This is a genomic window from Shewanella sp. 3_MG-2023 (genome assembly GCF_030548765.1).
Classification (GTDB): domain Bacteria; phylum Pseudomonadota; class Gammaproteobacteria; order Enterobacterales; family Shewanellaceae; genus Shewanella.
Map to the genome: position 1 here is coordinate 57672 of NZ_JAUOSH010000007.1, position 57671 is coordinate 115342.

The 57671-nt window shown below is 40.7% G+C and carries 49 protein-coding genes and 3 tRNA genes (1 of these 52 only partly in view); 36 read left to right on the forward strand and 16 right to left on the reverse strand.

From position 1 onward, the window contains the following. The first annotated feature begins 262 nt into the window (after positions 1 to 262). The 13 genes from Q4591_RS05730 (at position 263) to glnS (ending at position 15937) form a co-directional block, all read left to right on the forward strand. Positions 263 to 3031 (forward strand): TonB-dependent receptor, encoded by a 2769-nt coding sequence (locus Q4591_RS05730; RefSeq protein ID WP_303459900.1) that lies wholly within the window; start codon positions 263 to 265, stop codon positions 3029 to 3031. A 358-nt stretch (positions 3032 to 3389) separates the two neighbouring features. Next, positions 3390 to 4172 (forward strand): DUF3450 domain-containing protein, encoded by a 783-nt coding sequence (locus Q4591_RS05735; RefSeq protein ID WP_102436074.1) that lies wholly within the window; start codon positions 3390 to 3392, stop codon positions 4170 to 4172. Then, complete coding sequence (locus Q4591_RS05740) at positions 4172 to 5527, forward strand: MotA/TolQ/ExbB proton channel family protein (RefSeq protein ID WP_102476363.1); 1356 nt, start codon at positions 4172 to 4174, stop codon at positions 5525 to 5527. The genes Q4591_RS05735 and Q4591_RS05740 overlap by 1 nt, the downstream gene beginning before the upstream one ends. After that, entirely contained in the window at positions 5527 to 6054 is a 528-nt protein-coding gene (locus Q4591_RS05745) for a MotA/TolQ/ExbB proton channel family protein (RefSeq protein WP_076537019.1), read from the forward strand. Before Q4591_RS05740 ends, Q4591_RS05745 begins: the two co-directional genes overlap by 1 nt. 14 nt (positions 6055 to 6068) lie before the next feature. After that, entirely contained in the window at positions 6069 to 6473 is a 405-nt protein-coding gene (locus Q4591_RS05750; RefSeq protein WP_076537018.1) for a biopolymer transporter ExbD, read from the forward strand. A gap of 1 nt (position 6474) precedes the next feature. Continuing rightward, on the forward strand, positions 6475 to 7095 hold the full coding sequence (locus Q4591_RS05755; RefSeq protein ID WP_076537016.1) for an energy transducer TonB: 621 nt from the start codon (positions 6475 to 6477) through the stop codon (positions 7093 to 7095). Beyond that, entirely contained in the window at positions 7095 to 8345 is a 1251-nt protein-coding gene (locus tag Q4591_RS05760; RefSeq protein ID WP_102519798.1) for a tetratricopeptide repeat protein, read from the forward strand. The genes Q4591_RS05755 and Q4591_RS05760 overlap by 1 nt, the downstream gene beginning before the upstream one ends. Before the next feature lie 202 nt (positions 8346 to 8547). Continuing rightward, positions 8548 to 10374 (forward strand): DUF885 family protein, encoded by a 1827-nt coding sequence (locus Q4591_RS05765; protein WP_102531827.1) that lies wholly within the window; start codon positions 8548 to 8550, stop codon positions 10372 to 10374. A 117-nt stretch (positions 10375 to 10491) separates the two neighbouring features. After that, complete coding sequence (locus tag Q4591_RS05770; protein WP_076537011.1) at positions 10492 to 10770, forward strand: peptidylprolyl isomerase; 279 nt, start codon at positions 10492 to 10494, stop codon at positions 10768 to 10770. A 58-nt stretch (positions 10771 to 10828) separates the two neighbouring features. Then, on the forward strand, positions 10829 to 11362 hold the full coding sequence (locus Q4591_RS05775; RefSeq protein ID WP_303459903.1) for a GNAT family N-acetyltransferase: 534 nt from the start codon (positions 10829 to 10831) through the stop codon (positions 11360 to 11362). Between the two features lie 223 nt (positions 11363 to 11585). Next, on the forward strand, positions 11586 to 11825 hold the full coding sequence (locus tag Q4591_RS05780) for a FeoA family protein (protein WP_102531826.1): 240 nt from the start codon (positions 11586 to 11588) through the stop codon (positions 11823 to 11825). After that, positions 11818 to 14112, forward strand: a complete 2295-nt coding sequence (gene feoB, locus Q4591_RS05785; RefSeq protein ID WP_303459907.1) for a Fe(2+) transporter permease subunit FeoB — start codon at positions 11818 to 11820, stop codon at positions 14110 to 14112. The genes Q4591_RS05780 and feoB overlap by 8 nt, the downstream gene beginning before the upstream one ends. 154 nt (positions 14113 to 14266) lie before the next feature. Next, complete coding sequence (gene glnS / locus Q4591_RS05790) at positions 14267 to 15937, forward strand: glutamine--tRNA ligase (protein ID WP_102440510.1); 1671 nt, start codon at positions 14267 to 14269, stop codon at positions 15935 to 15937. Positions 15938 to 16025: 88 nt separating this feature from the next. Here the strand turns inward: glnS and Q4591_RS05795 are convergent, their stop codons facing one another. Both Q4591_RS05795 and Q4591_RS05800 read right to left on the reverse strand, forming a co-directional pair. Continuing rightward, positions 16026 to 17084: a glucosaminidase domain-containing protein gene (locus Q4591_RS05795; RefSeq protein ID WP_102440511.1), complete on the reverse strand. Its 1059-nt coding sequence runs from the start codon at positions 17082 to 17084 to the stop codon at positions 16026 to 16028. A gap of 86 nt (positions 17085 to 17170) precedes the next feature. Beyond that, positions 17171 to 17767 carry a Yip1 family protein gene (locus Q4591_RS05800; RefSeq protein ID WP_102440512.1) on the reverse strand — a complete coding sequence of 199 codons (597 nt, stop codon included), beginning with the start codon at positions 17765 to 17767 and terminating at the stop codon, positions 17171 to 17173. A gap of 490 nt (positions 17768 to 18257) precedes the next feature. Here Q4591_RS05800 and Q4591_RS05805 point away from each other — a divergent pair, with 490 nt between their 5' ends. Continuing rightward, a complete protein-coding gene (locus Q4591_RS05805; protein ID WP_303459911.1) occupies positions 18258 to 19019 on the forward strand; it encodes a tRNA-(ms[2]io[6]A)-hydroxylase in 762 nt (253 codons plus the stop codon). A gap of 28 nt (positions 19020 to 19047) precedes the next feature. Here the strand turns inward: Q4591_RS05805 and Q4591_RS05810 are convergent, their stop codons facing one another. Together Q4591_RS05810 and Q4591_RS05815 are read right to left on the reverse strand one after the other, a co-directional pair. Next, complete coding sequence (locus tag Q4591_RS05810) at positions 19048 to 19764, reverse strand: UDP-2,3-diacylglucosamine diphosphatase (RefSeq protein ID WP_102476356.1); 717 nt, start codon at positions 19762 to 19764, stop codon at positions 19048 to 19050. A 6-nt stretch (positions 19765 to 19770) separates the two neighbouring features. Beyond that, positions 19771 to 20265, reverse strand: coding sequence for a peptidylprolyl isomerase (locus Q4591_RS05815; protein WP_303459913.1), 495 nt, complete (start codon positions 20263 to 20265; stop codon positions 19771 to 19773). Positions 20266 to 20408: 143 nt separating this feature from the next. Between Q4591_RS05815 and cysS the strand changes: the two genes are divergently transcribed. After that, positions 20409 to 21791: a cysteine--tRNA ligase gene (gene cysS / locus Q4591_RS05820; RefSeq protein ID WP_102519805.1), complete on the forward strand. Its 1383-nt coding sequence runs from the start codon at positions 20409 to 20411 to the stop codon at positions 21789 to 21791. 85 nt (positions 21792 to 21876) lie between these two features. On the opposite strand, the gene folD is transcribed toward cysS, so the two are convergent. Next, a complete protein-coding gene (folD, locus tag Q4591_RS05825) occupies positions 21877 to 22731 on the reverse strand; it encodes a bifunctional methylenetetrahydrofolate dehydrogenase/methenyltetrahydrofolate cyclohydrolase FolD (protein WP_102476354.1) in 855 nt (284 codons plus the stop codon). 251 nt (positions 22732 to 22982) lie between these two features. Between folD and Q4591_RS05830 the strand changes: the two genes are divergently transcribed. The 11 genes from Q4591_RS05830 (at position 22983) to Q4591_RS05880 (ending at position 33929) form a co-directional block, all read left to right on the forward strand. Continuing rightward, a tRNA-Pro gene (locus Q4591_RS05830) sits at positions 22983 to 23059 on the forward strand. A gap of 111 nt (positions 23060 to 23170) precedes the next feature. Continuing rightward, a tRNA-Arg gene (locus Q4591_RS05835) sits at positions 23171 to 23247 on the forward strand. Positions 23248 to 23254: 7 nt separating this feature from the next. Then, positions 23255 to 23330 (forward strand) — tRNA-His (locus tag Q4591_RS05840). Between the two features lie 285 nt (positions 23331 to 23615). Further along, positions 23616 to 24920, forward strand: a complete 1305-nt coding sequence (gene tig / locus Q4591_RS05845) for a trigger factor (protein WP_102440517.1) — start codon at positions 23616 to 23618, stop codon at positions 24918 to 24920. A 90-nt stretch (positions 24921 to 25010) separates the two neighbouring features. Further along, positions 25011 to 25622 (forward strand): ATP-dependent Clp endopeptidase proteolytic subunit ClpP, encoded by a 612-nt coding sequence (gene clpP / locus Q4591_RS05850; RefSeq protein ID WP_076536986.1) that lies wholly within the window; start codon positions 25011 to 25013, stop codon positions 25620 to 25622. Between the two features lie 126 nt (positions 25623 to 25748). After that, on the forward strand, positions 25749 to 27029 hold the full coding sequence (clpX, locus tag Q4591_RS05855; RefSeq protein WP_076536985.1) for an ATP-dependent protease ATP-binding subunit ClpX: 1281 nt from the start codon (positions 25749 to 25751) through the stop codon (positions 27027 to 27029). Between the two features lie 130 nt (positions 27030 to 27159). Further along, entirely contained in the window at positions 27160 to 29511 is a 2352-nt protein-coding gene (gene lon, locus Q4591_RS05860; RefSeq protein WP_303459917.1) for an endopeptidase La, read from the forward strand. Positions 29512 to 29775: 264 nt separating this feature from the next. Continuing rightward, positions 29776 to 30048 carry an HU family DNA-binding protein gene (locus Q4591_RS05865; RefSeq protein WP_076536981.1) on the forward strand — a complete coding sequence of 91 codons (273 nt, stop codon included), beginning with the start codon at positions 29776 to 29778 and terminating at the stop codon, positions 30046 to 30048. A gap of 220 nt (positions 30049 to 30268) precedes the next feature. Continuing rightward, positions 30269 to 32140 carry a SurA N-terminal domain-containing protein gene (locus Q4591_RS05870; protein WP_102476389.1) on the forward strand — a complete coding sequence of 624 codons (1872 nt, stop codon included), beginning with the start codon at positions 30269 to 30271 and terminating at the stop codon, positions 32138 to 32140. Between the two features lie 78 nt (positions 32141 to 32218). After that, a complete protein-coding gene (locus tag Q4591_RS05875; protein ID WP_102440519.1) occupies positions 32219 to 32812 on the forward strand; it encodes an HAD-IB family hydrolase in 594 nt (197 codons plus the stop codon). 166 nt (positions 32813 to 32978) lie between these two features. Further along, a complete protein-coding gene (locus Q4591_RS05880) occupies positions 32979 to 33929 on the forward strand; it encodes a GyrI-like domain-containing protein (RefSeq protein ID WP_303459920.1) in 951 nt (316 codons plus the stop codon). Positions 33930 to 33972: 43 nt separating this feature from the next. Here the strand turns inward: Q4591_RS05880 and Q4591_RS05885 are convergent, their stop codons facing one another. The 3 genes from Q4591_RS05885 to Q4591_RS05895 form a co-directional block, all read right to left on the reverse strand. Beyond that, positions 33973 to 35205: a DUF819 domain-containing protein gene (locus tag Q4591_RS05885; protein WP_102440521.1), complete on the reverse strand. Its 1233-nt coding sequence runs from the start codon at positions 35203 to 35205 to the stop codon at positions 33973 to 33975. A 36-nt stretch (positions 35206 to 35241) separates the two neighbouring features. Beyond that, complete coding sequence (locus Q4591_RS05890; protein WP_102440522.1) at positions 35242 to 36117, reverse strand: LysR family transcriptional regulator; 876 nt, start codon at positions 36115 to 36117, stop codon at positions 35242 to 35244. A gap of 220 nt (positions 36118 to 36337) precedes the next feature. After that, positions 36338 to 37372 carry a porin gene (locus Q4591_RS05895; protein ID WP_303459924.1) on the reverse strand — a complete coding sequence of 345 codons (1035 nt, stop codon included), beginning with the start codon at positions 37370 to 37372 and terminating at the stop codon, positions 36338 to 36340. Positions 37373 to 37708: 336 nt separating this feature from the next. Between Q4591_RS05895 and Q4591_RS05900 the strand changes: the two genes are divergently transcribed. Continuing rightward, positions 37709 to 39484, forward strand: a complete 1776-nt coding sequence (locus Q4591_RS05900) for a flavocytochrome c (RefSeq protein WP_102440524.1) — start codon at positions 37709 to 37711, stop codon at positions 39482 to 39484. Between the two features lie 163 nt (positions 39485 to 39647). Here the strand turns inward: Q4591_RS05900 and fabV are convergent, their stop codons facing one another. From fabV to pspF, 7 genes are all read right to left on the reverse strand, one after another. Beyond that, positions 39648 to 40850 carry an enoyl-ACP reductase FabV gene (gene fabV, locus Q4591_RS05905; RefSeq protein WP_303459927.1) on the reverse strand — a complete coding sequence of 401 codons (1203 nt, stop codon included), beginning with the start codon at positions 40848 to 40850 and terminating at the stop codon, positions 39648 to 39650. 105 nt (positions 40851 to 40955) lie between these two features. Continuing rightward, entirely contained in the window at positions 40956 to 41741 is a 786-nt protein-coding gene (locus Q4591_RS05910) for an ATP-binding cassette domain-containing protein (protein WP_102476351.1), read from the reverse strand. Then, complete coding sequence (locus Q4591_RS05915; RefSeq protein ID WP_102440527.1) at positions 41722 to 42729, reverse strand: oligopeptide/dipeptide ABC transporter ATP-binding protein; 1008 nt, start codon at positions 42727 to 42729, stop codon at positions 41722 to 41724. The genes Q4591_RS05910 and Q4591_RS05915 overlap by 20 nt, the downstream gene beginning before the upstream one ends. Positions 42730 to 42732: 3 nt before the next feature. Next, positions 42733 to 43623, reverse strand: coding sequence for an ABC transporter permease subunit (locus tag Q4591_RS05920; RefSeq protein ID WP_102440528.1), 891 nt, complete (start codon positions 43621 to 43623; stop codon positions 42733 to 42735). Continuing rightward, a complete protein-coding gene (locus Q4591_RS05925; protein WP_102476349.1) occupies positions 43610 to 44641 on the reverse strand; it encodes an ABC transporter permease subunit in 1032 nt (343 codons plus the stop codon). Before Q4591_RS05925 ends, Q4591_RS05920 begins: the two co-directional genes overlap by 14 nt. Beyond that, complete coding sequence (locus tag Q4591_RS05930; RefSeq protein WP_102440530.1) at positions 44641 to 46269, reverse strand: ABC transporter substrate-binding protein; 1629 nt, start codon at positions 46267 to 46269, stop codon at positions 44641 to 44643. The genes Q4591_RS05925 and Q4591_RS05930 overlap by 1 nt, the downstream gene beginning before the upstream one ends. 71 nt (positions 46270 to 46340) lie before the next feature. Beyond that, positions 46341 to 47438, reverse strand: coding sequence for a phage shock protein operon transcriptional activator (pspF, locus tag Q4591_RS05935; RefSeq protein WP_303459931.1), 1098 nt, complete (start codon positions 47436 to 47438; stop codon positions 46341 to 46343). A gap of 178 nt (positions 47439 to 47616) precedes the next feature. Here pspF and pspA point away from each other — a divergent pair, with 178 nt between their 5' ends. The 6 genes from pspA (at position 47617) to Q4591_RS05965 (ending at position 52167) form a co-directional block, all read left to right on the forward strand. Further along, positions 47617 to 48312, forward strand: coding sequence for a phage shock protein PspA (gene pspA / locus Q4591_RS05940; RefSeq protein ID WP_076536951.1), 696 nt, complete (start codon positions 47617 to 47619; stop codon positions 48310 to 48312). 19 nt (positions 48313 to 48331) lie between these two features. Then, positions 48332 to 48571, forward strand: a complete 240-nt coding sequence (gene pspB, locus Q4591_RS05945; RefSeq protein ID WP_102440532.1) for an envelope stress response membrane protein PspB — start codon at positions 48332 to 48334, stop codon at positions 48569 to 48571. Next, positions 48558 to 48953 (forward strand): envelope stress response membrane protein PspC, encoded by a 396-nt coding sequence (gene pspC / locus Q4591_RS05950; protein ID WP_303459934.1) that lies wholly within the window; start codon positions 48558 to 48560, stop codon positions 48951 to 48953. Before pspB ends, pspC begins: the two co-directional genes overlap by 14 nt. Positions 48954 to 49091: 138 nt before the next feature. Further along, positions 49092 to 50546, forward strand: a complete 1455-nt coding sequence (locus tag Q4591_RS05955; protein WP_303459937.1) for a YcjX family protein — start codon at positions 49092 to 49094, stop codon at positions 50544 to 50546. A gap of 1 nt (position 50547) precedes the next feature. Continuing rightward, a complete protein-coding gene (locus tag Q4591_RS05960) occupies positions 50548 to 51648 on the forward strand; it encodes a TIGR01620 family protein (RefSeq protein ID WP_303445659.1) in 1101 nt (366 codons plus the stop codon). Between the two features lie 171 nt (positions 51649 to 51819). Beyond that, the gene (locus Q4591_RS05965) at positions 51820 to 52167 is read left to right on the forward strand and encodes a helix-hairpin-helix domain-containing protein (protein ID WP_076536941.1); all 348 of its coding nucleotides are present in this window, start codon (positions 51820 to 51822) and stop codon (positions 52165 to 52167) included. A 74-nt stretch (positions 52168 to 52241) separates the two neighbouring features. On the opposite strand, the gene Q4591_RS05970 is transcribed toward Q4591_RS05965, so the two are convergent. After that, the gene (locus Q4591_RS05970) at positions 52242 to 52979 is read right to left on the reverse strand and encodes a YciK family oxidoreductase (RefSeq protein WP_303411026.1); all 738 of its coding nucleotides are present in this window, start codon (positions 52977 to 52979) and stop codon (positions 52242 to 52244) included. A gap of 259 nt (positions 52980 to 53238) precedes the next feature. On the opposite strand from Q4591_RS05970, the gene Q4591_RS05975 reads away from it, so the two are divergent. The 3 genes from Q4591_RS05975 to Q4591_RS05985 all read left to right on the forward strand — a co-directional run. Beyond that, positions 53239 to 55746 (forward strand): VolA/Pla-1 family phospholipase, encoded by a 2508-nt coding sequence (locus tag Q4591_RS05975; RefSeq protein ID WP_303459940.1) that lies wholly within the window; start codon positions 53239 to 53241, stop codon positions 55744 to 55746. A gap of 118 nt (positions 55747 to 55864) precedes the next feature. Beyond that, positions 55865 to 56878, forward strand: a complete 1014-nt coding sequence (sohB, locus tag Q4591_RS05980; RefSeq protein ID WP_303459943.1) for a protease SohB — start codon at positions 55865 to 55867, stop codon at positions 56876 to 56878. 21 nt (positions 56879 to 56899) lie between these two features. Continuing rightward, positions 56900 to 57671, forward strand: the 5' portion of a protein-coding gene (locus Q4591_RS05985) for a helix-turn-helix transcriptional regulator (protein WP_303459946.1). Its footprint extends 251 nt past the window's final position; the window shows 772 of its 1023 coding nt (coding positions 1-772); it begins with the start codon at positions 56900 to 56902; its stop codon lies off the right edge, out of view.

The window sequence follows — 57671 nt, forward strand, 5'->3', positions numbered from 1 at the left end:
TTGTTATTTTTAAATGCTATTAAATACAGAGGCTTAAGGTGGTTGTGTAGTTTAATTCTCTATTTTTGTATGTTTTTGTGGACGAAATAACCATTCTAAACATGTTAACTTACCCGATATTAATGAAACATATGTTGAATTAATGTTTTATTTGTGATTTTATTGCATACGAAATGTGGTTGAGCGATGTTCAACTTCGTTAACCAACCTAAATTAATAAGGTTGGAACAATAAGAAAGACACAAGTCCAGGGAGATTGACAATGCATAAGAATTTATTAGCTAAATCAGTGCGTCTAGCAATGATTAGCGGTGCCGCTGCGGCAGCACTTAGTTCACCAGTAGCATTCGCTGCTGAAGAAGGCGAAAAAGTAGAACGTATTCAAGTAACAGGTTCTGCAATTAAACGCACAGACATGGAAGGTTCATTGCCCGTTACAGTGCTGACAGCAGAGGATATTGCACGCACAGGTGTAGACAATGTTGCTGATTTAATGCAGCAATTACCTGCAATGCAAGGCTTTACGACTACATCTGATTCAGTTGGTGGTAGTGGTGGCGGTACTAGTACTGCTTCGATACATGATCTTGGTGAAGCATATACGCTAGTGTTATTAAATGGACGCCGTATGGCGCCACGTGGTTCAGGAAGTACTATCGACTTGAACTCAATACCATTAAGTGCAATCGCACGCGTAGATGTGTTAACTGATGGTGCATCAGCATTATATGGTTCAGATGCTATTGCTGGCGTTGTAAATTTCGTATTAAAAGATAATGTAAACGAAACCACAATCACAGGTCGTTACTCACTACCTGAAGAAGACGGTGGTTCGGGCTGGAATGGTAGTATCACGACTGGTTTTGGTGATATTGACACTGATGGCTTTAACGTAATGTTATCGTATAGCCATGATAGCAAAGAGCAACTAAAAGCTACAGACCGTGACTTCGCAAAAACTGGCATGATTGAGTTTGAGAGCAAAGGTAAAGATTTATTTTTCTTTAACGGCTCACCAAATGCAATACCAGGAAATGGTCGTTTTTACTTTGCTGATGGTACAACTCAAGATTTTAACCCAAATCGCAATGAAACTGGTGTTTGTGCAGAAAATACATCATCTATTGGTGATTGGTGCTGGTTCGATTATACAACGACTATTGAAATTCAACCTGAGTCAGAGCGTGATAGTTTCTTATTAAAAGCTGATTTTGCAATTACCGATAATTTAACTGGTTTTGTAGAAGGTACTTATTCAGATTATTCAATGACAACTCGTATCGCACCATATCCATCTGGTGGCGTACTGATTTCAACAGACAGTCCGTTATTTGATCAATATTTTACTCCTAATTTACCTGCGGGTTACAATCCAGAGGATGTTGATTTTGGATTAGGTGTTTGGCGTGCATTGCCAGCAGGAAATCGTACAACTGAGTGGAACACTAAATCTACTCATCTTGTTGCTGGCTTAGAAGGCACTATTGGTGACAATATTGATTTTGACGCAGCTTATACATACTCAGTGAATGATACGGATCAAAACTACCCAACAGGTTGGTTAATTGAGTCTAAATTTGTTGATGCTGTAGAAAGTGGCGCAATTGATATCTTTGCTCCTGCAGGTACAGTAACTCAAGAAGAAGTAGATGCTGCAGGTATTGTTTACAGTGGTGATTGGTCTAATTCTAAGACAGTCATGAATGCTCTTGATTTTAAACTATCAATGCCAGTATTTGAAGTTAATGGTAATGATGCGTACTTTGCAGCAGGTGCAGATTATAGAACCTATGATTATGATTATTCGCTATCTGATGCAAACCAAGAATCTATCTTACTATTCTTAAGTGCTGATCAACCTTACTCTATGTCTAGAGAAGTATATGGTGCTTTTGCTGAATTAAATGTTCCATTAACAGATACATTCGATATCACCGGTTCTTTACGTTATGACAACATTGGTGCAGTAGATGATAATCTAAATGGCGGAACCATAAATGATAGCGATGATGATGTTACTTATAAGTTAAGCGGCCGCTGGCAAGCAACTGAAGACTTACTAATACGCGCATCTTATGGCACTGGCTTTAAAGCGCCATCAATGTTAGCAATCGGTCAACCACGTGCAGAAGCAGGTGTAACTGGTGGTAATTACCAATGTCCATTTGAAGGTACTGGAGATGCAAAAGAAGCTTGGTGTAAGCCTGGTTCTCAGCAATATAATGTATTTTCACAAGGCAACCCAGGTCTAAAATCTGAAACATCTTCTCAGTACTCTGCAGGCTTTGTATATGCTCCATCTAACCAATTTAGTTTTGGACTTGATTACTGGGCAGTTGAAATGGAAGATGTTGTTACTTCTTTAACTGAAGCACAGATTTTTGCTGAACCTGAAAAGTATTATGATTTATTTACTTATAAAACAAATACCGCAACAGGCATAGATGAGTTAGCTATTTTGCAAGCTAACGTGAACGTAGGTAAATCTAAAAACTCAGGTCTTGATTGGCATTTTAATAGTGCTACAGATCTTTCTTACGGTACAGTTCACTTTGGCTTGACCGGAACTTACACCATTGAAAGTGAGTATACTCGTCCAGGTACTACCGATGATTATATTTCAAGTTTAGGTAAGTTTGGTGATAATAATGCAGTAACATTCCGCGTCGTTAGTCAGTTACAAGCGGGATATGAGCATGATGATTTTTATCATAACTTTACCTTTAACTATCGTTCAGGCTATTTAGATCAATTTCAATCTAAAGAAGTCTGTAGCGTAACAGAAAATGATGCCTTTGGTGACTGTCAAGATGTACAACTATCAGTGGGCTCTTATACCAAACTTGATTATCAATCACGTTGGAATATCACCGATCACGCAAGCGTAGTATTTGGTATTAATAATTTATTAGATAAACAGCCATCACTGAGCTTACGTTCAGGCGGTGCAGGACATCAGGTAGGTTATGATCCACGTTATACTGACTCTTACGGTCGTACTTACTACTTATCTGGTTCATATGCATTTTAATTAATAGTTTTGGACACAAAATGCCTGTTACGTAAGTAACGGGCATTTTTTTATGCAATTGTTTAAGATTTACTCATTAAACTAAAATCAAATGTTCAATTAATACTCTTTCAAACAGATTCGCCTTGTTAACTCTCCTTTTCACTAGTTTTTGATGTTCTCAATTGTTGACACAGGTCAACATTTTGTGAAATGATGCGAGCGGGTCTATGCCTTAGCGGGTATAGAATAGGGAAGAAAAAACTAACAATCACAAGAGAAAGATACACTTAGTGAGTGCAACATCGGTTAACAATAAAATCGCAGTTGTTACTTTCGAGTTAAAGCTTTCTAATTCACTATAAATTGGTTGGGAACTATGTCCAAGGTAAGCAATAGAACAAAAATCGCTACTGCACTTGTTGGCGCGCTTGCATTAGCTAGCAGCAACTTCGTGATTGCAGATCCTCTAAGTGACGTACAAAAAGCAGACGGCAAAATTCATGCTGATGCTGCTGCGTCGCAAAACAAAGTTGATAAGTATTTTGATCAAGCACAAGACATGCTTTTTGAGTATGGCTCAGTTGCTGACGAACGCGAATCTTTAAAATCATACAATGACTATGTTGCCGGATTGGTTGCAGACCAACAGGCGACAATGAAACTTATCCAAGACGATATCGACGGTGTTGATGCTCTTAGACAAGGTGTTGTTCCTTTAATGTTTAAAATGGTAGACGCTTTAGAGCAATTTATCGCTTTAGACTTACCATTTAACAAAGACGCTCGTGAAGCTCGTGTTCAACGCTTAAAAGATACATTAAATAGCGCTGAAGTAACACTTGCTGAAAAGTACCGCTTGATCTTAGATGCGTATAACATTGAACGTGAATATGGTTCTAAGTTAATTGCAGAAACTGGTCAATTACAAATTGATGGTAAAGAAATTCTAGTTGATTTCTTAAACTTCGGTCGTGTAAGCCTATACGCTCAAAGCCAAGACCAAAAGTCAGCTTGGATGTATAACGCAGAAACTAAAGGTTGGGATGTGTTAGAAGATAGCTATCTTCGTAACTTAAGCAAAGCTATTAAACAGGCTCGTGGTCAAGGTGCTCCTGATCTATTCGCCTTACCAATCCCTGCTGCGGAGGCTGCACAATAATGAAAAAGTTTATTACTACAGCAATCGTTGCTGCAACTCTGTCACTAACATCAGGTATGGTTAGCGCTGCAGATGCACCAAAAACGATTGAACAACTATTAAAGCAAGTTCAAACAGACCGTGCTAATGCGACTAAAACCAATAAGAAGCGTGAAGCAGAGTTCTTAAATGAGCGTGGCGATAAAGCTGCTCTTCTTAAACGTGAAAAATCAGCGCTTGCAGCTGAAAGACAACGTGGTAAAGATCTAGCGCAAGCATTTACTGATAACGAACGTAAAATCGCACAATTAGAAGAAGATCGTAAGATTGCTTCTGGTGACTTAGGCGAAATGTTCGGTGTTGTTAAAGGTGAAGCAGGTGACTTTGCTGGTAAGTTAGTTGGTTCTAACATTACTGCACAGTTCCCTGGCCGTGATGCATTTATTGCAGAACTTGGTGCTCGTAAAGAACTTCCAAAAATTAATGAGCTAGAACAATTCTGGGAAGCTCAACTTTTTGAAATGGTCGAATCTGGTAAAGTTGTTACTTTCGATGCTGATGTAACAGGTTTAGATGGCGGTGTTACTAATACTACAGTTACTCGTGTTGGTGCATATAACTTACTTGCTGATGGCAAATACGTTGTTTACAACGCTGACCTTGGTCTAATCCAAGAGCTTTCACAGCAACCAGGTAGTGCACAAGTATCAAGTGTTAAGTCATTTACAAGTGCGACTTCTGGCTATGAAAAGCTGTTTGTTGACCCTGCACGTGGTGTGTTACTAAGTGTATTCACTCAAAAAGCGACAATCGAAGAGCGTATTGAAGCGGGTGGACCAATTGGTTACATCATCATCGGTTTACTTGTTCTTGGTGCGCTAATTTCAATTGAGCGTTTAGTTACTCTTTATATTGTTGGTGCTAAAGTTAAAGCTCAACGTAAAGATACTGCAAACCCAGGTAATAACGCATTAGGTCGTGTACTTAAAGTTTATCAAGAAAACAAAGACGTTGATGTTGAAACGCTTGAACTTAAACTTGATGAAGCTATTTTGAAAGAAACGCCAGCTCTAGAAGCACGTATTTCAATCATTAAAGTTCTAGCAGCTATCGCGCCTATGATGGGTCTACTTGGTACAGTAACCGGTATGATTGCAACCTTCCAAACAATTCAATTGTTCGGTACTGGTGATCCACGTCTAATGGCAGGTGGTATCTCTATGGCATTGATGACAACGGTACAAGGTCTTGTTGCTGCACTTCCTCTAATGCTTATGCACGCAGTTGTTATCGCTCGTAGCAAGTCAGTAGTTCAAGTTCTTGAAGAACAAAGCGCTGGTATCATTGCAGAGCACGCTGAGAAGAGGGCTGACTAATGATGCTAATCCTGATGGATGTTTGGGACTCTGTCAGGGGCTTCATGGCCACCGGAGGAGATATCCTCTGGTTGGTAGCGGCAGTGCTATTTCTAATGTGGGTGTTAATGCTTGAGCGTTTTTGGTATATCAATTTAACTGCACCAAAAGAGCATAAAGCGATTATCAACGCATGGAATAATAGAGAGGATTCAACCTCTTGGTATGCACACCGTATCCGTGAAGCTTGGGTGTCCCAAGCTAAGCAAGATATGAATGCTCGTATGCTGCTTATCAAAACATTAGTAGCCATTTGTCCAATGATTGGTCTACTAGGTACCGTAACCGGAATGATAGCAGTGTTCGATGTGATGGCAGTTCATGGTACGAGTAACGCTCGTATGATGGCGGCTGGTATTTCAATGGCAACCATGCCGACAATGGCAGGAATGGTAGCAGCACTATCAGGTGTATTTTTTAGCACTCGATTAGATGCAAAATTGAAAATTAGTCTCGAAAAGCTAAAAGATAGCTTGCCACACCACTAGAGAGAGTATTGAAAATGGCACGTAAAAAGCATTTTAGTGTAGAAGAAGAAGCACAAGTAGATATGACTCCGATGCTCGACATCGTGTTTATCATGTTGATCTTCTTTATTGTGACGACTTCGTTCATTAAGCCATCAGGTCTTGATTATAAGAAACCTGAAGCTTCTACAGCGACACAACAAAAATCTGCAAACATCTTTATTGGTGTGAGTAAGACAGGCGTAATTAAGATGGAAAACCGTCAGGTTGACATCGAGCGTGTAACAGCGAACGTAGAGCGTATGTTAGCTGAAGCACCAGAAGCGGCTGTATTAATCGAAGCAGACCAAGAAGCAGAACATGGCCTTGTAGTTAAGGTTATGGACAACGTAAAGAAAGCGGGTATCGACAAAATCTCGATTTCAGCGGGGAAAGACTAATATGCTGAGAGCAATAGTATCACTCATAGTTGGTGCTGCTGTTACTTTCGCCCTGTTTGTCTTCATGGCCTTCTTGGTCGGTGGCGGCGCTAAACGCGCCGACACTTCAACTGATTCTCCTATTATTGAGATCAGTATGGATAAGCAGGATACGAAAGTGCAGGATAAGCCTAGGGTTAAACCTAAGCCACCAGCACCACCTGAGCAACCACCGAAACCGGATACTACTCCGCCAGATACGTCATCAGATATTGATACGAATATGGCATTTAACATGAGTGGTGTTGTCGCTGGCGGTGCTAGCACAGGTTTTAAACTTGGTAACATGATGACACGTGACGGTGATGCAACACCAATTGTACGTATTGATCCTCAATACCCAATTGCTGCAGCACGTGATGGTAAAGAAGGTTATGTACAACTTTCATTTACCATCAACGAATTAGGTGGCATCGAAGACGTTAAAGTTATTAAAGCAGAACCTAAACGTATTTTTGACCGCGAAGCAGTTCGTGCGTTAAAGAAATGGAAATACAAGCCTAAAATCATTGATGGTAAGGCTATGAAGGTTCCTGGTATGACTGTACAACTTGATTTCACATTGGATAAAGGAGGTAGATAATGCGTAAAGTAAATAAAATCGCTAGTGCGTTGCTACTAACTTTGTGTGGTAGTTCGCTACTCACAGTTTCAACTGCTCAAGCAGCTGAAAAATGTCCAATTGATGAGCGTCAATCTCGTGCAGTTGGTGCTAGTGCTGGTAAGAAAGTTCAAAAAGCTTTCGAAGAATACACAGAAGGACGTTTGGACCAAGCAATTGAAATTTTGCTTGAAGTGAATACCAAAAATGATTTTGATGCAGCGTATATAGGACGAATGATCGGTTCTTTCTATGCTGAAAAAGGTCAAATGGCAACGTCAATCAAGTATTTAAAAACAGCTGTAGATGCTGACATTCTTGGTGGTACAGATCACGCAGCAACATTACGTTTGTATGCTGACTTATTACTACAAGAAAAGAAGTTTAAAGACGCTATTCCTTACTACTACAAGTGGATGGACTTTACTTGTAAAGTCGACCCTGTTGTATACCGTCGTATCGGTATTGCATACAGCGAACTTAAGCAGTGGGATAAAGTACTTGAAGTTGCCGATAAAGGACTTTCTCTAGTAGAGAAGCCTGATAAAGGCCTTTATCAAATGAAATTAACTGCATACTTCAATCAAAAGAAGTATAAAGAAGCGGTAAAGGTACTCGAAATTATGGTACCGCTGTTCCAAGACGATAAACGTTTATGGGTACAGTTAGCGCAATTTTATTTGATGACTGAAGACTATACCAAGTCATTGCAAACTTATGATTTAGCTTATAAAAATGGTTTTTTAGAAACTGACGCTAACATTACTCGATTAGCACAACTTATGTCGCAAAATGGTGCGCCGTATAACGCTGCTAAGCTTTATGAAAAGCACATGAAATCGGGAATGATTAAAGAGACTGAAAAGTCGATTAAAATCTTAGCGGGTTTCTACCATAATGCTAAAAACTTCAAGCAAGCAGCCAAATTATATGGTCAAGCTGCTGAGTTATCTGGTGATGCTGAGTTATACCTTAAACAAGGTAAAATTCTTGCTATCGCTGAAGAGCCTAAAGCTGCAATTCCTGTGTTTGAAAAAGCACTTGCAGCAGGTTTGGATGAGCCAGGTGAAGCTGAACTTGAGTTAACTTTAGCCCATTTAAGTTTGAAGCAATATAAGTCTGCTTATAAGCGCGCAAATCGTGCTGCTAAACACAGCAAAACGAAGCGCAGCGCTAACAGCTATATTTCTTATATCAAAGAAAAAGCGCGAATTAACAATATTACTTTGTAATCTGGTTAATTTGAAAAAAGCCCCTTTCAAGGGGCTTTTTTTTTGAGTCGTATTTTTAGGTATAAAGAGAATAGATTGTTATTCTCAGTTACAATTATTTGCTAACTAATAACAACTAATTGCGATACATTGTAAATAATAACTAAAAAGATAAATCATATTTTAAGGCCGCTAAATTTGTGGCTCTGACAGGGATCTGATGATGAAAAAAACATTACTGACCGTTGCTATTGCTTCTTTATTATCGCTTCAAGCATGCAGCGAGCAAACAAGTCCAAACAACTCAAGCACCGCAAGTCTACAAAGCGCGCAACAAAGTAGCCAGACAGCAGCACAAGCATATAATGCTTTAGCGGATGATTACTTTAAAGCACTGTTAGCATTAGAACCTATCTATGCAACCTATGTAGGGGTTAATGATTACAACGCTGAGTTTGGTGGTTCATTAACTGAGGCTTACCTAAAACAACGACATGAACTAAATAGTCAGTTTCTAAAACGAGCAAAATCAATTAATGCAAATGAACTTCCTGCAGATTTACAATTAAGCTTTGATATGTTCATGTATGACCGTCATATGGATCTTGTTGCCGAGTCGTATCCTGAGCATTTTATGCCAATGAATCAGTTTTACAGTACGGTTATCAGCATGATCCAATTGGGCAGTGGTGAAAGTGCCCAGCCTTTTAACACCGTTGAAGATTATAACAACTGGTTAGGTCGTCTTACAGGTTTTATCAATTGGATAGGCCTGGCTCAAGCAAGAATGGATGAGGGGATCGCCAGTAAAGTTGTGTTACCTAAAGTCTTGGTTGAACGTATTATCCCGCAGTTAGATGCTCAATTGGTTAAAGAGGCTAAGCAAAGCTTATTTTATGCACCAATTAATATCATGCCTGAAGACTTTAGTGAGCAAGATAAGACTCAATTAACAGCAGAGTACAGTAAGCTTATTCAATCTCAGTTAATTCCAGCTTTAACAGATTTAAGAAATTATTTTAAAGATAGTTATCTTTCCCACGCAAGAGCTTCTGATGGTTGGTGGGGATTACCTAATGGTAAAGAGTGGTATCAAACGCTAGCAAATAGTCATACCACCACTAAAATGCCGGTTGATGAAATTCATCAAATTGGTCTTTCAGAAGTAAAACGCATTTTAACTGAAATGGATACAGTACGTGAACAAGTTGGCTTTGAAGGTGATTTAAGCGCTTTCTTCGCATCACTTTCAAGTGATCCAGAATATTTCTTTAGTGAGCGCCAAGGCTTAATTGATGGCTATATGGCACTAAAAGATGACATCAATAAAGAGTTACCTAAATACTTTAACGTGATGCCAAAAGCTGATTATGTTGTTAAACCTGTTGAAAGCTTTAGAGAAAAATCAGCAGCAGGGGCTTCTTATCAATCTCCTGCGGTAGATGGCTCACGTCCTGGTGTGTTTTATATTAATACCTTTAATTTAAAAGCACAGCCTAAGTGGGGCATGACAACGCTTTCTTTACATGAAGCCGCGCCTGGGCATCACTTTCAAATTGCCATTAAACAAGAGTTAACCGGTATTCCTGAGTTCCAACGTTTCCAAGGTTATACTGCATTTGAAGAAGGCTGGGCATTATATGCTGAGTACTTAGGCATCGAAATGGGCTTATTCAGCGATCCTTATCAGTACTTTGGTAAGCTATCTGATGAAATGCTCCGTGCAATGCGGTTGGTGGTTGATACTGGCTTACATGCTAAAGGCTGGAGCCGTGAGCAAGCTATTCAGTATATGAAGGACAACTCGCCAATGGCAGAGTCTGACATTATTGCGGAAGTAGAACGTTATATGGCTATCCCTGGTCAGGCGTTATCTTACAAAATTGGTCAGCTGACTATTTTAAGATTACGTGCTGATGCTGAAGCCCAGCTTAGTGATAAATTTGATCTTAAGGGCTTTCATGATCAAATTTTAACAACCGGTTCGTTACCTATGGCAGTCATGGAGAAAAAAATTGCCCGCTGGATTGAATCCGAATTGGCAAAATAACCAATAACTGATAGTTTAGTAAATGTAATCTGAGTAACAAGGGAGCAATGTATGCTCCCTTTTATTTTTTATAAAAAAATGACTAATTAATGGCATCAACTGCCAAAGGAGCTATAAATGGTACAGGCAACAGCTAGGCATCTTCTTGTGAGTTCTGAAGAACAATGTGAAACGCTTAAGCAGCAAATCATAGCAGGTGCAGACTTCGCTGAAATTGCTAAAGCCCATTCATCATGTCCATCAGGTGCACAAGGTGGAGAACTTGGCTCTTTCGGTCCAGGTATGATGGTTCGTGAGTTTGATGAAGTCGTATTTAGCGCGCCTTTAAATGAAGTACAAGGCCCAGTTAAAACTCAATTTGGTTACCATTTATTAGAAGTAACCAGCAGAGGCTAAACGCCTTATGTTGATTAAGGCAGCTTAGGCTGCCTTTTTTATTGGAGGTCACCACTTAATGATTGCGTTATATACTGACAGATTAAAAATTAGAACCTTAATCAAGGAGGATTGGGACAGTTTTAACCGCCTGCATCAAAATCCTGATGTCATCCAATATATCTGTGAGCCAATGACTGAGTTAGCCATTAAACAGAAATTTAATTCAAGACTTGCACCGTGGGAGTTTGATTTAGGAGAGTGGTTAACGTTAGTGATTGAAGATATTCACACCGGTGCTTTTATTGGTTTTACAGGTTTTCATTGTGATGATGCCTTGCTAAGGCGTGCTGAGGTAGGTTATATCATAGCACCTGAGATGTCCGGTCAAGGTTACGCTACTGAAAGCTTAAACGCAGTTATTGATTGGGGGATCCATCAATTTGGGGTCCACAAGTATATTGGTATCTGTTCAACTAACAATCTCGCTTCAGCCAAGGTAATGACGGCTTGTGGTTTTATTACTGAAGGCTGCTTAAGACAAAATTATAAAATAGGCCCCGATTGGCATGATGAATTTACTTTTGGCCTACTTACTCAAGACACTCGTTAACATTTAAGTAAACAAACACCTCATATAAGCAGCCAATTTAGCCGTTATCAAAATATAATACTCAAAGCACTATTTTCTTTTGGGCTTTTATCACATAATTGACAATACAATTGAAAACCATTCTCGTTTGCACTCGTAAAACATGATCTAGGTAAAGGTTTTGCTTAGTTAGCTCATATAAAATTAGTGTAATTCATATTTATAATCCCAAGGTAACTGCTTTATGAAGCTTAGTGAACTCAATCCCGGCGATAGCGCTAAGATTGCAGAGGTTGGCCAACTCTCTTTACCTCAAACAGTAAAGCGTAAATTACTCTCTATGGGCATCACTCCTCATACGTCATTTAAAATGTTACGCAGAGCGCCGATGGGTTCAGGAGTTGAATTAGATTTACGTGGTAGCCGTTTATGTATGCGCCGTGATTTAGCGGATGTTATTGAGGTAATAAAAACAAATGACTAAAGAATTTCATTGCGTCACCGTAGGTAATCCCAATGCAGGCAAGTCAACGCTGTTTAATGCATTAACGGGCTCTAATCAGCAGGTGGGTAATTGGTCTGGCGTAACGGTAGAAAAGAAAACCGGTTATTTCACTCTTGATAACACCAATATCCATTTGACGGATTTACCAGGTATTTATGATTTATTACCGGCAGGAAATAGCTGTGACTGTTCTTTAGATGAACAAATCGCCCAGCAATATCTCGCCGAACAAAGAATTGATGGCATCATCAATCTTGTGGACGCAACCAATATCGAGCGACATCTTTACCTCACAGTTCAATTAAGAGAGCTGGGTATTCCAATGGTTGTGGTGTTGAATAAAATTGATGCGGCTAAAAAATTAGGTATCGAAGTCAACCTTAAGAAAATGTCTGCAGAGCTTGGTTGCCCTGTTATTGCCGTTTGTTCACGAGAACTAAACGATGTTAAACAGGTTCAAGATCAAGTCTTAAAGTTACTCAAAGGCGAAATCTCAGAGTCTGCTTTAATGCTTAATTATGATGAGCGTATTGAAGCGGGCGTGCAAACTCTGCAACAACATGCTAGCGATCTAAGTCGCGGCCGAGCACTTGCTATGCTTGGTAACGGTAATGGCTGTGGAAAATGTAATAATACTAGCTTAAAAGATGTTGTTAATGATTGTACTAAAATTGCGGAACAATCAGGAACAGACGTTGAAGTGTTAGTGGCAACCACCCGTTTTGATTTTGTTGAGACGGTATTTAGCCAATCTGTTGAAGTGGGTGATTTTGAAAGCACTAGTGACAAGCTTGATAAATTGATTTTACATCCAGCACTCGGTGTTCCGGTGTTTTTGTTAGTGATGTATTTAATGTTCATGTTCAGTATCAATGTTGGTAGCTCGTTTATCGACTTTTTTGATATTACAGCAGGGGCTATTTTTGTCGATCATTTAGGTGCATTGTTAACCACAATTGGTGCTCCAGAATGGTTAGTGACAATTATTGCTGGCGGTATCGGTCAGGGCATTCAAACAGTGGCCACCTTTATACCGGTTATTGCAGCACTATTTCTTGCTTTATCAGTACTTGAAGCATCGGGTTACATGTCTCGTGCTGCATTTGTCGTTGATGGATTAATGAGACGCATTGGTCTACCCGGCAAAGCGTTTGTACCAATGATTGTCGGTTTTGGTTGTTCTGTACCTGCCATTATGGCAACACGCACTTTAGGTAGTGAGCGCGAAAGAATCGTTACCGGCATGATGGCGCCCTTTATGTCATGTGGTGCTCGTCTTCCTGTTTATGCTCTATTTGCTGCGGCGTTCTTTCCTGATTCAGGTCAAAACTTAGTATTTTTACTGTATATCATTGGTATTTTTGCTGCTATTGGTACCGGTTTATTACTTCGCAGCACAGTATTGCCAGGTTCAAGCAGCGCGGTAGTGATGGAACTGCCTAGTTATGAAATGCCAAAAGCGAAAGCAGTTTTCTCTCGCACAGTTAAACGTACTAAAAGTTTTATTTTAGGTGCCGGTAAAACCATTGTTATCGTGGTGACGCTACTGAATTTTGTCAATGCAATTGGTACCGATGGTAGTTTCGGCCATGAAGACAGTAACGAGTCAGTACTAAGTGTATTAAGCCAAAAAGTAACACCATTTTTCTCACCAATGGGTGTAGAGCAAGATAACTGGCCTGCAACAGTAGGTATTATCACTGGTATTTTTGCAAAAGAGGCGGTTGTTGGCACATTAAACAGCTTATATGCCACGCCAGCAGGCGAAGATGAAGAGTTAGCGAGTCTGTCTGAAAGTTTTTCTGAGGCATTAAGTACTATCCCTGAAAACTTATTGGGTATTGCCCCTGAAGATCCTTTATCAATTGATGTTGGAAATGTCGAAAATTTAGAAGAAGCCGCTGCAGAGCTTGAAGTTGATAGTTCAACATTCAGTGCACTGCAAGCTGGTTTCACAACCAAAATTGCAGCATTCTCATATTTGCTCTTCATCTTGCTATACACGCCTTGTGTTGCGGCAATGGGCGCATTAGTGAATGAGTTTGGTGCTAAGTGGGCTCGATTTGCTGCGCTATGGACCTTTGCATTAGCTTATGGCAGTGCAACGGTAGTATATCAAGGTGCCAACATTGCTAAGCATCCAGTGCAATCTATCGGGTGGATTTCATTCTTTTCTATTGCGCTAGTGGGCTTTTATTTCTGGCTTAAAAAGCAAGGTAAAAAGAGTCAACAGATTATCCCAGGAATTAAAATCATCACTGAATAAGAGATTTTGTGTTCAAATTAAAACCAGCATTTTACGAAATGCTGGTTTTTTGTTTTTTGAGGGTTATTTTTAGCAAACAGGCATTGTAACTCGCGTAAATCTGTAGGATCATCAAAGGTCATAAATTTCACCATCGTGCACCAAGAGGAACTCCATGAGCCAAGTGGACAACGAAGTACGTCCAAGTAACTTCATTCGTAATATTATTGATGAAGACTTAAAAAGTGGTAAACACACCAGTGTGCAAACCCGTTTTCCGCCAGAGCCAAATGGTTTTTTACACATTGGCCATGCAAAGTCTATTTGTTTAAATTTTGGCATAGCACAAGATTATCAAGGTCAATGTAACTTACGTTTTGATGATACTAACCCTGAAAAGGAAGACATCGATTATGTTCATTCTATTCAGGATGATGTACGTTGGTTAGGCTTTAAATGGTCAGGTGAAGTTCGTTATTCTTCGAATTACTTCGATCAATTACATCAATATGCGGTTGAGCTAATCTCAAAAGGTTTAGCTTATGTGTGCTTCTTAAATGCTGAAGAAACACGCGAGTACCGTGGCACATTAAAAGCACCTGGTAAAAATAGCCCTTACCGTGATACCTCAGTTGAAGAAAACTTGAACCTATTTGAAAAAATGCGTGCAGGTGAATTCAAAGAGGGTGAGTGTGCACTGCGGGCTAAAATCGATATGGCTTCACCATTCATGTGTATGCGTGATCCGGTTATTTACCGTATTCGTTTTGCTCACCATCATCAAACAGGCGATAAGTGGTGCATTTACCCAATGTACGATTTTACTCACTGTATTTCAGATGCGATTGAAAACATCACTCATTCGTTATGTACTTTAGAGTTCCAAGACAACCGTCGTTTGTATGATTGGGTGTTAGATCATTTAGATGATTTTAATCAACCAAACCGTACACGTCAGTATGAATTTTCAAGACTTAACCTTGAATACACCATGATGTCGAAACGTAAATTGAACGATTTAGTAACGCGTGAAATCGTGTCTGGTTGGGATGATCCTCGTATGCCAACTATCGCAGGTTTACGCCGTCGCGGTTATACTCCGGCGTCTATTCGTGAATTCTGCCAACGTATCGGTGTTACAAAGCAAGAAAACCTTATTGAAGGTGGCGTGCTTGATGCGTGTATTCGTGAAGAGCTCAACGAAAATGCACCTCGTGCCATGGCTGTGTTAAGACCGATTAAAGTGGTAATTGAAAACTACCCGTCGGATACACCTGAAATAATTAATGCCCCAATGCATCCGAATAAACCTGAAATGGGTACCCGCGAAATTGCATTTGGTAAAGAGTTATTCATCGATGCCGAAGACTTTAAAGAGTCTGCTAATAAGCATTTTAAGCGTTTAGTACTTGGTAAAGAAGTTCGTTTACGTAATGCTTATGTGATTAAAGCTGAACGTTTTGATCAAGATGAAGACGGTAATGTCACCACGGTTTATTGTACTTACGACAATGAAACATTGGGTAAGAACCCAAGTGATGGCCGCAAAGTTAAAGGTGTTATTCATTGGGTTGAAGCGACAACGGCCAAACCAGCTGAATTTCGTTTATACCACCGTTTATTTACTGAAGCGTCTCCAGCAGCTTTTGAAACCTTAGACGAAGTGTTAAGCGATGACTCTTTAACTGTGCTTAAGGGTGTCGCTGAAGCAAGCTTAGCCAATGCAGTGGCAGAAAAAGCGTACCAGTTTGAACGTGAAGGTTACTTCTGCGCTGATAACAAGGATTCATCAAAAGAGGCTTTAGTGTTTAACTTAACTGTGGCACTACGTGATTCTTTTGCTTAAAGTTTACCTGTAGCTTTTACTGGGGGTAGTTTATCCCTAAGTCAGTTAATAAAAATGCCAGAACAATATTGTTCTGGCATTTTTTTGGTTAATCATCAGTAGAACTGGCTTGGTTATTTGCGGAAATTAAGTGTATTGGCGCACCATCACTTAAATAGGCGGCGTCCACTTGATCAAGTTTGTTGTAACGGATCATCTGCTGGATACTATCAATATAGGCTTGGCCACGTTCGGAGTATTTATCTAATGTGGTGACTAATTTAAGGCCTGTAATCGGTTTTTTCTCATAACGTAATTGCTGTCTCATTTGTCTCAGTTTAAGGTAGGCTGCATGGGTATTGATATTTAGCATATAGCCCTCAACGGATGCTTGCGGAGTATTAAATCGTGCTAAACCGTAATTGCCTAACTCTGTTCTTTGCTTTTTAGGAGCCATGCCGTTGCCACTGAAATCCCACTGGCCAAAAAAGGCGTTACCTTCAACGGTAAATCGCGATGTCGCCCAGCCGCTTTCTTCAGCCGCTTGGGCTAGCACTAATGATGGCGGCATGATGTCTACGCGCTTAAGCAGTTGTTTTCGCAAATCTTGAGTTAATGGTGTTTGCTTATCGGGGATGACCTTGTATTTTGTTGCGATATCAATAAGCTTGTTATCGGTTAGCTCAGCCTGTTTCACCCATTTTCGCTCTAAAATAATATTTTCATTACTGAGTAATATTAATGGCGCCATTAATCTGAAAAAAACCATTTTCTTAACCTGTACAGGGATCTCATTTGAGGTTTTTTGCCAATTCTCACTCACGCTATCAAAGGTTAATCGAGGTACTTCCCTTACACCGGCATCCCAGCTTTGTTTGTTGTAATTTAACGAGTCGAATAATTCAATTAATTGATCGAGCGAGTTTAAAATAATCTCTGTTGAGGCCTTGGTTTGCGGTTTTTTAGTTGTGAGTTTGTTGTTTGCGGCATCTATATATTGATGATTAACATCTGGCTCAATTGTTGCCGTTGGAGATTTAGTCGCGTTTGTACCAGTAGTATCAGTCTCATTTTCTGTAGTGGATGACTTAACCCAGTAGTTGATGGCAAATAAACCCGCTAGAAGCAGCAATACAAAAAGGATTTTTTGATAGGTATTTTGGGTCATATATCACCTTAGTTCAAACTCACTTTATGGGCCGAGCCATAACAAAAAAGGCGCGAAAGCGCCTTTTAAATATAGTACAAAAACATTTACTGCATCATAGGTCCTAAGCCTAAGCTCCATAATATAACGCTAGTGCCCATTAATCCGACCAATAGCACTAAACCTGCAGTAACGACTGAACTTGCGTAAATAAAGCCTTTTTCTTCAGGGATATTCATAATGATGGGGACACCAGCATAAAGTAGATATACTGAGTAGGCTAAGCCTGCAAGGCCCACTAACATCATAAACCATAACACAGGGTATAGCGCTGATATGCCAACCATAAATAATGGTGTAGCGGTATAGGCGGCTAACTCAAGTGCTTGAGTGAAGGTTGGTGCGGCATCAAAGGTTTTTGCCATCCAATAAGATAAATATGCCAGTGCAAATACGCCAGCAATGAGGCCAAAGTACATACCCACTGACATGAACATGGCGCTTTGTGGAGTGAGAAATAGTAGCTCGCCGTTAGCAGGATGCCAGCCTATATAAGCGGTTGCTACAAAACTGCACACAGCAGGAATTAAGGCGATAAGTAAGATATGACTAAGGCTGCTTTTAACTGCCTCGTGATTACGTTCAATTGTTTGCCACTCTTGTTTCGGATGAGTGTATAGCCCCATTAGGTGATTCAATATCATTGTTATTATCCTTGTTTAGCATTTCATACATAGCTCGCCAAACTTCAGACGAACTGATCATAGCCCCATATATCAATCGCCTTAATCAGTCCTACACATACTTAATGCACTCGTTACTAGTGAGCCGTTTAAGTAATAACTTCATCCCTATCGAAGCTTATCCATTAAAGGTGATTGAAATACAACTTAAGCAACTATTGTTACGCAGATGTATAGACTATTTATTGAACATTAGCGGCCATTCGTCAAGTGCTATTGTTGTTTTATCAGTATAAAAAGCTAATAAGCTCATCAGAAGTTAGCTCATGCAGTATTTTTCTCTTTAGATTGTCGATTTATATGTAAATATTCGACGTTAATGTAACTTAGTTGATGATTGTTAAATATCTATTTGCTGCTTAATGCAATCTTAGAATATGCAGATGGGTTGTCGTATCTGTTTCATTTTTTTAATACAATGGCGCCACATAAAATATTTAGTGGTACTTCAATGATGTATGAGCAGGGTTTACTTGAGCCGATTTACTCTTTTTTGAATTGTGAAACACCTGATAAGTGGATTGAAATGGCCAGCAAGCCTGAAAACTTATCCATCATTCTTCGTGATCATATGATTTGTGAGTTAAAAGCCGCCCAAAGCGCGATGTTTTTAATTAGGAAATACGCGGTGGATAAACCCAGTGCTGAGCAGTTATCCCAATGGATAAAGCCATACGAAGAGTTTGCCTATAAAAAGGTCGGCGATTTAGCCTCTCTTAAAGGAAAAAGTAACGTCAGCAAACAAATCACAGTGCGTGAAGGCTGTGTTTATGGTCAAGAGTTAGTTGATAAAATGGTATTGCTGATCAAAGAAGAATTACATCATTTCTATCAAGTAATGGAGTTGATGGAAAAAAAACAGGTACAGTATGAGCTAATAGAGGCCGGACGTTATGCCAAAGGCTTACTGAAACATGTTAAAACCTTCGAGCCAGATGCATTAGTCGATAAGTTAATTATTGGTGCACTAATTGAGGCCAGATCTTGTGAACGTTTTGCCAAACTTGCCCCGCATCTGGATGAAGAATTAAGTAAATTCTACGTATCGCTACTTCGCTCTGAAGCTCGTCACTACCAAGATTACCTGACGTTGGCCGAGTTAATATCGGATAAAGATATTAGTGACAGAGTAAGGTTTTTGACCGAGGTTGAAGCTGAGCTTATTTTAACCCCAGATACCGATTTTAAATTCCACAGTGGTTTACCCAATTAACACTATATCCTTGCGGTATTTGAAGTCCTCAAGTTAGCAAGGGCAGTTGTTTAAGATTGGCAGTGTATTGGTCGACAATCAGTATGCTGCCTTGCTCGTACCAGTCACCAACCACAATGCGCTGCTTGTTATCGGCTAATTGATGTATTGCCGGACGGTGGGTATGGCCATGGATCATTCTTTGGCAGTTGGTTTTTAGCAGTAGGCTGTCAACGGCTGATTGCTCAACATCCATAATGGTATAGCTTTTTTGTTGATTGCTTTTTTGACTTTTTTTGCGAATATCAGCAGCGATGTTCTGTCGCGTTGATTTAGGCAAGTTACGGTAAATCCATTTCACGAATGATGAATTTCTGAAGCTTCTAAATCTTTGATAAGCCTTATCGAGCGTGCAAAGGCTATCACCATGCAAGACTACTGTTTTTATCCCATACAAATCTAACTCGACAACTTCTGGAAGTATGATCATTCCAGCTTTACGAGCAAATGATTTGCCAATCATAAAATCTCGATTACCGTGGATAAAATAAATAGGGATGCTTGTGGCGACACGTTTTAGATGGGTGGCTATTTCGTCAGTAAAGGGCTCGGCAATATCATCACTGGTCCAGACTTCAAACAAGTCACCGATGATATAAATCGCTTCAACATCAGCAAGATCTGAGTTGAGGTAGCGAATAAAAGCTTGGCTAATATCTGGGCGGTCTGCACTTAAGTGCAAATCGCCCATAAAAACAGTCTGCATTAATGATTATTCAGCAATGCTTGCACTGTTAATGATAACAGCTTCTAGTGGTACGTCTTGATGCATGCCACGGTTACCAGTGCTAACAGTTTTGATTCTCTCGACAATATCAAGACCTTCAACAACTTCAGCGAATACACAATAGCCCCAGCCTTGAGATGTTTCGGCTTTAAAGTCTAAGAAAGTGTTGTCATTCACATTGATAAAAAACTGTGATGTTGCTGAATGCGGATCAGATGTACGCGCCATCGCTAAGGTACCGACTTTGTTTGATAAGCCGTTGTTCGCTTCATTTTTAACTGCAGCATGAGGGGTTTTCTGAACCATATCTTCAGTAAAGCCACCACCTTGTACCATGAAACCATCAATCACACGGTGAAAAATAGTACCGTCGTAGAAACCTTCTTTTACGTACTTAATGAAGCTTTCAACAGTTAAAGGTGCTTTTTCAGCATTTAAAGCGATTTTGATGTCGCCCATATTTGTGTGCAAAGTGATCATATTTAATTACCTAGATAAAAATTGTTGCGCGATTCTAACTTATCTTACGTGAGGCTTAAAGTGCAGTGTTCAAAACAGTGTTGCTCATGGTAGACTTTGTGGCAATTAAATTGAGTTTTATTAAGAGTAAAAGAGAACCATCGATGTTGAAAATTTACAATAGTATGAGTCGTGAAAAGCAAGAGTTTAAACCGATTAACCCTGGCAAGATTGACATGTATGTATGTGGGATCACCATATATGATTTATGTCACATTGGTCATGGTCGTACTTTTGTGTCTTTCGATATGATAGTTCGCTACTTACGTTATAGTGGCTATGCGGTGAACTACTTACGTAACATCACAGATGTCGACGATAAAATCATTAAACGCGCCGCTGAAAATAACGAAAGTTGTGACTCACTCACTGAGCGTTTGATTGGTGAGATGCACAATGATTTTGATTCATTAAATATGCTACGCCCAGATTTCGAACCAAGAGCGACCCTGCATATTGATGAGATCATCGACATGGTGCAGACACTCATCGCTAAAGAGCATGCTTATGTTGCTGACAATGGCGATGTGCTCTTTAGTGTGGCTTCATTTGCGGAATATGGCCGCTTATCAGGACAAAACCTTGAACAGCTTCAAGCTGGCGCGCGCGTTGAAGTGGAAGTTGCTAAACGTAATCCTATGGATTTTGTGTTGTGGAAAATGTCAAAACCTGGCGAACCAACGTGGGAGTCTCCATGGGGGCCTGGTCGTCCTGGCTGGCACATTGAATGTTCTGCAATGAATGGCAAACACTTAGGTGAAAACTTTGATATTCATGGCGGCGGTAGCGATTTACAGTTCCCACATCATGAAAACGAAATTGCGCAGTCTTGCTGTGCTCATGGCTCAAAGTATGTCAACTACTGGATGCATACTGGCATGGTGATGGTTGATAAAGAAAAAATGTCTAAATCACTGGGCAACTTCTTCACAATCAGAGATGTGTTAGAACATTACGATCCAGAAACAGTACGTTACTTCTTATTATCGGGTCACTATCGTAGCCAGCTAAATTATTCTGAAGATAATTTAAAGCAAGCTAAGTCGGCTTTAGAACGTATTTATACTTCGTTAAAAGGCTTAGATTTATCAGTTGCTCCAGCAGCTGCACCTGAGTATGTCGGTAAATTTAAACTGGCGATGGATGATGATTTTAATACACCAGAAGCCTACTCGGTTATCTTTGATATGGTACGTGAGATTAACCGTCTTAAATCAGTTGATATGGCGCAAGCCAGCGCCTTAGGTGTTAGCCTTAAGCAATTAACAGACGTGCTAGGCATTATCAGCAACGATGTTGATGTTTATTTCCAAGGCGAGGGCAGTGATGATGAAGTCGCTGAAATTGAGGCCTTGATCGTTGAACGTAATCGCGCCCGCGCTGAAAAAGATTGGCCTGCTGCAGATATCGCTAGAGATAGACTAAATGCCCTTGGGGTTATTCTGGAAGATGGCGAAAATGGTGTAACAACTTGGCGTAAAAAGTAACGTCTAAGTTTAATCCGCCATAAAAAAGCCTGCATTAGCAGGCTTTTTTAGTTAATACAATTATTAACTCTGATTAAACAAAGGTTTAGTCGTGGTAAGTCTCAGCAGCATATAAGGTATTTTCTAGTAAGCTGGCAATTGTCATCGGACCTACACCACCGGGTACTGGGGTAATGAATGCCGCTTTCTCAGCAGCAAGGTCAAATTCTACATCACCCACTAAGCGGCCATTGTCTAAGCGGTTAATGCCCACATCGATAACAATCGCACCAGGTTTAATCCAATCACCAGCAATAAAACCAGGTTTACCTACTGCAACAATCAACAAGTCAGCTTGGCGTACCTTTTGTTCAAGGTTTTTAGTAAAGCGATGACAGGTGGTCGTAGTACAGCCTGCAAGTAGTAGCTCCAATGTCATTGGTCTACCGACAATATTAGACGCGCCAACAATCGTTGCATCAAGACCATATGTATCTACACCCGTTGAATTGATCAAGGTCATAATGCCTTTTGGCGTACATGAACGCAGCACTGGGATGCGCTGAGCAAGTCGGCCGACATTATAAGGGTGGAAACCATCAACATCTTTATCAGGGCGAATTTGCTCAATGACTTTAGATTCTTCAATGTGTGCAGGTAATGGCAGTTGCACTAAAATGCCATCAATTTTAGGGTCATCATTGCATTGATCAATTAAGGCTAACAATTCTGCTTCAGTGGCCGTGGTCTCTAAATCATATGAATAAGATTGAAAGCCGACTTCTTCACACGCGCGGCGCTTACTTCCTACATAGACTTGTGACGCAGCATCTGCACCAACTAAGATGACCGCTAAGCCAGGAATTCTTTTACCTGCTTCTTTACGGGCAAGTACTTTTTCTTTTAAAGTGGTTCGAATAGATTGAGCGATCGCTTTGCCATCAATATTTTGGGCAGTCATGGGGGTATAGTTTCCTTTATGGCGCGATAATAAGACGAAATTAACGAAGCGTATTCTATCAGTCAGCTAAAGTCATGTCATGAATATTGCCTTAGTGATTTTTTAAAAACAGAATTTTTTGTTTGTTAAAACAGCAGCTGAACAAGTTTGTCAAAAAAATCGTTGACGATAGGAAAGTGACTCGTTAATATGCGCTCCGTTCTCACAGCGAAGGTGTTTAAAGAAAATAAACATTGTAGCATTGAACATCTCGGTGATTAGCGCAGCCCGGTAGCGCATCTCGTTTGGGACGAGAGGGTCAGAGGTTCGAATCCTCTATCACCGACCAAATTTATTTATTTGTAAAGCTTCGGTTTTATGAATAAGCTGTAAAAAGATAAGTTGTTAACCAAAGCAACTTATCACGCTAGTAGGATATACAGATTTATCTGTAAACCATGCGCCCGTAGCTCAGTTGGATAGAGCACCCGCCTTCTAAGCGGGTGGTCGCAGGTTCGAATCCTGCCGGGCGTACCAAATTATGGTGATTGTAGCTCAGTTGGTAGAGCCCCGGATTGTGATTCCGGTTGTCGTGGGTTCGAGCCCCATCAGTCACCCCAAATTTTGCATTGATAATGCACAGTTGTAGAAAAAGCGACCTAAGGTCGCTTTTTTTATGTCTAAAATCCCCATTTAACCGCGTTTTCAGACTCGACTCGGCAGTAAACGGTCGCTATAATGTCGCGTCTTGATAAATATCTAATACGGATTACTACGGGTAACAGCGCTTAAACGCTGCTGTATCACTACTTTTATTAGTAAACATTAATCATCAAGAAATGAATATTTAATAGTTGAGTTTTCGACTATTACAAAGGACGTCAGACATATTTCGAGGTAAAACAATGCAAGTTTCTGTTGAAACAACTCAAGGCCTAGAACGTCGCCTAACAATTTCTGTACCTGCTGAGCAAATTGAGAAATTAGTTAAAGACAATTTATTACGTGAAGCGAAGCGTGCAAAGATCTCTGGTTTCCGTCCAGGTAAAGTACCAGTATCAGTAATCAACCAACGTTACGGTAAAGCTATCCGTCAAGATGTGACCGGTGAAGTTATGCAACGCAACTTCATTGAAGCTATCATGGCTGAAAAACTAAACCCAGCTGGCGCACCAGTATTTGCTCCTAGTAAAGCAGAAGGCGAGAACTTCGAGTTCGTTGCTACTTTTGAAATCTACCCAGAAGTTGAATTAACTGGTTTAGATGCAATCGCTGTTGAACAACCACAAGCTGAAGTTAATGACGCTGACGTTGACACCATGATTGAAACGCTTCGCAAGCAACACGCTACTTTCGCTGTAGTTGAAACTGCTGCTGAAGAAGGCAACAAAGTTAAAATGAACTTTGTTGGTTCAGTTGAAGGTGAAGAATTTGAAGGTGGCAAAGCTGACGATTTCGAACTTGAGCTTGGTAGCAACCGTATGATCCCAGGTTTTGAAACTGGCATCATTGGTCATAAAGCCGGTGAAGAATTTGAAGTTGAAGTCACTTTCCCTGAAGATTACCACGCTGAAAACTTAAAAGGTAAAGCGGCTAATTTCGTTATTACTCTTACCGAAGTTCAAGCTGCAGAATTACCAGAAGTAAATGACGAGTTCGCTTCATTATTCGGTATTGCTGAAGGTGGCCTAGAAGCCCTTAAAGCTGAAATCCGTAAAAACATGACTCGTGAACTTGATCAAGCGCTTAAAGCGAATGTTAAAGAGCAAGTTATCGAAGGCTTATTAGCTGCTAACGACATTACTATTCCTAAAGCACTAGTTGATGGTGAAGTTAATGTTCTTCGTCAACAAGCTATGCAACGTTTTGGTGGTCAAGCTGAAAACATGCCTGAGCTTCCTGCTGATCTATTCACTGAGCAAGCTGAGCGTCGCGTTAAAGTTGGTCTATTATTAGGCGAAGTAATCAAAACGAATGAACTTCAAGCTGAAGATGAGCGCGTTCAAGGTTTAATCGCTTCAATGGCTTCTGCTTACGAAGATCCAACTGAAGTTGTTGAATACTACAATGGCAACAAAGAGCTTATGCAGAACATGCGTAACGTAGCTCTTGAAGAGCAAGCTGTTGAAGTGCTATTAAAATCAGCAAAAGTAACTCTAAAAGAAGTTGCTTTTGAAGAATTTATGAACAAGGCAACAGGTAAAGCGTAACCTTCGCTTGACTTGATTGGCGGTTCGCCATTTATAATGGCTCGTATGAGGTTCTCATACGAGCCATTTTTATTTTAGGGAAAGTATAAAATGCATAAAGCGCCAGAATCTGTACTCAATGCTCTCGTACCTATGGTTGTTGAACAAACAGCAAAAGGTGAGCGTTCATATGATATTTACTCTCGTTTATTAAAAGAGCGTGTAATTTTCTTGGTTGGCCAGGTTGAAGAACACATGGCTAATTTGATCGTGGCGCAATTATTGTTCCTAGAATCAGAAAGCCCAGACAAAGATATTTCAATTTACATTAACTCGCCAGGAGGCTCAGTAACAGCCGGCATGGCGATTTATGACACCATGCAGTTTATCAAGCCAAATGTCAGTACAGTATGTATTGGTCAAGCAGCAAGCATGGGCGCTTTTTTACTTGCTGGTGGCGCAAAAGGCAAACGTCATTGTTTACCTAATTCTCGCGTGATGATCCACCAACCATTAGGCGGTTTCCAAGGTCAGGCTTCAGATATTGCAATTCATGCTCAAGAAATTCTTGGCATTAAGAACAAATTGAACCAAATGTTGGCGGAACATACCGGTCAACCAATGGAAATCATTGAACGTGATACTGACCGTGATAACTTCATGAGTGCTCAAGAAGCAGCCGATTATGGTTTAGTTGATTCAGTTTTTGAAAAGCGTAGCTGATCTTTACGCCTGAGTGCGCTATTCTTTGAAGAATAGAGTATTAAAATATAAGACTGTGTTTGTGCATTTAAACAGTACAGATGGTTTTCTACAGACAGTGTCTAGGCTGTAACAGAGGTAGAGTTAATGGGCGATAACAAAAATTCCGGTGACAGCGGTAAGCTGCTGTACTGCTCTTTTTGCGGGAAAAGCCAACATGAAGTTAGAAAGCTAATTGCTGGACCTTCAGTATATGTTTGTGACGAATGTGTCGAGTTATGTAATGACATAATTCGTGAAGAGATAAAAGAAATTTCGCCTAAACGCGATCAAGACCAATTACCAACGCCACACGAATTACGTAATCACCTCGATGATTACGTCATTGGTCAGAATCAGGCAAAAAAGGTGCTATCGGTAGCGGTTTATAATCACTATAAGCGCTTACGTAATGGTACGCCGATTGAAGGTGTTGAGCTTGGTAAAAGTAATATCTTACTTATTGGGCCTACAGGTAGTGGTAAAACATTACTGGCTGAAACCTTAGCGCGTTCACTTGATGTGCCGTTTACTATGGCTGATGCAACCACATTAACTGAAGCAGGTTATGTGGGTGAAGACGTTGAAAACATTATTCAGAAACTTCTGCAAAAATGTGATTACGACGTTGAAAAAGCGGAACGTGGTATTGTTTACATCGATGAAATCGACAAGATTAGTCGTAAATCTGACAATCCTTCTATAACTCGTGATGTATCGGGTGAAGGTGTTCAGCAGGCGCTACTAAAACTAATTGAAGGTACTGTTGCTTCTGTGCCACCTCAAGGTGGTCGTAAGCATCCACAACAAGAGTTTTTGCAAGTTGATACTTCAAAGATCTTATTTATTTGTGGTGGTGCGTTTGCTGGGCTTGAAAAAGTTATTGAGCAACGTGGCTTAACAGGTACTGGTATCGGTTTTGGCGCTGAAGTTAAAGGTGATGCAGATAAAGCGACTATTTCGCAAACATTAGGTAAGGTTGAACCAGAAGATTTAATTAAATTTGGTTTGATCCCTGAGTTTATCGGTCGTTTACCTGTTGTTGCGACGCTAACTGAATTAGATGAATCTGCATTGGTTCAAATCTTATCTCAACCTAAAAATGCACTTACTAAGCAATATGGTGCCTTATTTGAGATGGAAGATGTTGAGTTAGAGTTCCGCGAAGATGCGCTTAAAGCCATTGCTCATAAAGCAATGACCCGTAAAACCGGTGCTCGTGGACTTCGTTCAATTATCGAAGATATTTTACTCGATACCATGTATGACATCCCTTCAGTGGAAGGCGTGATTAAGGCCGTTGTTGATGAGTCTGTAGTAAAAGGCGAATCCGCACCAATCCTAATTTACGAAAATGCCGAAAGCCAAGTTGCTGGTGGTGAACAATAAATAGACGATTTAGTCTTTTATTAAAAATAAGGAGTCCATTGGGCTCCTTTTTTCGTATTAACCATTGAAAGTTTGAGAAACATCCCAATATACTGACTTATAAAATCCATTCATCAAACGGAATCGAACTATGACCCAAGAGCGTGAAGCGCATATCGAACTCCCCGTGCTGCCACTGCGAGATGTAGTGGTTTATCCCCATATGGTAATTCCGTTGTTCGTCGGACGAGAGAAATCTATTCGTTGTCTCGAATCGGCAATGGAACAAGACAAGCAAATTTTATTGGTCGCACAGCGAGAAGCTGATTTAGACGAGCCAACAAAAGAAGATATTTTCGACGTCGGTACCGTAGCCTCAATTTTGCAGTTATTAAAACTACCTGACGGGACCGTTAAAGTCTTAGTTGAAGGTGGTCAGCGTGCAAAAGTAACCGCTTACACCCAAGAAGATGAATTCTTTGTCGCGACAGCTGAATACTTAGCTTCTGAAGACTTAGCTGACAAAGAAGAAGAAGTCTTAGTCCGCAGTGCAATCAGTCAATTTGAAGGTTACATCAAGCTTAACAAGAAAATACCGCCTGAAGTGCTCACTTCATTAACCGGTATTGAAGAAGCAGCGCGCCTTGCTGACACCATGGCGGCGCATATGCCACTTAAGCTAGAAGACAAACAGTCTGTGCTTGAGATGATTAATGTTGGTGAGCGCCTTGAATACTTAATGGCGATGATGGAAGGCGAGATTGACTTATTACAAGTTGAAAAACGTATCCGTGGCCGCGTTAAGAAACAAATGGAAAAGAGTCAACGCGAATACTATTTGAATGAGCAAATGAAAGCCATTCAAAAAGAATTAGGCGATCTTGATGAAGGCCAAGATGAGTTTGAAGTATTAGCTCGGAAGATCACTGAGGCTAAAATGCCAGCAGAAGCCAAAGATAAAGCCGAAGCTGAGTTAAACAAACTGAAGATGATGTCTCCAATGTCTGCAGAAGCGACTGTTGTCAGAAGCTATGTCGATTGGATGACCTCGGTACCTTGGAGTCAGCGTTCTAAAATTAAGCGTGATTTATCAAAAGCTGAAGCCATTCTTGATACCGATCACCATGGGCTTGAGAAGGTTAAAGAGCGCATTTTAGAGTATCTTGCGGTACAAAGCCGTGTTAAACAGCTTAAAGGGCCAATTCTTTGTCTAGTGGGCCCACCAGGTGTCGGTAAAACGTCACTCGGTCAGTCAATTGCAAAGGCGACAGGTCGTAAGTATGTGCGTGTTGCATTAGGTGGTGTGCGTGATGAAGCCGAGATCCGTGGTCATCGTCGTACTTATATTGGTTCTATGCCAGGTAAAGTCATTCAAAAAATGGCTAAAGTGGGCGTTAAAAACCCATTATTCCTATTAGATGAAATTGATAAAATGAGTTCTGATATGCGCGGCGATCCATCGTCAGCATTATTAGAAGTATTAGATCCTGAACAAAACTCAGCATTTAACGATCATTACCTTGAAGTGGATTACGACTTATCAGACGTAATGTTTGTCGCTACCTCAAACTCAATGGATATCCCTGGACCATTACTTGACCGTATGGAAGTGATCCGTTTATCGGGTTACACCGAAGATGAAAAGCTTAATATTGCTAAGAAGCATTTATTAACCAAACAGATTGAGCGTAATGGCTTAAAAGCGAGTGAGATAACCATAGAAGACAGTGCCATTATTGGCATGATCCGTTATTACACCCGTGAAGCTGGCGTGCGTTCATTAGAGCGTGAGCTGTCTAAAGTTTGTCGTAAAGTCGTAAAAATGATTTTGCTTGATAAGTCAGTGAAAACCGTTGTTGTGGATCAAGATAACCTGAAATCTTTCTTAGGTGTGCAGCGCTTTGATTACGGTAAAGCTGAATCTAACAATCAAATTGGTCAAGTTACTGGCCTTGCATGGACTCAAGTTGGTGGTGATTTACTGACCATTGAAGCCACTTCGGTGCCAGGTAAAGGCAAACTTGCTTATACCGGTTCGCTAGGTGACGTGATGCAAGAGTCAATTCAAGCTGCAATGACCGTTGTTAGAGGCCGCGCAGAGCAGTTGGGGATCAATAACGACTTTTATGAAAAGCGTGATATCCATGTTCATGTACCAGAAGGTGCAACGCCAAAAGATGGTCCTTCAGCAGGTGCGGCAATGTGTACTGCTTTAGTATCAAGTTTAACCGGCAACCCGGTTAAAAGTGACGTAGCGATGACGGGTGAAATTACCCTTCGTGGTGAAGTGTTACCAATTGGTGGCCTGAAAGAGAAACTGCTTGCGGCGCATCGCGGTGGGATAAAAGTTGTGCTTATTCCTAAAGAAAATGAGCGTGATTTAGAAGAAATTCCAGCAAATGTGATTGCTGATTTAAAGATCCACCCTGTAAGGTGGGTCGAGGAAGTCCTTGAATTGGCCTTAGAAAGACCTGTTAAAGGCTTCGAAGTGGTCAAAAAGTAACTAATCAGTAAAAAAACTTGCTAGTAACCCAAAAAAAATGAAAAAAGGGGCTTAACAAACACGAAAGCTGTGGTAGCCTAGATAAGTGGAGAGTCAGTTAGCACCAAACCCTTGGCGCATCTGACTTTGAGCTGTATTCAAGTACATTTTTTTTGGTTTTCCAACTAAGTTTGGTGTGGTATCAAACTTACGATAAAAAGCCTCCGTAGACCGTTCCAAAGACGGATTTGGTTGCGGCGCAAAAATAACATTCAAGGGGATGACATGAACAAATCTGAACTAATCGAGAAAATCGCTTCTGGTGCTGACATTTCTAAAGCAGGCGCTGGCCGTGCACTAGATTCTTTTATTGCTGCTGTTACTGAAGCGCTTAAAGAAGGCGATAAGATTTCTCTAGTTGGTTTTGGTACTTTTGAAGTACGTCAACGTGCAGAACGTACTGGCCGTAACCCACAAACGGGTGCAGAAATCAAAATTGCAGCAGCAAACATTCCTGCCTTCAAAGCTGGTAAAGCACTAAAAGACGCTGTTAACTAAATAGTTGGTATCGTTGCCTTTTGTAAGGCATTTGTAGAAAGCACTGTTTTAACAGTGCTTTTTGCGAAATAAAGTATCAGAATTAACTTTGTTTTTTTGATATTAGGAGAAATAAGGCATACCTCGGTAGCGTCTGAATACTCCGTCTAAATTACAAGAAGGCGCATCCGCAAAAGGTGCGCCTTTTTATTTTATTATGTCGCAACAAGCGAGAATTCAGATGTTAGAAAAAATTCGCGAAGGTTCACAGGGCGTTATAGCTAAAAGTATTTTAGTACTGGTGATCCTTTCGTTCGCATTTGCTGGTGTCAGTAGTTACCTAGGAACCTCGACAGATGTTCCAGCCGCAGTAGTTAATGGTGACGAAATCACAGCCAATGAATTAGAACAAGCATTCCAAAATGAACGTGGCCGTTTAGAACAACAACTAGGCGAAATGTTTGATGCCTTAGCTGCTGATGATAACTATATGAATGGTATCAAGCAGAATGTATTAGATCGTTTGATTTCAGATAAGCTAATTAGCCAAGCGGCTGAAGATTTGGGACTACGTGTTTCAGATGAGCAAATTAAACAAGCGATTCTGAATGAGCAAGCATTCCAAACCGATGGTGTATTTGATAATGACCGCTACTTAGCTGTACTACGTCAATTAGGTTATCAAACCACTAGCTTTAGAAATATGATGCGTGTTGATATGACTCGTCGTCAACTTTTAACCGCGCTAGTGGGAAGTGAGTTTGTTCTTGATGGTGAAGCAAAGCAATTAGCTGAAGTTCAAGGTCAAACCCGTGATATTCGTTATTTAGTTGTGGACTCTACACCTTTCTTAGCTTCTTCAACAGTTTCTGCTGAAGAGATTAAAGCCTATTACGAAAGTAACTTAATTCAGTTCATGAGCCAAGAAAAAGTTAGCTTAGAATATGTCGAGTTGGACGTTGCAGATCTGGCTAAAGGTATCGAAACGTCAGTTGATGATGCGCGTGCTTTTTATGAAGACAACCAACAACAATATCAAACGCCAGAAAAACGTTTAGCTGCACATATTTTATTTGCATCTGGCGATGATAGCGCCGATGAAGCAAAGGCCGAAGCTGCTTTAGCTAAATTACAAGCTGGTGAAGACTTTGCTGCCGTTGCTAAATCAGATTCAGATGACCAATTTAGCGCAGAGCAGGGCGGTCAACTCGATTGGTTCGAACAAGGTGTAATGGATCCTGCATTTGACTCAGCTTTATTTGCACTTTCAACTGGTGAGTACTCACAAATTGTGAAGAGTGAATTTGGTTATCACATTATCAAGTTACTCGATGTGGAATCTGGTGCTGCAGCGCCGTTTGATGACGTGCAAGATAAAATCATCGCTGATCTTCAAAACAAAAAAGCGGTTGATGAATTTTATAGCTTACAAAGTGTTTTAGCCGATACCAGCTACGAAATACCTGACACTTTAGATGAAACAGCTAAAGCATTAGGCGTTGAGGTTCAATCAACAGCGTTATTTTCTCGTGATAATGCGCCTGTTAATTTAAATACTCCAGCTTTAATCAAAGCTGCATTTTCTGATGACGTTATTGGTAGCGGCATGAACAGTGAAGTGATTGAGTTAGCACCTAACCATGTGGTTGTGATTCGTTTACTGCAACATAAAGATGCTGGTACATTGCCATTAACTGAAGTATCTAGCAGCATTGAAGCACGTTTATTGCAAGATAAAGCGAACTTTGCCGCAAGTGAAAAAGCCAATGAATATTTAGCGCAATTAAAAGCAGGCACTGAAATCACTGAAGTTGCAGTAGCAACGAAAGAGAAGCTAGCACGATTTAATCAAGATATTGATCAAGCTATCTCGACTAAGGCATTTAAAATGGCAGCTCCAGATGCTGGTGCAAGCTCATTTGATACCGCTGCATTAGCTAATGGCTATGCGGTTATTGCTTTGGATAAAGTTAATGATGCAGAAGGTATTGATGCAAATATTGTTGAAAGTATTAAGCAACGTTTAGTACCTCAATACAGCGAAGCTGATTACCGTTCAGTTGTCGCAGCTTTAAAAGCAAAAGCAACAGTTGAATACCCAGTAGCTGAATAAGCTGATTGGAATTCACAAAAGCCAAGGTTCGCCTTGGCTTTTTTATGTCAAAATTTTGAGGTTCTTATAAGGATATTTATGAACTTAGCATTGTTTGATTTTGATGGAACTATTACAAGTAAAGATACTTACACGCCATTTATTTACTCAAGTGTACCTAAGTGGCGTTTAATCGTTTGTTATCCGATATTAATCCCTGTGATAGCCGCTTATAAATGGCAGCTCATTGGTGGGTCAAGAACGCGTAGCATCATTTCTAAGTTTGCTTTTTGGCAACAAGATGAGCAACACATTAAGGCCATCGGCGAAGATTATGCTACAAGTTTTGATCTACAAATCAAACCTCAAGCGCTAGCGCGTCTGCAATGGCATCAGATGCAAGGTGACACCATTGTTGTGGTTTCGGCATCACTTAATGTTTATTTAGCGCCATGGTGTCGCCAGCATGGATTTAAACTGATATGTGCAGAGCTAGAAAGTAAAAAGGGTAAACTGACCGGACGGTATATTAATGGTGACTGTAGCGGCGCTGCAAAATCAAATCGAGTTTTAGCTCAGTTTGACCTACAAGATTTTGATAAAGTGTATGCCTATGGTGATACAGAAGAAGATAAACCCATGCTAGAACTTGCTGATGTCAGTTATTACCGATGGCAAAAACTGACAGGCTAACGCCGTTATATAGTAAAAAACTAAGGTATGGCTTTACTGTTTACTAGTAAATCTAGCGGTTTATAAGCCAAACAACTTGTTGCAGTCATGGGATTAAAAATCGGACTTGTAAGTTGTGTTTATATGAAAGATAAGTCAGTTTTAAACTAAGAGGTCTAGTCAAAAATTGAAAGATTTACATGCTCAATTTGAAGTGCTGTTAAGCTATATCGATAATAATCTACCTGCAATTTCTGCGTTTGATGACAATCTCAACAGCCGCTTAGCGGCGATTGCAGGGGTTGCTGAAGTGCATTTTGGTGCGTTATTTTACAGTCTGTTTCATACTAAAGTGCAGGATTATATTCGTTTGCTAAAAAACCTTGAAGCGGCGCAGTTACTGGGTTTTGATAAAACTATTAGCTTAGATACTGTCGCGTTAAAAATGGGCTACCCGTCAACAGCCGCTTTTATTACGACCTTTACAAGTAGTATTGGCCAAAGCCCACAAAGCTTTCAAGACTCGCCTAACTGGGGTAACTTTTTTGCCAAGCAGCAACCACTGAGTACCCTAGCCGAAGGGCATGAGCAGTTTTCTGCTGCTGAGGTTAATATTCAGGTATCGGATTTAACGACCATAGAGTTAGTGGTTATAGAGCATCGTGGACCCGCTTGTTATTTATCTCAATCGATAAATGCCTTAAGCGCATTTAGGCAAAAATATCACTTATCGCCAAGTATTAGTCGCACCTTTAATTTCGTTTATGATATGCCTTATCCGCAAATTAATGCCTTAGCTGACGATCAATCCATGTTATCGCTGGATATTGGTGTGAGTGTCAATCAAGCGCAGCTTACTGAATTAGCCCCTGTTATTGCTGGGTCTGGTTGTTTTTCGAACAGATCTGTAATTAAGGGGCGTTATGCTCAGTTTTATCATTTGGGTTCTGAAAAAGAACTCAATAGCAAAATAAAATATCTTTATAGTCATTGGCTTGCTGCCAGTGGCTTAACTCTAGATAGCCAGCCGCTTATAATTGAACGCTTGGATGTGATTAAGAGTAAGGCTGTTGAAGCTGCTATAGCTGATGACAACCAAGAGCTTGTAGAGGTTAGAGTCTATTTAAAATTACAGTAACAGGTATCCATATATGTTCACTGTAAGAAATTAACTCATCGTTTTATTGCGATACGAGCCGCATCATCTCGGCGCATAGCCAAGCCATGTAAGTTGCCCAAGCATAGCCAAATACTGAGAACATGATCGCGATAGGTACCAGTGAGCGATGAAATGCAATTGCCACCACAGGGGATGATGCCGCGCCGCCAATACAGCATTGACTTGCTAATGCCATATAAGCCACAGGTGCTTTCATCACTAGCCCAGCAATAATCACGAACAGGCTATGAATTGCTAACCATACAAAGCCGATGGCAAAGTAGATTGGAAAGTCATCAATCATGGTCAAGTCCATTCTAAGGCCCATACTAGCAATCAAAATATACAGCATGACAGTGGAGACCTTTGATGCACCTAATTGCTCAAGTTCACGCACTTTGGTATTTGAAAGTGCAATACTGATAGTGGTCACTATGATGACAATCCAAAAGAAATTTGAAGTCAGACTAAACTTTTCTGTTGCAGGGTAGTGGGCGGCAAAATATGGCGCCAGAATATCAGCCCCCATATGTGCTAATCCCGTCACGCCAAATGCCACACTGAATATTAATATGTAATCAGTTATGGTGATATTCTTGACCGTGTGAGCTTGCTGATATTCGCTTGTAGCGATTAACCGCTGATAATTGCTTGAGTCGGCACCCGTTTTTTTATCTATCGCAGCAGCATTATTGGCGCAGATTAATAAAAATGACATCCAAATCGCTGAGTAGACTACATTGACCGAAATCATAATCGCAAATAAGTTTTCTTTTACCTGATAGATTTCTTTCATGGCAAGTTGATTCGCTGTGCCACCAACCCAATTCCCTGCTAAGGTCGCCATTCCGCGCCAGGCAGCATCTTCACCTAGCCAATTAATAGATTCAGGCGCTATTTTCGCAAAAAGTATCAGAGTTAACGGGCCGCCAATAATAATGCCTAAGCTGGCAATTAAAAACAGCATGACAATTTTAGGGCCCAATAATAGAATGGATTTTATGTCTACACTGATAATTAGTAATGTTAAACAAGCGGGCATTAAATACTTTGAGGATATGTGGGGTAATTGACTTTGGGAAGCATCGACAATGTTTAAGGTATTTAAAAATGATGGCAACACATAAATCATGACCATAATGGGCACAAAACGGTAAAGTTGTTTCCAAAAGCTTTGTTTTAGCTTGCTAGTATAAAATACCAAACCAATAATCGCGGCCAACAAGCCAAAAATGACCGGATCTGCAGTAATCATAATTTATATTGGCAACCTTATTAGTTTATCGCTTTGTTATTGATTGCAGAATTGGATGAACTCTTCAAGTAACGGACTTAATGCTTCTTCATTACGCCAAATAGACCAGTAGTTTCGCTCGAAATCCCACTCTGGTAAATCTATTTCAATAAGTTGACCGCTGGCTATTTCTTCTTTTACAGCAAGGTAGGGCAGTACACTAACGCCAATGCCAGTACCAATAGCACGTTTTATCGCGCCCATAGTATTCATTGATAATTCTTGATGAATATTTATACTGGCACTTTTTAATAGCTGGGTATTACGTAGCCTCGACACCGAAATGGTTTCATCCATAACCCATAATTGTTGCGACAGCAATTCAGGGGTAATGGTTTCGCTTGCTATTGGATTGTTACTGCCGATGACGATACACAATCTATCTTTAAGCCACTGCTGATACTGTAAATTATTTAACCCAGGCTTGGCATCGACAAAACCTAAATCCAGTTCTTTTTCAGACACCATTTTCTCGATGGCTAAACTGTTGTTAATCACTAGTTTAATATCAACACAGGGGTGTTGTTGTTTAAATAATGGGATGATTCTTGAAAGAATATAGTTACCCGCAGTTTTACTACTGCCAACTTTGATGGTGCCACCGATGGCTGTTCGCTCAGTAAACATCTGCTCTAATTGATTACTTTTAGAAAGCATCTCATTGGCGTAAGGCAAAATAACTTCACCATTATCATTAATGGTTAAGCCGTTACTGCTTCTCTCAAACAGACGGGTGCCTAATGAACCTTCTAAATCCTTTAACGCCATACTGACAGCGGGGACTGACATATGTAATGTTTTGGCTGCTTTAGAGATCTGACCATTAATATGGATGGCTTTAAATATTGACAGTTGCTTGAGTGTGATTTTCATGGGCAAATTATTCTATGAATTCATCAATAGTATAACGAGTTGACAATATTACTCTGTAAACTTTTGGTATTATTTTTAGGAATTGCTAACGAGTTCAAGTTATTTGAAAAAGTCTTACCTTGTTAGCATAAACCCATCATTTATGATGGGTTTATCATATTTTATCAGCGAGACCTAGATCGATATAAGTGCAGATATTAACGCGAAATAAAAATTGGACTTAGAAATCGTAGCGCACGCCTAGGGTAAATACATTATCATCTTCTAATTCAATCGTCGGGCCTGTGTTAGCAACCCGATATTCACCTTCATAGGTGGCGTAGTGACCAAACACCATCGTTGACTTTGATAGACGGTAATCGGCACCGACTGTGAATGAGCTAATATCGACATCGGTCGCTTCCTTGTATTGTGCTGAAGAGACGTCATTATTTTTAAAATACTTACCAAAACCGGCCTTGTCCTTGCCGTATTCAGCTTTAAAGTTGATGCCACTCCAGTTATATATTGCGCTAACGAAGTAGGAATTACCTTCTTTATCACTATAGGTTTGGCTTTGGGTATTTTGTAATAAACCGCCTAGTTTAAGACTACCTATTTTGACTTGACCAACCCCGCGGTATGCGTCGACACCGCCAATGGTGTTATAAGCCGCTGCAACGTAATAACGTTGTTTTTTCAGCTTTTTGTCACCAGCGGTAACGCTTAATGCGTACTGACTTTCGCCAGAGTCATAATTGTTATCCACTAAATAGGTCGCATTTACACTGACTAAATCGGCAATTTGAGGAGAATAGTATGTGATTCCATCGGCTTTCCTGTCTTGCCCAGCAATCATTCTATTGTAGGCGGCATTGGTTAATGCAAATGCTTCAGCTGTGCCTTTTGAGGTTTTCATTACCGTATCATTTCGGCCAACAATGACAGTACCTAAACCACTTCTCACCCCTAAATAGGTGTTTCTTGGTTTAAATAAATCATCATCAGCTTCGTTGGTGGCAGCGTTAACTTGCACTTCAACATTATAAATAATCTCTATGTTTTCATATATTTTCTCACTGCCTTTTACCCCTAGGCGAGAAAAGTTATTTTCCAGCACAGTACCCGATTTTTGATTTTGTGTTGTTAAACCGTTATCAGACTCTGTTAGTGCCATTTCTAAGCGGCCATAGAACTGCGGTGACTCAGCGAATGCGGCAAAAGAGCTCGCTGATAGGATTGATACAACAGTGAGTGAAACTAGTGATTTTTTCATCTTCTTAATCATCTCTATTTTAAAGTAATATTATCAATTGGTTATATTGCTTTAGCTAATGAATAGATTCATTAATAAACCTCAATATCATCAATTTTGAGGAGGTTGCAGCGTATGTAAACCTGATATACATAATAGGATTGAATCATGGAGATAAATTCTAACTGGGTCACAAATGTTGTGGCTTTGTAGCGATTTAAGTTAATTTTAATTTGGTTTCATTAAAACTTAACCAAGTGCCAATGTTGACCAATGTCTAAGTTTTACTATCTCTTTATGAGTATTCTATCGTCCAACAAAGCAAGTTGTGAAAATGATAATTAGAGGTATGAACCAATGAAACTTAAATATTTAGCTTCGGCAGTGGCAGTGATGATGCTTACTTCTGGCAGCGTAATGGCAAAAAATGACTTAGCGTCTTTCCATACTGAAATGGGTGACTGTCAAAGCTGTCACGTTGCAGAAAAAATGAAAGACATCAAGAAAAGCATGACTGATAGCCAAACTCATGAGAACGCTCAGTGTCAGGACTGTCATGGTGGTTATGCTGATTTAGTTAACGATGAACTTGCGTTTGACCCTCATGCATCTCATTTAGGAGATATCAACTGTACTTCTTGTCATACCGCCCATGCTAAACCTGAGTTGACTTGTAATAACTGTCATAACTTTGAAATGGAAATGCCATTTGCCGATTCAAAAGCGAAGAAGAAGTGGGATGGTGATTGGAATCAAGACAAAATCCAACAAGCGATTGATAAAGGCCCTGTAGAAACGGTTGATGTGATTGTTGTTGGTGGCGGTAGTGCCGGTTTCAATGCAGCGATTTCAGCTAAATTGGCAGGTGCCAACGTTGTTTTATTTGAAAAAGCCCCTTATACCGGTGGTAACTCAATGCTTGCTGCAGGCGGTATTAATGCTGTCGGCACACCACAACAAAAAGCCAAAGGCATTGAAGACACTGTTGATTGGTATGCTGAAGATGCCATGAAAGGCGGTCGTTATCAAAATGACCCTAAACTTGTGCAAACTATGGCTGAAGAGTCTGCTGGCGCTGTAGCATGGCTTGAGTCTTTAGGTGCTGATATGTCAGAGCTTAAACGTTCAGGCGGCGCAAGAGCAGAGCGTACTCACGCACCTTCTGGTGGCGCGTCAATTGGTCCACACTTAATTGATACCTTGCGTAAAGCCGCAGTAGAACGTGATATTCCAGTTCGCGTTAACTCAAGAGTTGAAAAAATCGTCTTAAATGATGATCAATCAGTTGCTGGCGTGGTGGTTCACGGCCGTCATTCAGGCTACAACATGGTCGCTGCTGATTCTATTGTATTAGCGACAGGTGGTTATGGTATGAATAAGCAAATGGTTGCTTACTACCGCCCAACAATGAAAGACATGTCTAGTTCAAATAACGTTACAGCCACTGGTGATGGTGTGCTACTTGCTAAAGAAATTGGCGCTTCAATGACTGATATTGATTGGGTTCAAGCGCATCCTACAGTAGGTAAAGATAGCCGTATTTTGATTTCTGAAACCGTTCGCGGTGTTGGTGCAATTATGGTCAATACTGATGGCAACCGTTTCATTAATGAACTAACGACTCGTGACCGTGCATCAGATGCAATCTTAAAGCAAAAAGATCAATATGCTTGGTTAGTGTTCGATGAGCAATTGGTTGAGAAAAAGAAAATGGTACGTGGTTACGAACATTTAGGTATGTTAAGTAAAGCCAACACCATTGAAGAACTGGCAAAAATCACAGGAATGGCTGATTTACCGAAAACTGCAGCGGATTACAACAAGTATAAAGCAGCAGGTAAAGATGATGCATTCGGCCGCGCCAATATGCCATTAAGCTTAAGCACGCCGCCATACTACGCTGTAAAAGTAGCACCTGGTATTCACCATACTATGGGCGGGATCGCAATTGATACCGATACGAATATCTTGAACCTACAAAGCTGGAAAATGCCTGGTTTGTTTGCGGCTGGTGAGGTCACTGGTGGTGTTCATGGTTATAACCGTCTAGGCGGTAACGCAATCGCTGATACGGTAGTATTTGGTCGTAAAGCTGGTGAAAACGCCGCTAAGCATGCGCTAAAAACTAAATAACTCTTAGTTAAATTTCATCATTCCCTTATAAAGGCCAAGTCTCATCAACTTGGCCTTTTTTATTAATAAAGCCGCATTAATAAAATAAAGAGTCACTGTGCAGTTAACCAGATATAAAAAAGCCAAGTTATAATAACTTGGCTTTTCTTATTACCTTAGGGGATTAAAGGCAGATAACATCAAAAGTCACGTTTGGATTAACGTCAGCTTCATAGTCGATGCCAGCAATACCAAAACCAAACAGTTTTAAAAACTCTTCTTTGTATTCATTGTAATCAGTCAGTTCAGCAAGGTTTTCAGTGGTGACATCCGGCCATAAGTCACGGCAATGTTTTTGAATTTCTTCGCGTAACTCCCAATCATCTAAACGAAGACGATTTTCATCATCTGTTGGTGCCGCTTGACCATCAGCGCGATATAAACGCTCGCTGAACATACGGTAAATTTGGTCCATACAGCCTTCATGAACGCCTTCTTCACGCATTTTCTTAAATACCATCGCGATGTATAAAGGCATTACCGGGATAGCAGAGCTTGCTTGAGTGACAACACTCTTAAGCACAGCCACATTGGCAGAACCGCCTGTTTTGGCTAACTTTTCATTAAGGCTATGAGCCGCACGGTCTAAATCCATTTTGGCTTTACCTAATGCGCCATGCCAGTAGATAGGCCAAGTGATCTCGGTGCCAATATAGCTGTAGGCCACGGTTTTACAATTATCCGCTAATACACCCGCATCACTTAAGGCGCTCATCCATAATTCCCAATCTTGACCGCCCATCACTGTCACGGTATCAGCAATTTCTTGCTCTGTTGCTGGCTCTACCGAGGTTTCGATGATGGTGTTTTTGTTGGTGTCTACCGCAGTTGCGGTATAAGTTTCACCGATAGGCTTAAGGCTTGAGCGGATCACTTCACCGGTATCAGGCAATTTACGCACTGGAGAAGCTAAAGAGTAAACCACCATATCAATTTGACCTAAGTCTTGTTTGATAAGCTCAATGACTTTTTGTTTAGCTTCATGGCTAAATGCATCACAGTTAATGCTTTTTGAATATAAACCTTCAGCTTTAGCGAATTTATCAAAGTAGGCAGAGTTGTACCAACCGGCCGTACCTGGTTTGGTTTCTGTGCTTGGTTTTTCAAAGAAAACACCAATGGTGGCCGCATCACTACCGAACGCTGATGCAATACGAGAAGATAAGCCGTAGCCACTTGAAGAGCCAACCACTAAGACTTTTTTAGGGCCATTGGCAATTTTGCCTTTTGCTTTGGTTAACTCGATTTGTTCTTTGACGTTAGCTTCACAACCGATAGGATGAGTGGTTGTACAAATAAAGCCACGTGTTTTAGGTTTAATAATCATAATTTGGTTTCTTCCTTTAACAATCGCACTAGGATAAATAGTTAGGCGACGAATTGGCACTAGTTTTTATGTTTTTTGGCTAAATTACTCAGTGGTTGGAGCAGTTTAGCGTTTGGCTGTGAGTTGTGTTTGCTGCGATATTAAGCGGCGAGAGTATTCTTGTTGTGGGTGATTGAATAATTCTTCTGTGCTCGCTAGTTCAACTACGCTGCCATTTTTGAGCACCAGTACCTTGTCACTAAAATGACGTACAATGTTCAAATTGTGGGTCACAAAAATATACGATAGCCCCATTTCTTTTTGTAATTTTATCAGCAGATTAAGTATTTGAGAACGCACTGATAAATCTAATGAGGCAAGTGCTTCATCAGCGATAATGATTTTAGGGTTTAACATTAAAGCTCTAGCAACGGCTACACGTTGTTTTTGACCTTCAGAGACCATATGAGGATAGAAATTGGCATGTTCAGGTAGTAAGCCCACTTTTCTGAGTCTATCTGCCACCCGCACTTTTCGTTCCGCTGAATTCAATGTGGTGTTAAATCGTAATGGTTCTTCTAGTAGGCTACCAATGGTTAACCTCGGGTTTAATGAGGTGTTAGGGTCTTGAAAAATCATTCTAATTAAGCGGCTGCGCTGTTTGATATTTCGCGCCTCCAATGCTTCCCCTTCAAACAATATTTCTCCACCGCTGCGAGGCTCTGCGCCAACCAGTATTCGCGCTAAGGTACTTTTACCTGAGCTTACTTCACCGACAATAGCCAAGGTTTGTCCACGCTCAAGTTCAAATGATAGTGGTGACAGGGCTTGATTATATTGCGCTTTGAACCTTTTATAACCCGTAAAATAGCGTTTGCTTAGCTGGTTTACTTTAAGTAATGGAGTTGTCATCTTCTATCTCACTGTTATACGGGAAATGGCAGGCAAAATAGCGATCTTTTTCGTGGGCCAAACTGGGTTGGATAACACATGCTCTTTGGGCGTCAGGGCAGCGAGGACCCAGCCTGCACCCAGCAGGCAAATGCTGCAATGACGGCGAGGAACCTTGCAATGTTGGTAAATAGGCTTTGTGGCGTATTTGGCCTGCAAAGTCTGGCAGATTTTTGAATAATGCTTTGGTATAGGGGTGATAGGGTTGTTTGATTAATTCGTTAACGGGCCCCGACTCCATGATTTGTCCGCTGTATAAAATACTGATGCGATCGCACCATTTTGCTAAAGTTTCTAGTTCATGGCTGACTAGCAGTATAGAGACATTTTGAAGTTGGTTTAATTGAGCTAACAAACGAAATATTTGCGCTTGGGTACTTAATTCCATCGCATTGGTTGGTTCGTCGGCGATTAATAACTTAGGGTGGTTAGCTACTGCCATAGCAATCATTACCTTTTGGCAGGCACCTTCAGAAAGTTCCCAAGGGTAGCGCTTCATAATGGCTTTGGGCTTTTTAATTCCAACTTTATGAAGCCATTTTTGCGCGGTTAAATGAGTGTCTTTTGCTCTGCGCCAAAAAGGCACGGCTTTGTTTGGCGTGAGCGATTCAATTAACTGACTGCCGATAGTTTTTACCGGATCTAAACTGCCAGAAGGGTCTTGGAAAATCATGGTCATATCACTGCCCATTAAGCTGCGACGTTGCTTTTTAGTCATTTCCAATAAATTTTTGCCATCCCACATCATGCGATCGGCAATGATGCGCCAGTTTGGGCCTAAAACGCCTAGTACCGCTTTGGCTAATAAGCTACGCCCAGAACCTGATTCACCAACTAAGCCATGAATTTCACCCGGATTAATGGTTAAACTGACTTTCTCAAGTACCTTCACTGTGCCTTGTGGGGTATCGAGTTCGATAGTGAGATTTCTGACATCAAGTAATGGCATGGGCTAGTTTCTTATCGGCGCGAGCGCCGAGCGTAATCCGTCACCCACCAAATTAATGGATAACACAGTAAATAGGATCGCCAAACCTGGAATGGTAATCGACCAAGGCGCAATTAATTGGCTGTTTAACCCTTGAAAAATCATCGCTCCCCACTCTGAGCTAGGGGCTTGTGCTCCAAGATTGAGAAAGCCTAAGGCGGCAATGTCTAATATCGCCACCGATATGGCAATGGTCGTTTGAATAATAACCACTTCCCAGACGTTTGGCATGATGACATACCAAAAGATTTGTATTTGACTGGCGCCATCAAGTTTAGCGGCAATAACGTATTCTTTTTGTAGCTCTTCATGTACTGCTTGGTGAATTGCCCGCACAAATTGCGGCGTTAAGGCTAAGCCTACTGCCCAAAATACATTGATTAACCCCGGACCGGTCACTGCGACAACCAAAATGGCGAGCAATAATGACGGAATTGATAATAAGGCATCGAGCAAATGACCTAAAATACTTGATTTTAACCCACGCATCATTCCTGAAAGGGAGCCAATAATAAAGCCGACGATTAAGGCGCAAAGCACCACAATTAATGACATGCCGAACGTTAATCTAACCCCATGCAATAAGCGGCTGAATAAGTCTCGGCCTAAATCATCGGTACCTAAAAAATGCGAAACATGTCCAAGGGCGTCCCATGATGGCGGTAATAATATGGCATCAGGATTTTGCATTTCTGGTGGGTAAGGAGCGAGTAGCGGCCCCAATACAACCAGTAGTAATAAAAATATTACCGCCCAAAGGCCTGCGACAGCAAATGGGTTACTAGCAAATGCTTTCCACAATTGCATCATAGGTGAAGCTATGTGTTCATCCTGATATATTTTAATTGCTGGCATACAGTTCTTTCCTATTAATAGGGTTAATAGTGGTATGCACTAAATCAATCATAATACTTAAAAAGATAATCAGCAAAGAGACTGAAAGGATCCCTGCTTGAATCACGGTGTAATCTCGCTGATATATTCCTGCAATAAGCCATGATCCCACCCCTGGCCATGCAAAAATCACCTCGACAATAATGCCGTAACTGGCAAACGAGCCAAGCATTAAGCCAAAGGCTTTAAGAACTGGGATAAGCGCGTTAGGTAAGGCGTGTTTCATTAAAATACTATAGGTATTAAGGCCACGGGCTTCAGCAGCGCGAATATAGGTTTGGGTCATAACCGTCATCATTGCTTGACGTGTGATACGTATAACGACAGTAAAAGGTAATACCGCTAAGGTTACCGCAGGTAAAATGATGTGTAATAAGGCATCTTTAAATGCTGAGATCCGATAGGCTTCATGTGATAGCAAAGTATCGATCAGCATAAAACCTGTGACGGGTTCAATTTCATATAATAAATTGATTTGTCCAGAGATCGGCAACCACTCTAGCTTTACCCCAAACCATAATGACAAGGTTAATCCGAGCCAGAATACAGGTATAGAGTAACCGGTTAAGGTTAGGGCTAAAATACTGCGCTGGACTGACTTGCTTTCACTTAATGAGGACAATACGCCAAGTGGCACTCCAAAAAATATCGCTATCGTCCCAGCAAATAATGACAATTCAAAAGAGGCTGGTAACACGTTACTGAGCTCTGTGGCGACACTTTGTTGTGAGTTAACCGAAATCCCTAAATTGCCTGATAATCGCTCGGTTAAATAAGCGATAAATTGACTAAGCTGGTTACTATCAAGCTTAAAGTCTGCAACGGTTTGTGCTTGTTGCTCACTGCTAGGGAACTGTATCCCAGTTAAGGCGTAGCTTTTTTCAACTGGAAACATACCGGTGGCAAAAAACAGTACCGCAATCATAACCAATGAAGTGGCAAAAAATAAATTAATTCGTCTTAGAAAATAACGCCACATTAAGGTTTTTTCTCCGCAGTTTTTAGTTCGATATTAGAGAAAGCCATTCCACCATAGGGGTTAACATCTTTAGTTGATACTGAAATGTTTTTTAGGATCAATTTTTGTCCATGGGCAATATTAACCAAGGGAACTTGCTGATGAATGAGCTGTTCAGCTTGCTGATATAGCGCCTTTCTTGTGGTTTTTATTGGCGTAGCTTTAGCTTGTGCAAGTATTGCGTCCAATTCAGCTGAACACCATTTAGAACGGTTATTATTTGATTCTAGGGCTGAGCAACTGAGTAGTGGGGTAAAGAAATTATCAGGATCGGTATTGTCAGCATTCCAACCAATTAATACTGAATCATAATCTTGGCTAATTAATTTTTGCGTAAACACGCTCCAGTCATAACTGACAATATTCACTTTAACCCCAATGTTGGCTAAGTCGGCCTGAATCAGCTCTGCGGTCTTGAGGGCGTTTGGATTATAAATTCGCACCACTGGCATCGCCCAAATATCAAAGGTTAAGTTATTAACCCCTGATTCTTCTAACAGCCTTTTAGCTTTCTCAGGATCAAAATCATTAGGGTCGGATGAGTCTGAATAAGCCCATGATCCTGGCGGCAGCATTCCGGTCGCTTCTACAGCGGTGTCATGGTAAACAACATTAAGGATATTTTTCTTATCAATGGCATGGGCAAGGGCAAGTCGAACTCGCACATCGTCTAGAGGAGGCTTTTGAGTGTTAAATGCCCAAAAACCGACGTTTAACCCCGGTTTAGTGTTAACTTTTAAGTGTTTATGCTGTTTAATTACTGCAAGTTCATTTGCCTTTGGCAGGGCAGACACATGGCAATCTTTAGTGATGATTTTAGCCAGTCTAGACTCACTTTTAGGTGTGATATCAAAAACTAACAGGTCAATTTTAGCCGCTTTACCCCAATATGCGGTATTGCGTTTATAGCGAATAAAATCATTTTTGACATAATCTGCGAGGTAAAAAGGCCCTGTGCCGATGGCGAAGTAATCGATATTTTCAGGGGTACCTGCCTGCCATTGTTGCTCGCCATATTCGGCAGAAAGAATAACGGCAAAATCAGTGGCCAAATTAGCTAAAAATGATGCATCAGGTTGGGTTAAGTGGAATACCACTTCATAATCGTTTACTTTTTCGACTCGACTCACTAAGTTGGAAAAATCAATACTTTGGAAAAATGGATAGCCAGTTCTGCTCACTGAGTGAAAAGGATGCGCGGGATTAATGATGCGATTAAATGAGAATAGTACATCATCGGCATTAAAATTTCTTGAAGGTTTGAACAAATTATTGTGCTGGAACTGTACGCCTTTACGCAACACAAAGTGATAACGTAAGCCATCATCGGATATGCGCCACTGGGTTGCCAGCGCAGCCATAAAATCAGATGAGTCATTGTTATAGTCAATTAGGCGGTTGTATAACTGATTAGAACTGGCATCAATAGTGGTACCAGAAGTGACCAATTGCGGATTAAAGGTTTCAGGATTGCCCTCAGAGCAATACACAATACCTGATGGGACATTGAGTTCACCACAACCTGTTACTAAAAAACTTAGCAAGCAGAGTAATGCAGCAGGTTTAAAGCGTTTTAATGTCTCACGCATTTTTTCATCATATTATTTAGGTACTGAATAAGTATTTTAGCAGTGTTAATAACTTAGGAGCAAATATCCTATTAAGACTTTTCAAGTAAATTATACTTTTTCAAAATGCCCCGCAGTTGGTGGTAGCTTAAACCTAATATTTCAGCGGTTTTCTTTTGATTATATTGGCTTTGGGCTAAGGCACTTTTTAGCAGGTTAATCTCATAGTTTTCAGTATGCTCTTTAAAGTCTAATGGGAAGCGAATATCTCTGTCTGTTGCACTGGTGCTAACTGATGATGCTTCATATTCAGTGGAGTCATCGGTTACTGGAACCGCGACTGAAGTATCGGGAGCTTGATGCTCTGTTTGCTGCCTTTCACGAGTTTTGATTCTTGATGTTGGTCGATAAGGAGAGGCAAAAGGATCGACAATAATGTGGTCAATTTCTTCACCTTCAGATCCTCGACGATAGACGCTGCGTTCGACCACGTTTTTAAGTTCGCGGATATTACCTGGCCAGCGATATGACATGAGTTGCTCTATAGCTACTGGACTAAAACCGCCAAAATAATCTAAATTCAGTTGCCTTGCCATGCTCACGGCAAAATGCTCTGCTAAAGGCATAATGTCTTCTGTGCGGCTACGAAGGGGCGGTAGGGTGATAACATCAAAGGCTAACCTATCCAGTAAATCAGCCCTAAATTCACCATTTTCAGCTAATGAAGGTAAGTCCTCATTGGCAGCACAAATTAACCTTACATTGGTATTAACTGTTTTACTGCCACCCACTCGTTCGAATTCACCGTATTCGATGACACGTAACAGTTTCTCTTGAATTAATCCTGAGGTATTGGCCAGCTCATCTAAAAATAAGGTGCCTTCATCGGCGCGTTCGAAGCGACCTTCATGTTTGCCTTTCGCGCCCGTAAACGCACCAGACTCGTGGCCAAACAGTTCGCTTTCAAGTAATGATTCACTTAATGAAGAGCAGTTTAATTTAATAAACTCTTTATCCCAACGGCCTGATAAATAGTGTAACCGCTCGGCGATCAATTCTTTACCTGTGCCGCGTTCACCAATAATTAATACCGGCTTAGAAAGTGGGGCAACTTTAGAAACATGTTCTAATACCTCTAACAAAGCATTAGATTGTCCGATAAGATTGTCTTGCTCAAATTGTTTAGTCACTGTAATTTTTAGTCTATTACGCTAACAAGTGGTGAAAATCATAATAGTGGGCTGCGGCATTAAAAGAAAGAAAAAGTTAATATTTTGGTTATAGTCTTGAATTATATAGTTTTTTAAAAGTTGGCACAACTCGTGAATAGTAAACTTCGACATTAACAATATTTTTGAGGGACACATTATGGGAATCTTCTCACGCTTTGCAGATATCATTAATTCGAACATCAGTGCTTTACTTGATAAAGCTGAAGATCCAGAAAAAATGGTACGCCTGATCATTCAGGAAATGGAAGACACGTTAGTTGAAGTACGCTCTACTTCTGCAAAAGTATTAGCAGAAAAGAAAGAATTACTAAGACGCATTAGCCGAGTTCAAGAACAAGTGATTGATTGGCAAGCTAAAGCTGAATTAGCTTTATCGAAAGATAGAGAAGACTTAGCAAAAGCTGCGCTAATTGAAAAACAAAAAACGGTTTCATTATTAGAAACCCTTGAGATGGAACTTCAAGTAGTAGAAGAGCACATTGCTCGTCTTAAACATGAAGTTGAACAGTTACAAGAAAAACTGAATGATGCCAGAGCACGCCAAAAAACCATTATTATGCGCAAGCAAACTGCCACTTCACGTTTAGAAGTTAAAAAGCAGCTTGATTCAAGTAAAATTGATGATGCGATGGTGAAGTTTGAGCAATATGAGCGTCGCGTTGAAGGTTTAGAGTCACAAGTTGAAGCTTATGATATTGGTAAAAAGGGTAGCCTTGCTGATGAGTTTGCGGCACTTGAAGCTGAAGATTCAGTCAATGACGAACTTGAAGCGTTAAAAGCGAAAGTGAAAGCTAAATCGCAACCTAAATCAAAAACTAAATCAGACAAGTAAACTTTTTCAGAGGTGAGTTATGGATATGGATCTTCTTATTGCCCCAATCATTATATTTTTAGTCATTGTGGCACCTATTTGGTTGATTCTTCATTATCGCAGTAAGCGACAAGTGAGTCAGGGGCTCACTGAAGAAGAGTTTACACAATTGAATGAATTAATTGCCCAAGCTGAAAAAATGGGCCGACGTATTGAAACATTGGAAGCTATTTTAGATACAGAAGCGCCAGAATGGAGGGGGAAAGATGAGCACAGCTAACGGTCGCACATTATACCGCATCCCATCATCAGGCAAAATTTCAGGGGTATGTGCAGGGATTGCAGACTTTTTTAATCTTGAAACCTGGTTAGTCAGAGTGGTCGTAGTCTCAATATTTTTATTGGGTGGTTCTGGGCCTGTGTTTATTATCTATGTCGCCTTATGGATGATATTAGATATTAAGCCTGAAGATACGACACATGCCAAAGGCCACAAAGATATTGAAGTGAAGAAAAAGGTTTGGCAGGCAGGAGAACCAGCAAAACGTGCCTTACATGATGTAAATAGTCAGTTTTATGCACTTGAAATTAAGTTGCAACGACTTGAGCGCCATGTCACTTCAGATAATTTTGATTTGAAAAGAGAAATTAACAATCTTTAACTCGATTCAGATGACTATCTTCATATAATTCCAATGGGCGGTTTACCGCCCTTGTGTTTTTCTAGCAAAGACTTGATTATCAGTACTTGAAAATATTTTTCATCCCTATTTTGCTTATTCCTTAATTTGAGATTAACTATGAGCTTTATTGATCGTTCAATTAATAAAATTTCCCAAAAAACTCATCAATTAGTTCATCGCTCAACCGATCGGCATGTTCGCTTAGCCGTGACGGGTTTGTCTGGGGCGGGTAAAACAGCCTTTATTACCGGACTGGTTAATCAAATGCTCCATGCGGGGCTGCAATCAGAAAAAAGCCAAACCCAAAACCCATTGCCTTTGTGGCAAGTGTGCCGTGAAAATCGCTTAATTGGCATTAAACGCGCCATGCAACCTGATTTAGCCATTGCCAGTTTTGACTATAAAGGAGCGATGACATCATTAACCCAGTTGCCTGCAACTTGGCCTGCATCAACCCGTAATATCTCTGAGTTAAGGCTAGCGATTAAATATCGTCCTCAAAAGGGCATATTGGCAAAACTTGCTGATACTGCCACCTTGTATGTGGATATTGTTGATTACCCAGGTGAGTGGTTATTGGATTTACCAATGATGAAGCAAAACTTCATCCAGTGGTGTGAGTCACAAATTGACGTTAAGCACCGATTAGCTGCCTCAAGCTATTATCCGCAGTTTGTTAGTGTATTAGCTAACATCAATTTATCAGAAACTGCTGATGAGCATAAGTTAAAGCAGATTGCAGACTTGTACCAAACATTACTGGTCGACTTGGTTAACAACCAAGGCTTTTATCTTGCACAGCCTGGTCGAATGCTATTACCTGGAGAGTTTGCCGATACCCCTTTATTGGCCTTTTTCCCACTCATAAATCTCAGTAATGATGAATTAGCCAATTTAGAAAACGCTGCGGACTCTAGCTATTACCAAGTGCTAAAGCGTCGCTATGAAGAGTATGTTTCAGTGGTGGTTAAGCCGTTTTATCGGGATTATTTTGCTAGTTTTGATCGTCAATTGGTGCTGGTGGATTGCTTTAATGGCCTAAACAGCGGTAAAGCACAATTTGAGGATATGGGTAATGCACTCAATAGTATTGTCGAAAGCTTTCATTTTGGACAATCGAGTTTATTAAGGCGTTTGTTCTCACCTAAAATTGATAAGTTACTGTTTGCCGCCAGTAAGGTTGACAGGGTTACTCGTGATCAACAGAGCCATGTATTAAGTTTATTGACCGATATGCTAAAACACAGTCAGCACTTTGCTAACTATGAAGGCTGCGAAGTCGAAACGATGGCCATTAGCGCCATCAAAGCCACACAGCATGGCATGGTATCAACAACCAGTGGCGAGCAAGAAGTGGTCAGAGGCATAGATAAAAAGCAGCAAATGCTCACCATATTTCCAGGCGAAGTGCCTCAGCGGTTACCCCAAGATAGCTTTTGGGACAAGCAAGGCTTTAATTTCGTGTCTTTTAACCCGCCTCGATTACCACAATCATCGATGTCCGACCCTCGTTTTGAGCATATTCGCTTAGATCATCTTTTACAGTTTTTGCTGGGGGATAAGTTGCAATAATATGAGTAACAATAATAGCAAGAGAACAGAGTTTGAAGACGCTCAACTTAAGCAGCAGCAAGTGTTTGATACTGAAACGCTTGATTCGGGTAAGGATCAAGACGTTAAAGGGTCACAATCATTTACCGATGTCGAGTTTATTTGTGAAACTAATTTAGCAAAACTCCCTGAAACCATCGATGAACTCGAGTCCATCGATAAGCTCGGCGCTAAGCCTAAAAAAATCTCAATGCTTGCCAAGTTATCATTGTTAGCTTTGATACTGGTGGTTATCGTTCAAACCATACAAGGGCTGCAAACTGCCTACCTGCAAAGCCCGTGGCTATTTGGTTTTTACGTGACAGTGGCGGGGATCATCATGGCGTGGGCTGGGGCAATAACCCTGTCAGAGTGGAAAAAACTGATAAAGCTTAAACATGTGGCCGATACCCAAGCCACAGGCGAGCGTTTAGCGTTAAGTATGCAGCGCGGTGAAGCCAGTAAGTTCATCAGCCCCTTATTGCAAAAATACCCAGATACCGAAGGTAAAAAGCAATACTTAGCCATTAATAGCGTTGAACATAATGACGCTGAAATGGTGATGCTATTTGATGAATTAGTTTTGTCTGAACGCGATGAAAAAGCCAAAAAAATTGTAAGTCGCTTTGCGGCGGAGTCGGCACTACTGTTAGCGGCGAGTCCTTTAGCAGTATTAGATATGGCGATTATTTTATGGCGTAATCAGCGCATGGTTAATGTTATTGCAGATGTATATGGTATTGAATTAGGCTATTGGAGCCGGATTAAACTGATAAAAAGTATCGTACTAAATATTGTTTATGCTGGCACCACTGAAGTGGTAACAGATTTAGGCACCCAGTTATTATCGGTTGAAATGACCGGAAAGTTATCAGCACGTTTAGCCCAAGGTTTAGGCGGAGGTTTATTAACTGCGCGACTTGGTTATCAAGCCATGAGCTTATGTCGGCCGCTAAGTTTTAAAGCGCAAAATCGCCCTAAATTGAGCCAAGTGCATCAGCAGTTGTTAGGCGAACTAAAAAGCTTTTCTGCGAGTGTAATGAAAACAAATAAAAATAAGCAAAAACAAACAGTAGAAAAATAATCTTACTTATTTTTTGCAAAAAATAAATTGTTTACTACAGTTTTATGTTAGCGATAAATGCCCTGTTTTTAATAGATCATTTTCTTGTTGAATAGGGTGTAACGCTGACAAATACCGACCATGGATAGGGAAGTTGGTCGGGTTATTAAATAGGACTTTAAGGAGTTAACAATGAAACATCCATTACTCATGGGCGTCATGCTCACCTGCGCGTTATCAGCAGCAAGTATCAGTTTGGCTGTCGCCAAAGACACCACTAAACCAGCAGCACTCACTTCAGCTGAAATGTCTAAAACCACAGCCGTGAAAAGTAGCAATACAAAGATGGCTAAGGTGAATATTAATAAAGCGACAGCAGAGCAGTTACAAGCCCTCAATGGTGTTGGTGAAGCCAAGGCAAAAGCCATTGTGGAATATCGAAATAAATATGGTAAGTTCAAAAATGTCCAGCAATTAACCCAAGTTGCCGGTATAGGTGAAAAGCTGGTTGAGAAAAATGCTAAAGCGATAAGTTTGTAATTTATCAATTGACGACTTGGTATTAAAAAAGGGAGCTTTCGCTCCCTTTTTCAGTTTACAGATTCAATGGATGGTTACTGAGCGGTAAGTTGCTGACCGTTGACTTCAAAAGAATCTTCACCCATTAAATATAAGTAGGTTGGCATGATATCTTGTGCGGTTTTTAATGTTTGTGGATCTTCACCTGGGTAAGCTTTTGCGCGCATTTCAGTGCGGGTTGCACCAGGGTTAATACTATTTACACGCAGGCTAGTGCCTTCACATTCATGGGCAAGTACTTGCATCATGCCCTCAGTCGCAAATTTAGAGAACGCATAAGGTCCCCAATAAGCTCGTCCTTGACGACCAACACCGCTAGAAGTGAAGATAATAGATGCTGATGGTGCGCTGCGCATTATCGGTAATAAGGCTTTAGTTAAGATTACTTGGGCGGTGACGTTCACTTTCATTACATCTTCAAGTGATTCAAGGTCGATATGTTCAAACGGCCCTAATGCGCCAAGTAAACTGGCATTATGCAGTAATCCATCTAAATGACCGAATTGCTCAGCGATAGTTTCGGCCATATCTTGATAGTTTTGCTCTGTGGCACCTTTTAAATCTAATGGCACAATAGCAGGTTTGGGATAACCAGCTTGTACTATTTCATCATAAACCGTTTCAAGTTTTTTAACTGTTTTACCTAGCAAAATAACGGTCGCGCCGTGTTTTGCGTAGTTTATCGCCGCAGTGCGACCAATACCTGCGCCAGCGCCGGTAACCAGGATTGTTTTATTTTTTAGTAAATCTTTTTTAGCTTGGTATTCCAACATGATTCAATTTTTCCTTGGACTGTAAAAGCATGTCAAATCTCGTTTCGAACAAAAGGTAAACGAACGTTTTAAACAATTGACTTATATTTGTTAGTGAATAGTATGTTTCTTTGTAACAAATTTGTGGCTAACTCTATAATTTTACGTTAACTTGAGATGAGTTAAGGGCAAAAATATGTCCTTATGGTCATGCGTTTACGCTATTGTGACCAATTTTTGGGGAAATTAAAATTATTACAACAAGATTTGGGGAAAAAAGATGAAAAGACTCATATTGGGTGTTGCTATTGCATCTGCTCTTGGGCTTAGCGGCTGTAGTGAAGATAGTTCTAACGAAGCAAAAGATAATGTAGAAACGCTAATTCCATTCTCTCAAGTGGTATTTGACCCTGCTGCAGGTGATGTGCCATTACCAAATGACCTTTTATTTAACGGAACACTTGATGGAACGCTAGCTATACCAGGTGAAGACGGTATTGATTATGTTGATCCATCGCTTGCTTTGGGGGCATTAGATGGCTGGTCAACTTCATCACCAATTTCGCTTAGTGTTGATTTAGCAACAGACTCTGATGGTGCAATGCTCACCCTTGATGAAGCCTCTGTTTCTCAACCTGGTGCAGTAAGATTATTTGAAGCCACTGTTGGCGGCGCTTTATCATCTGATCCTGAATGTAGCGATGCGCCCTCTGTATCAGCATGTAAAGTGGGTGATGAACTGCAATTTGGTGTTGATTTTGTGGCATTAGCTTCAGGTAATAAAATTGCAATCGTGCCTTTAAAACCGCTTAAAGCTAATCAATCTTATATTTACGCTACCACCACATTAGTTCAAGACTCTGCAGGCCGCGCCGTTGAACCATCGAGCACATATAATTTATTAAAACTAGATATCGACACTAAGCCTCTTGAAACACCTGACCAATTATTCCTTCAAGGTTTAGTTAATAGTTATGAAAAGGGCTTAGCAGCAGAGCATGGTGTTGATGCTGAAACTATTTCATATTCTGGTTTGTTTACCACCCAATCGGTTGCAGATGTATATGAAACCAGTAAATTATTGATGGCATCAAGCGATCCGTATAAACCTTCTTTTGTTCAACCGCCAATGCCTATGGATAATGGGTTTGGTGGCACGGTGACCGTTGCCCAAGCTGCGGGTTTAACTCCGGCAGATGGACTTGCCTATGTGGTTTCTGACATCGCTGAAATCTATACCGCTGTAGTACGTTTACCATTTTATGGTGATTGTTCATCTGCAAGTTGTGTTATTCCAATTGTAGATGGTGCGCCTACGGCGCCAAATGGTCGCTGGTTCGCACAAGGCGATAGCCCTGTATCGGTTTTATTAGCGCTTCAGGCTGGAACCATGAGCCAAGCTAACTTTGGCCAACAAGCTGTTGCGCAAGGTGTTGACCCAGCGGCGGCATTGCAAAATCCAGCATTAATGGCTGGTAAAACGTGGCTGTTAGATGCTGATGCAGACGGTAATAGGGCAGCTGCTGATCCTTCAAAGCATTTAACCAAGTTTAATCCAATTCCAAAAATCATGGGTTATGAAGATGTCACGGTTCAAATTACTCTGCCAAATGCCGCTAAGTTAGCTGCATTTAGCGCACAAGCAGGGTTACCATTTGTAGCACCAACTAACGGCTGGCCAACAACAATGGCATTGCATGGTTTAGGTGGCACTAAGCAAATGGCCTTAGCTTATGCGGGCACATACGCAGCAGCTGGTATTGCGACGATTGCCATTGATATGCCACTGCATGGCGATCGCTCGTATGATGCTGATGGCGATGGCATCTACGATATTTCAGCCACTAGTGATTTATTTGGCCCACAATATGCGAAAGGTAATCCGCTCGTGTTTGTTAACGTAGCCAGTACATTAACGGTGCGTGATAATTTCCGCCAAGCAACCATGGATCATTTAGGTCTACGTTTGTTATTAACGGGTATGTATTCGCAAATAGCGCAGACACCAGGTGCTACTCAAGTATTTGATATCAGCAAAATCAGTGCTCAAGGTTTAAGTTTAGGTGGCATTGTTGGTACTACTGTTTCAACTTACGCATCAACAGGTTTAGTCAACCCTACTGACGGCAGTGCATTGCCAAATGCTTATGCTATTAATGCCGCATCTTTGGTTGCTCCTTCTGGTGGCTTAGCCGGTTCATTTGCCGGTTCTGCGACTTTTGGTCCGGTATTATTTGATACTGTTACAGCAAGTGCCGATTTCATGGCATTAGTTGATGAAGCTAATGTGGGTGGCTATGAGCCTGGAACGCCTGAGTACGCAGCGCTTGTTCAAGCGGTATATGCTGAGTTTATTCCCACCTTTGCCTTTGCAGTGCAAACGGCGGTTGATTCAGCAGATCCAATTAACCATGCGTCAATGTTAGCTGATACACAACTACCTGTTCATTTAATTGAAGTTGTAGGTGATGGTGCGGGTAACTTATCTGACCGAGTATTACCTAATCAGGTTGAAGGCTTCCCATTATCAGGAACAGAGCCGTTAATTGCAGCGATGGGCTTAGATTGTGTAAGTTCAAATAATGCAGGTTCTGGTGCCGTTCGCTTTAGTAAAGGTCATCACAGTTCAATAGTAAGCCCAGCTGAAATTGATGGTGTGACTGACGGTATGGCTGGCGTAGCAACAGTAGAAATGCAGACACAAGTTGCTGGTTTTGCTAAGTCAGCAGGTCAAGGTGAGGCTTATATTTTGGTTAATAACGACGAAGTGCTTCAAGAATGTAACTAAGCTGAATTAATTTATTCTTTTGATTAAAAACCCAGCAACTGCTGGGTTTTTTATTGTCTACAGTGCTTAACTTCCTGCTAAGATAACCCTAATTATCTTTTTCCATCTGGAGTGAATTTTGGAGTTTTTATCAGAGTACGGCATGTTTCTAGCGAAAGCCGTCACGATTGTTGTAGCAATTCTTGCCGTTGTTATTGTTGTTCTAGCAAGCAGTATTAAACATAAAACTGAAAAGGGTGAGTTAAAGCTTACAGATGTTACTGATGAGCTTAAGGAACTTGAGAAAGAATTAAAGCAAGAGCTGCTGTCTAAAAAGCAATTTAAAGCTTATGAGAAAAAACTAAAAGCTGATGAAAAAGCAGCTGAAAAAGAAGACACGCCAAAATCAAAAGTGTTTGTTATCGATTTTAAAGGCAGTATTGATGCCGGTGAAGTGGCATCGTTAAGAGAAGAAATTACTGCTGTATTAACCGTTGCTGATGAAAACGATCAAGTGTTAGTGAATGTCGAAAGTGGCGGCGGCATGGTTCATGGTTATGGTTTGGCTTCAAGTCAGCTTGACCGATTGAAGCAAGCCAATATCCCGCTAACTATCTGTATTGATAAAGTGGCAGCCAGTGGCGGTTATATGATGGCCTGTGTGGCGAATAAAATTGTTGCCGCGCCATTTGCGATTGTGGGTTCTATTGGTGTTGTTGCACAGCTGCCAAACTTTAGTCGTTTACTTAAAAAACACGATATTGATTATGAGCAACACACTGCGGGTAACTTTAAACGTACATTAACGGTATTTGGTGAAAATACCGATGAAGGTCGTGAAAAGTTCCAAGAAGAACTTGAAGAAACTCACGTGTTATTTAAACAGTTTGTTAGCAAGTATCGCCCTGAAATGGATATAGAAAAAGTCGCTACCGGTGAGCATTGGTACGGCCAACAAGCCATTGAATTAGGCTTAGTTGATGCTATTTCTACCAGTGATGATGTGGTGCTTGAGTTAGCCAAAAAACACCAAGTCATTAAAATTAAATATCAAATGAAGAAGAAATTGGCTGATAAAATTGCCCATGGCGCTTCTTTATCGGTTGATAGTGTACTAAACCGTTTGATGGAGCGTGATAACGCTGTTAAATAAGCTATTTAGAGTAGGGTATCGATGCAAAGAGAATTAGGCTATAAGGCAAATATGATGGTAGGGGATCAATGTTACCCTGCCTTCGAGCTACGTAATTTGCTTAACTTTATTGAACTGCATCTTGGCGACTCTGTTGCTGCTGATATCTATCTAAAAATTGGCTTAGGGCCCCAAGAACTCATCGCCATGCAGTTTGTTTATGTATGGCAGGTTGAGTATGCCATGGAAGTGTTAAGAACGACCTCACCAGACCCTGAAATTGGCGCTCGATTGGGCGCCAGTTATCAAATTGCCAGTCTTGATGTACTACTGCCTTTCTTTGATAAATTTACCACCTTAAATCAATGCCTGCTGTTTGTTATCAAAAATCCCGATTTAGCGGGTAGCTTTGCTGATACCGTTATCCGTTTTGATGAGACTACATTATGGGTAAGGTGGCTTAATACTGGAAAAGTTGACGCCCAAAAGTTTGCTTTTCAATTTCAGCACAGTGTTTGCGCGTTATTAGGTGCAGCAAGGCAGTTAGTGGCTTCAACTGTGGTTATTGATGAAATTCATATGGCAGAGCCTCAATGTAACACTGAGTTTTTAAGTGCAGAAACCGGCGCTAAAATTGTGTTTGATTGTGATTTCTATGAGTGGGGTATTGATATCGCTATACTCAATACACCGCTAAGTTATCAATTTGACCACCTTGCCTTAGCCGCTTCGGTGCCAGATGGGGTGTCATTTATTGAGCCGCTGCTGACAGATATTCGCCTATGCATGCCTAAGCCACCCAAGCTTGAACAAT

Bases quoted from the DNA above. Each gene is read 5' to 3' on its own strand.
- Q4591_RS05890 (WP_102440522.1), bottom strand. From the start codon at position 36,117: ATGAAAATCACACTCAAGCAACTGTCAATATTTAAAGCCATCCATATT.
- Q4591_RS05915 (WP_102440527.1), bottom strand. From the start codon at position 42,729: ATGCCATTACTTGATGTCAGAAATCTCACTATCGAACTCGATACCCCA.
- Q4591_RS05870 (WP_102476389.1), top strand. From the start codon at position 30,269: ATGTTAGAAAAAATTCGCGAAGGTTCACAGGGCGTTATAGCTAAAAGT.
- Q4591_RS05795 (WP_102440511.1), bottom strand. From the start codon at position 17,084: ATGACCCAAAATACCTATCAAAAAATCCTTTTTGTATTGCTGCTTCTA.
- Q4591_RS05750 (WP_076537018.1), top strand. From the start codon at position 6,069: ATGGCACGTAAAAAGCATTTTAGTGTAGAAGAAGAAGCACAAGTAGAT.
- Q4591_RS05925 (WP_102476349.1), bottom strand. From the start codon at position 44,641: ATGTGGCGTTATTTTCTAAGACGAATTAATTTATTTTTTGCCACTTCA.
- Q4591_RS05865 (WP_076536981.1), top strand. From the start codon at position 29,776: ATGAACAAATCTGAACTAATCGAGAAAATCGCTTCTGGTGCTGACATT.
- Q4591_RS05965 (WP_076536941.1), top strand. From the start codon at position 51,820: ATGAAACATCCATTACTCATGGGCGTCATGCTCACCTGCGCGTTATCA.
- Q4591_RS05805 (WP_303459911.1), top strand. From the start codon at position 18,258: ATGATGTATGAGCAGGGTTTACTTGAGCCGATTTACTCTTTTTTGAAT.
- feoB (WP_303459907.1), top strand. From the start codon at position 11,818: ATGACTAAAGAATTTCATTGCGTCACCGTAGGTAATCCCAATGCAGGC.
- Q4591_RS05745 (WP_076537019.1), top strand. From the start codon at position 5,527: ATGATGCTAATCCTGATGGATGTTTGGGACTCTGTCAGGGGCTTCATG.
- glnS (WP_102440510.1), top strand. From the start codon at position 14,267: ATGAGCCAAGTGGACAACGAAGTACGTCCAAGTAACTTCATTCGTAAT.
- Q4591_RS05900 (WP_102440524.1), top strand. From the start codon at position 37,709: ATGAAACTTAAATATTTAGCTTCGGCAGTGGCAGTGATGATGCTTACT.
- folD (WP_102476354.1), bottom strand. From the start codon at position 22,731: ATGACTGCCCAAAATATTGATGGCAAAGCGATCGCTCAATCTATTCGA.
- clpP (WP_076536986.1), top strand. From the start codon at position 25,011: ATGCATAAAGCGCCAGAATCTGTACTCAATGCTCTCGTACCTATGGTT.
- Q4591_RS05815 (WP_303459913.1), bottom strand. From the start codon at position 20,265: ATGATCACTTTGCACACAAATATGGGCGACATCAAAATCGCTTTAAAT.
- Q4591_RS05960 (WP_303445659.1), top strand. From the start codon at position 50,548: ATGAGTAACAATAATAGCAAGAGAACAGAGTTTGAAGACGCTCAACTT.
- Q4591_RS05970 (WP_303411026.1), bottom strand. From the start codon at position 52,979: ATGTTGGAATACCAAGCTAAAAAAGATTTACTAAAAAATAAAACAATC.
- Q4591_RS05885 (WP_102440521.1), bottom strand. From the start codon at position 35,205: ATGATTACTGCAGATCCGGTCATTTTTGGCTTGTTGGCCGCGATTATT.
- Q4591_RS05765 (WP_102531827.1), top strand. From the start codon at position 8,548: ATGAAAAAAACATTACTGACCGTTGCTATTGCTTCTTTATTATCGCTT.
- Q4591_RS05875 (WP_102440519.1), top strand. From the start codon at position 32,219: ATGAACTTAGCATTGTTTGATTTTGATGGAACTATTACAAGTAAAGAT.
- pspA (WP_076536951.1), top strand. From the start codon at position 47,617: ATGGGAATCTTCTCACGCTTTGCAGATATCATTAATTCGAACATCAGT.
- Q4591_RS05780 (WP_102531826.1), top strand. From the start codon at position 11,586: ATGAAGCTTAGTGAACTCAATCCCGGCGATAGCGCTAAGATTGCAGAG.
- Q4591_RS05810 (WP_102476356.1), bottom strand. From the start codon at position 19,764: ATGCAGACTGTTTTTATGGGCGATTTGCACTTAAGTGCAGACCGCCCA.
- Q4591_RS05975 (WP_303459940.1), top strand. From the start codon at position 53,239: ATGAAAAGACTCATATTGGGTGTTGCTATTGCATCTGCTCTTGGGCTT.
- Q4591_RS05955 (WP_303459937.1), top strand. From the start codon at position 49,092: ATGAGCTTTATTGATCGTTCAATTAATAAAATTTCCCAAAAAACTCAT.
- cysS (WP_102519805.1), top strand. From the start codon at position 20,409: ATGTTGAAAATTTACAATAGTATGAGTCGTGAAAAGCAAGAGTTTAAA.
- pspB (WP_102440532.1), top strand. From the start codon at position 48,332: ATGGATATGGATCTTCTTATTGCCCCAATCATTATATTTTTAGTCATT.
- Q4591_RS05920 (WP_102440528.1), bottom strand. From the start codon at position 43,623: ATGCCAGCAATTAAAATATATCAGGATGAACACATAGCTTCACCTATG.
- Q4591_RS05930 (WP_102440530.1), bottom strand. From the start codon at position 46,269: ATGCGTGAGACATTAAAACGCTTTAAACCTGCTGCATTACTCTGCTTG.
- Q4591_RS05735 (WP_102436074.1), top strand. From the start codon at position 3,390: ATGTCCAAGGTAAGCAATAGAACAAAAATCGCTACTGCACTTGTTGGC.
- clpX (WP_076536985.1), top strand. From the start codon at position 25,749: ATGGGCGATAACAAAAATTCCGGTGACAGCGGTAAGCTGCTGTACTGC.
- lon (WP_303459917.1), top strand. From the start codon at position 27,160: ATGACCCAAGAGCGTGAAGCGCATATCGAACTCCCCGTGCTGCCACTG.
- Q4591_RS05740 (WP_102476363.1), top strand. From the start codon at position 4,172: ATGAAAAAGTTTATTACTACAGCAATCGTTGCTGCAACTCTGTCACTA.
- Q4591_RS05755 (WP_076537016.1), top strand. From the start codon at position 6,475: ATGCTGAGAGCAATAGTATCACTCATAGTTGGTGCTGCTGTTACTTTC.
- Q4591_RS05730 (WP_303459900.1), top strand. From the start codon at position 263: ATGCATAAGAATTTATTAGCTAAATCAGTGCGTCTAGCAATGATTAGC.
- Q4591_RS05760 (WP_102519798.1), top strand. From the start codon at position 7,095: ATGCGTAAAGTAAATAAAATCGCTAGTGCGTTGCTACTAACTTTGTGT.
- fabV (WP_303459927.1), bottom strand. From the start codon at position 40,850: ATGATTATTAAACCTAAAACACGTGGCTTTATTTGTACAACCACTCAT.
- Q4591_RS05775 (WP_303459903.1), top strand. From the start codon at position 10,829: ATGATTGCGTTATATACTGACAGATTAAAAATTAGAACCTTAATCAAG.
- Q4591_RS05895 (WP_303459924.1), bottom strand. From the start codon at position 37,372: ATGAAAAAATCACTAGTTTCACTCACTGTTGTATCAATCCTATCAGCG.
- Q4591_RS05770 (WP_076537011.1), top strand. From the start codon at position 10,492: ATGGTACAGGCAACAGCTAGGCATCTTCTTGTGAGTTCTGAAGAACAA.
- Q4591_RS05800 (WP_102440512.1), bottom strand. From the start codon at position 17,767: ATGATATTGAATCACCTAATGGGGCTATACACTCATCCGAAACAAGAG.
- pspC (WP_303459934.1), top strand. From the start codon at position 48,558: ATGAGCACAGCTAACGGTCGCACATTATACCGCATCCCATCATCAGGC.
- tig (WP_102440517.1), top strand. From the start codon at position 23,616: ATGCAAGTTTCTGTTGAAACAACTCAAGGCCTAGAACGTCGCCTAACA.
- Q4591_RS05910 (WP_102476351.1), bottom strand. From the start codon at position 41,741: ATGACAACTCCATTACTTAAAGTAAACCAGCTAAGCAAACGCTATTTT.